We start from the raw sequence: 57,671 nt of genomic DNA, 5'->3' as shown, positions 1-57,671 counted from the left end.
GCATTGGGATTACTGGTATTAGGCGTACTGGCAAAAGCAGTACCGGCATTTATGGTAAAAATACCGTTTTCTTTACTACAGCTGGGATTGATTATTTTTTGTGGTTCACTGTATCTGATGGCTTTGGGTTTGCCACGCTGGCTCGGTGCAATTACCCCCGTTGGCGGTGTTTTAATGATTGCCGGCTGGCTGACTCTGGCATGGCTGGCTTTTAAGCAGCAGTAAAATTTACGGAACCTGACAGGAGGTTGCTATGTGCGGTAATGTTTATTCAATGATAATGAGTTTCTTACTGGCAGGCAGTCTGTGTGCTTGTAGCCATTCAGCAGCTGTTACAGCTAATAGTTCTGCTCAGGTTTTCAACCAATCAGTGTCGCCAGTTGCTTATCAGCAGGCCGATAATTACTTCATTAAAAATACGGTAACCGGATTAGTCCCGAGACACATTAGTTCATCTGTTGAGTTTGCCCGTTATTTCGGTATGGCTGCAACTATGGGGAAAAATGGGAAACCAACTCCTATTGATTTTGCAGCTCATGATGTAATTGTATATGATGCCGGAATCGTGCAAAAGCAGCTGGAAATTACGCCCTTAACCTTAAATTATGCTCAGGATAAGCTGGTATTAGATGTACGCATTCGTTCTGGAGCAAGACAAAGTTATCAGATGCATCCGTTTGTAATTTTGATTGTGCCTAAAAACTTACCTGATAAAGTGGAATTCAAATTGCTACAACCATAAGCAGTAAAGATATGGTTGGTGTTTTATGGCCAGTAACTGGTTATTATCTGAAAAAAGCAGTCTGTATAAACAGACTGCTTTTTGCATAAATAGGAGGATTAGTCCTGTGCAAGTACCACAAGTTTGTGATTAACAAATTCTTTAATGCCCAGATCACTTAGTTCACGTCCGAAGCCTGAACGTTTAATTCCGCCAAACGGCAATTCAGCCACGGAATCACCGAAGCGGTTAATAAACACCATACCGGTTTCAATTCGCGAAGCCAGTTTTTTAGCGCGTTCAATATCTTTACTGAAAACAGTTCCGCCCAGACCAAAATTAGAATCATTAGCCAGTGTAATTGCCTCTTCGTCATTTTTTACAATATACAACTGTGCCACGGGACCGAAAAACTCTTCAAAGTAGGCCGGATTATCCCGGCTGATATCTGTAATCAGTGTAGGGGTAAAGAAATTGCCTTCAGCAGGTTTGTTACCGCATAAAACTTTAGCACCATGAGCAACGGCAGCATCAAGCTGCTCTTGTAGTGTATCCTTGCTTTTACGAGATGAAAGTGGTGCCAGTGTCGTATTTTCATCCAGCGGATCGCCCATCACTACTTGGGCAAAATCTTCCTGAACAATCCGGGTGAATTGTTCAGCCACTTTTTCATGCACGATAAAACGTTTTGCTGCAATACATACCTGACCGGCGTTAAACAAGCGTCCTGCTACTGCGGTATGTGCGGCGGCTACTACATCTGCATCATCTGTAACAACGAATACATCGTTACCGCCCAGTTCCATAGTAGATTTTTTCAGTTTATTGCCAGCCTGTCCGGCTACAATACTGCCGGCACCTTCTGAGCCTGTCAGAGCCACACCCTGTACGCGTTTGTCACCGATAATGGTTTCTATCTGCTCAGGAGTTACAAACAGATTGGTATAAGTACCGGCTGGTGCCTGGGCTTCATGCAGCAGATCTTCCACTAGTTGCGCACATTGCGGAACATTACTGGCATGTTTGGCTACAACCGGATTGCCCACAGCAATAGCCGGTGCAATAACCCGGATAAGCTGGTAAATAGGAAAATTCCATGGTTCAACTGCCAGAATGATACCGATTGGATGATGTTCCACCCAGCCTTTGCCCAGTTTGCTCGGATAGGCCGCCGGTTTTAGCAATTCTGCAGCCTGTTTTGCATAGTACTGGACAATTTCAATGCAATTAACAATTTCATTACGGCTCTCTGCAATACGTTTACCCATATCCAATGTGATAATACGGGCAATTTTTTCCTGATGCCGTGTCATAATTTCAGCCAGGCGTTGTAGTAATGCCTGTCTTTCGCTGATATTTTCCGGTTGCGACCATTCAGACTTATATAAAGCATGTGCCTGAGTCAGTGCGTTTTCTACTTCAGCATCTGTATGATTGGAAAAAGTTCTGGCCAGCTCGCCAGTAAACGGATTGATAGATTGATAAGCCATGTTCAGCTATCCTCCACAAGTAAGATTGTAAGAATATTTTGTCTGTAAAAATGCAGAGCAGAAGAAAGCAGCTGTCTGAATCATACTGAAACAGGTTTAATTCGATTAATAAATGTTAACAAAAGCTGCTAATGATTGTACGGCAGAGGAAAAGTTGCTGTAAAGAAGCTTATAAGGATGAATGTAGTGGTTTGGGTAAAGGATATTCAACACCATTATAATGTAATGTGTATTTTCTTTTTATTGACTTAGTTACTTCTTCAACACATTTCCCTTTTTTATTTAATTTACCAATTTGTTTTTGTTCATTATATGAAATAATCAGATCTTTATAATTATTGGTTGTGTTTTTTCCTAATAATAAAGCAGCATTTTTGCTATGGAATTCAGCAATACAATTATCATCCAATTCACCACCATCGTTTTTTAATACTAACTTATTAACAACCAGATTCAGTTTTTCATTTTTTTGCACATAGAGATTAATTATTTGTTCAGAGAAAGGAAAAATACGGGAATAATTTCTAAAGTTAGCACGAACACCAAAAGCTCGGGATTCATTATTAAGCTGATAATGAGCAGTATCGATTTCAAAATCAGTTAATTCAACAGCGTCACTATAAAATGCATCCTGTTCCCATTTATGAGCAATTAATTCACCACTTTGCGTATTCACAAGCAAAACATCAAGATCATAATAAATTGTCCCTTCAATTTCATTAGGAATTGGTAAAACCACAATTGTTTTACTTTTATCAGCAGGCCATATCTTACAAACTGCATTATCACTGTCGCGAGAAGAATGATATTTTTCAAGTAAATGATTAATCCATTTTTCACAGTTAGCACTACTTACCATAGGAAAGCAAAGAGTGATGACTAGTAATAATTTTTTTAAGTTTTTCATTGGGTATTTTTTATTATTAGTAAGAATTTACTTTTAAGTGAAAATGTAAGATTGCCTATAGTTTTTGATTCTTTCGAATCTAAACAAAAAATTTAATTAAGTTAATTGAATTTCAATTAAAATTTACATAATTTGTATTGGAACATTAATTAAATTTATAAATATAATCATTCCGTGATTTTACTCATGTAATAACAGGAGCTGGCATTATAATTTAGATTGATAATCTAAAGCATTCTAATTTTTAATATCTTCTTTATATAACACGAAATAATTTCAATCTGATCATCAGAATCTTCTATTTAATGAATAAAATTCATTGCAACAGAAGCATTCAGTAATGTTGGTTTGGCACTTAAATCTGATTTGATGCTAATAGAATTTAGTATCACAGCCAGACTATGACTCGTACTACGAAGGGGCCGGCCAGTACCATAAATAAACCAGCCAGAATCATAGTCAGGCTGGCAACCACGCCTTCATCAGCATTACGCTGAATTGCCCGCGAAGTACCAAATCCATGTGCGGCATTACCAAATGCAGCACCATTAGCCAGATGCAGACGGCTGCGGCTTAATGCCAGTGTGATATCACCGAAGAGCATACCTGCCAGTCCGGTTATGATGGTGAATACGGATACCAGCGCCGCTGAACCATGAATTTTGTCAGCAAGCTCAATGGCAAACGGAGTAGATACGGAACGTGCCATCAGGCTGTAGGTTACTTCGTGGTTAAAATGAAACAGACGAGCCATCAGATAAGCACTACCCACTCCGACAAACATTCCCACAATAATAGCTGTCATCAGAATCGGTAACTGACGTTTCATTACATCACGATATTGATAAATTGGAATGGCAAAAGCAACAGTGGCAGGGCCAAGTAAGCCGGAAATATAACGCGTATATTGATTATATTGTGTATAACTGATGTCCAGCCATTGCATGAGGGCTATGGTTAATACACTAAAAGTAATGGCGGGTGACAAAAATATAACCGGTTTGGCGCGATAGCATTTTTTTGCCAGTGCATACAATGCAATTGTCCAGATAAAACAGCCGGTAGCAACTATATTCATAACAGATATCCAGTTAGAAATTAAATATATGCCAGTTCAGACATGGCGATGTTTAATCCATACACGGCGCAGACGATAGCAGTATTTTAAGGTCAGAGCAGTACTGCTCATTACTAGAAATGTACCTGTTACGATGCTAATAATCAGTTGCCATCCTTCAGCAGCAAACAATGCCTTGTATTGAACCACTGCAACAAGAACAGGCATAAAATACAACATTAATTCACCCAGCAAAACCTGCGCACCACTGGCAATCCATGATAATTTCAATATGTTAAGCTGTAATAACAGCAATACCAGAAATAATCCGATTACACCGGCAGATAAAGGGATATGAGTAGCTTTTTCGATACCCAGCCCTATCAGCCAAAATAAAATGATTAATAAAATTTGTGCGCATATACGTAAGCAGTTTGCCATGCGAAGGTGTAACATATTCATTTTGGCTGTTCCTTATAGCCAATTATTGGAAACCACTGATTATAATTAGCTTTATTAGGCATAATATGAATTATAATTTTTTTATTATTCTTTTTTTGAATATTTATGATTGATATAAAAGCACTTCAATGCTGGGTCACTCTGGTTCAGAATCACAGCTTTTCAGTTACTGCGGAAAAACTGGCATTATCCCAACCGAGTATCAGCAAAATAATTCACGCACTGGAAAATGATTTAAATGTAGCCTTACTGCAGAAAGGAGAAAACGGACGCAAGCGTCAGGTACTACCAACAGAAATTGGTAAGCGTGTATATGAACATTCTCTACAGATACTTAATCAGGTGTCGTTGCTGAAACAGGAGGTAGAAGATTATCGTGAACTAAAATTGGGTACATTGCGTATCGGTATGTCGTTACTAGGGAGCCGTTTGCTAACACCGGCTTTTTTTAATTTTCATCAGCAATGTCCGGATATTGAGCTGGCTTTTATTGAAGCCGGTACTCGTGATATTGAAGCAGCCTTGCTGGATAACCGTCTGGATGTAGGTCAGTTACTGTTACCGGTAAGTGATGAATTTGATTATATTCCTTTATGCGATTACCCGATGATGGTACTGTTTCCGCGTAAACGGTTAGCAAAAATACCTGCATCTATGTCTTTGCGCAGTTTGCGTGATGAGTCTTTTATTTTGTTTAGTCGCGGTTTTGTTTTATTTGAACGTGTTATTAATGGTTGTCATGATCAGGGATTTGAGCCAAATGTAGTTTGCTGTACCAGCCAGTGGGAACTTTTGCGTGATATGGTAGCAAAAGAAATGGGCATTGCTTTACTGCCCAGTTATTATACGGATGAATTTGACGATAAAATATTTGCAGCTGTTCCGTTAACCGATCCGGCAATTAACTGGAGTTTGTCTATGGCGTGGCCTCGTCACAAAAAACTGACACCGGCTGTAAAAGCATGGCTTAAAGTTATCAGAGAGGAATTTTCCAAATAACTGTTTAACGTATAAGTAAGCAGAGTATTGAAAAATGCAGACAAAATAGTAACCAATGACAAACAGCAGCCTGAAAAATAGCTTGCTTTATTGTTTGCAGAATGATAATGATTTATATTTTTACAAAGAGTTATTTAAAAAAAGCTAGGGATAAATTCATATAATAACCGGAAAAACCCTTTTATCACTTTCCATTACAGAATACGGCAATCAAGAGTAAAAAGGTTTTAAATGATCAGTAAAGTGTTTGAATTACCCTATTACGCCGTTATTTTTACCTCTAAACGCAGCCCGGGAGATTTTGGCTATTTAGAGATGGCACAAAATTTATTAATTGAAGCCGAAAAAATAGAAGGATTTTTAGGAGCGGACAGTGTTAGAGACGCAGAAGGAATCGGTATTACAGTTTCATACTGGCGAACACTAGAGGCTATTGATAAATGGAAAAACCATACGCTGCACATAGAGGGGAAAAAGATGGATATCAAACAATGGTACGAAGAATATTCAATTCGTATCTGTAAAGTTGAATATGAAAAATTTTTTGAATCCTCTGTTTTAAAACCAGATGGATAATAGGGTAGCTGATAATCAGCTACCCTATTAGTCAAGAATCAAGATTAATGCAAAATCAGTCTCTGAACCGGGCACTCAGGTTGCGACTGCCCGGATCATTCTGTCTGTTCAATTCTCAGTGTACATATGGTCTTGCATAATTTTTTCATAAACTGCATCAGGGACATAACGGCGAATCATGGCCTGCCAGTTTTGCGGTCCGACCATGCCTTTTATCATGGTTGATGATACTTCGGCATATTCACGCGGCGGTATCAGGAAGATAGTGGAAATTTCCGGCTGTAAGTCATGATTGATATGGCGCATGGAACGCTCATACTCATAATCAGAAGCGGTACGGATACCGCGGATAATGAAATCTGCACCAATACTGCGTGCATAATTAACCAGATACTGATTTTGAAAACTGGAGATTTTAACATTGGGAAAATTTGCCGTGATAGCCTGAAGCATTTCTTTGCGCTCTTCAACTGAATATGTGGCGTTTTTTTCCGGATTAACACCAATAGCGACGATTAGTTCATCAAATAATGGTTGTGCTTCACGAATCATCCATAAGTGACCATTGGTAGGGGGATCAAAGCTGCCGGCATAGACTGCACGGCGGGTAGTTGAATTAGTCATTGTTGCTTATTCCAAACTGCTTTTTCATGTGCCGGAAAAATAACCAGTATGCAGATATTATCTGCTGAACATGATTGATTTAATTGTAAACAGTTATTATTTTTTTCAATGTTGTCAGTACAAAGCTGCGCAGCTTAATCAGTTGTGTGTGCATTGTCAAAACATAAATGTTTTTTTATGTGGGAAAGAAAATATTAAGCCGAATAAAGGTAAAGAATTCAAAAGAATAATATGAAATATTATAAAATAATCATTTTTGTTTTAATAGTATAAATAGTAAGTAGTTTGCCTGCTTAATTTTGCCATATATGAATATTCAGATTAGGTTTCGTCATTTTGTTTTAACGGTTCATATAAAAAGAGGAGTTTTTTAATTTCTATTTAGATAATTTTTTATGTTGATTTTATTAATTTTATTAAAAAATACTTAAAAAAGTGGAATCCTTTAATTTTTCTGCTGTATTTGTAGTGGCGGTTTTTCTTAATAACTACTATATTTTTATTAGCAGAATTTCGATATGGAGCAGCGACTCTGTAGTTAATGAACAGTTAAATATATTTTCAGACTCTTATTCATATTTGAGTATCAGTAAAATGTGTATTTTGTTGAAATCATTTAAAATTTTATCATTATATTTTTTAAGCAAGCAAAGATTTAATATATATGATTTTATAAAGAGCTTGGATTATTATTTAATATTCATAAATTAATAATGGATATCAGATATTAATAACTAACATGATATATTGATGAGAATGGTTTTCATCCTTTACAATCTTAATCTTTTGCCGCTATTTATTAAATTTATTAATTAGAGCAAAATTTGAGTGATATACGGATTATTAAGCAAATGAAAAAAAAATGGGTTAAAAGGTTTGTATGGTTGTTAGTTGTGGTGGTGCTGGCTGCTGTTGTATGGAGCCTGTTTTTTAAACCTAAAGACCAGATGAATTTTGTGACAGATGATGTTCGCCGCAGCGATATCATGCAGACAGTTAATGCCACAGGAGAAATTGCGGCGGCACAATTGGTTGATGTCGGTGCTCAGGCTTCCGGCCAGATCAAAAAACTGTATGTTAAACTGGGTCAGCAGGTTAAAAAAGGTGATTTGATTGCTGATATTGATTCCACTACCCAGTTAAATACCCTCAACACTAATAAAGCTAAGCTGGATACTTATCGTGCTCAGCTGGTATCTGCTCAAATTGCATTGAAAATGAAGCAGCGTGCATTTGACCGTGAACGCGCGCTGATGGGGCAGGATGCTACCTCTAAAGCAGATTTTGATAATGCTCAGGATAATCTGGCCGCAGCACGGGCTAACGTGGCTGAGCTGAAGTCACAAATCCGGCAAACACAGATTGCCATTAACACTTCAGAAGCGGATTTAGGCTATACCCGCATTACTGCTCCGATGGACGGTACAGTTGTATCCATTCCAGTAGAAGAGGGACAAACTGTGAACTCCAGCCAGAATACGCCAACGATTGTACAGCTGGCTGACTTAAGCAAAATGCTGAATAAAATGCAGATTGCCGAGGGCGACATGAGTAAGGTTAAGGCAGGAATGCATTTAACTTTTACTACACTGGCGGACAATAACAAAGTGCGTAAAGCTACTCTTGAAGCAGTAGATCCGGGGTTAACCAAGATGTCTCAGGGAAGTTATGACACCAGTACGGATACAACTGATACAGCTATTTATTACTATGCCCGGGCTCTGGTTCCGAATGATGATGGCACACTGCACATCGGGATGACTACTCAGAATAATATTTTTGTGAAATCTGTTAAAAATGTACTGACTGTATCGAATCAGGCAATCAGGCATAACCGTGGTAAAAAAGTGGTGAAGGTGCTGGGCGATAATCAGCAGGTTCAGGAAAAACAGATTGAAACTGGTATTACAGACGGTATGCGCACAGAAGTGAAATCAGGCCTGAAAGAGGGTGACCGGGTAGTTTTATCTGCGCTGAGCAAGGCAGACGCTAAAAATGGTGTCAGCAAAGAACCTAAAATGCGTGGTCCGAGAATGTAAGCCATGAGTTTATTGGAAATTAAGGCAATCAATCGCTGGTTCGGCACTGGTGAAAACCGGGTTCAGGTGCTCAAAGATATTAATCTGAGCATAGAAAAAGGCGATTTTGTAGCTATTATCGGTCAGTCCGGTTCGGGTAAGTCTACTCTGATGAACATCATTGGCTGTCTGGATGTGCCGTCCAGCGGTTCGTACAAAATTGACGGCGTAGAAACTGCTGCTATGACTGCAGATGAACAGGCCGCTTTGCGCCGTCGCAGCTTTGGTTTTATTTTTCAGCGCTATAACCTGCTCGGCACATTAACAGCACGTGAAAATGTAGCCCTGCCAGCTGTATATGCCGGTATGGAATACGATGAGCGAATGAAACGGGCGGATGAGTTGCTGGCTCAGCTCGGGCTTGCCGGTAAGGAAGAAAACCGTCCCAGTGAACTGTCTGGTGGTCAGCAGCAGAGGGTAAGTATTGCCCGTGCGCTGATGAACGGCGGTGAAATTATTCTGGCGGACGAGCCAACAGGTGCGCTGGATACCGGTAGCGGAAAAAACGTGATGGAAATCCTGCATAAACTGCATGATGCCGGTCATACCATTGTGATGGTTACACATGATCCGACAATTGCTGCTAATGCTAACCGGGTAATTGAAATTAGTGACGGACGGATTATCGCCGACCACAGTAAGAATACAGATATACCGCCCAGCAATATTGAGAGTATTGAAGAGCGTAATTCATGGCATTTTTACCGTGATCAGTTTTTTGAATCTTTTCTGATGTCTATTCAGGCGATTATGGCGCATAAGATGCGCTCGTTTCTTACGATGCTCGGCATTATTATCGGTATTGCTTCAGTGGTGTCGGTAGTGGCACTGGGAAGAGGGTCGCAGGAAAAAATTCTTGAAAACATCAATGCTATGGGCACAAACACGGTTTCCGTATATCCTGGTTACGGATATGGGGATCGCCGTTCTTCCCGTATTAAAACGCTGACTGTTGGTGATGCAGAGGTTCTGAAGCAACAGGATTATGTTGACAGTGTCACTCCGGGTGTTAATACCAGTGGTACGCTGACTTATGATAATCAGTCTCTTTCAGCTCAGCTATACGGTGTAGGTGACCAGTATTTTGATGTACGCGGTATCAAGCTTGCTTTTGGCCGGCTGTTTAATGAGGATGATGTAACTCAGAACAGTCAGGTAGTCGTAATTGATGACAATACCAAAAACAAATTGTTTGCAGATGGTACTAATCCGCTGGGAAAGGTTATTCTGTTTAATAAACGGCCGTTGCGTATTATCGGAGTAACAGAACCCAATAATAACGGCTTTTCGGACAGTGACAGTTTACAACTGTTTACTCCTTATACCACGCTGATGAACCGGATTTCCGGCTCTAAATACATTACTTCAGTCACAGTGAAGGTAAAAGATAATGTCAATTCACAAACGGCAGAAAAAGGCATTATTGAATTACTGAAAGTACGTCATGGTGCAGAGGACTTTTTTACCCGTAACAGTGACACTATTAAGCAGACAATTGAAAGTACTACCGGCACCATGACTCTGCTGATATCAAGTATTGCGCTGATATCTCTAGTCGTAGGCGGTATCGGGGTGATGAATATCATGCTGGTATCGGTAACCGAGCGGGTGAAGGAGATTGGTATACGCATGGCTATCGGTGCACGTCAGCACAATATTCTTGAACAGTTTCTGATTGAAGCGGTGCTGATTTGTCTGATTGGCGGGTTGGTTGGTGTGCTGTTTTCGTTTGCCATCAGTATGCTGTTTAATTTGCTGGCAACAGATTTTGCCATGTCATTCTCAACCATCTCTATTGTGATGGCTGTACTTTGTTCAAGTGTAATTGGTGTGCTGTTTGGTTTTATGCCGGCAAAACGTGCTTCGCAGCTTAATCCTATTGATGCGCTATCACGCGATTAATTGTGTTGATGCTGAAATTTAAATCTGGCGGAAATGGCTGTACTGCATTGATTAATGCAGTAAGCGTCAGAATAAAAAGTTACGATGATGAGAGATAATTTTGTGAAAAAACGCAGTACAGTATGGATGCTGAGTCTGAGTCTGCTGTTAACCGCCTGTGCTACGCATAGTTCCTATCCGCAGCAAAGCATGCATAAAGCCGGAATGCTAAGCAGTGCAGAAATTGCTGCGCAGTATCAGGTTAATGCTAACTGGTGGGAAATTTACCATGATGACACTCTGAATCAGCTGGTACATACTGCGCTGGCTAATAATGTTGATTTGCGTCAGGCAGCACTGACAGCTGAAAAAGCACGTTATAGTGCCCGCCTGACAGCAGTAGATCTGGTACCGAATGCCAGTGGTTCTCTTGGCGCCAGCAGCTCCAAAGATCTGAAACATGGCGGGGTGTCCAGCCGTAATTTTACCGGCCAGCTCGGATTAAGTTATGAGCTGGACGTATGGCAGAAAATTCGTGCCAATACCAATGCGGCACGTTGGAAATATCAGGCCAGTGAAGAGGATCTGGCTGCCAGCAGACTCTCACTGATTAATAGTGTCGTCGATAATTATTTTCATCTTGCCTACATTGATGGTGCAATCAGTTTAACCAAAGACAGTATTGAACAATACCGGCAGATTGCCAGAATCTCTCAGGCACAGTATCAGGTAGGTAAAGTCAGCAGCATTAATGCCACTAATGCCAAACAATCATTACTGAGCGCAGAGAATAATCTGACCTCATTGCAGCAGAACCGGCTGGAAGTATTGCAGAATCTGCATAATTTACTTAATCAGCGTCCGGGTGAGGTAACGGATATTCAACCAACATCTTTAAATCAGATTCATTTGAGTGAAGTGAATCTGAATGTGCCATTGTCTGTACTGGCTAATCGCCCTGATTTACGTGCGGCAGAATATCGTTTGCAATCTGCTTTTTCCAGTCAGCAGGCAACTAAACGTAGCTGGTATCCGAGTATTAGCCTAAATGGTGCGGTTAATTCGCGTTCTGAGGCTGCTTCTTCGGCTTTACATTTTCCTGTCGGTACGGCAAGTGTTAATGTAAATTTGCCTTTTCTCGACTGGCAGACTCTGTATTGGCAGAACAAGCAGGCTAAGGCAGATTTTGAAAGTGCAAAACTGACTTTTGAACAATCTCTGACTACTGCCCTTAATGAAGTTGAACGCTATTACCGGCAATACACGCTTAGCCGCAATACTCTGGCCAATAATGAACAAAAATACCAGTACGATTTAAAAAACAGTCGCTACTACCATGCCCGCTATCAATACGGTACTAATCCGCTTAGTGACTGGCTGGATGCATTGAATACACAGTATTCTTCGGCACAAAATGTGTTAAACAACCGTTATAGTGTCCTGCAAAATGAAAATCTGATTTATCAGGCTATGGCCGGACGCTATCAGCCGCAATAATATTCAAGCCGGCCTGTTTGAAAATATACAGGCCGGCTTTTTATAGGTTGGTTGATAATTGAATTATTTTTCTGTTTTTATTACACTAATGACTAACAAAAAAAATCGCCCCTCAAAAAGGGGGCGCAAAAAGGAACACAAACCACTACCAATAGAAAAGTGCTAAATAAATTGTTGAACAAAAACAATCTATTTTAAATCTGTGAGTATGTTCAGAAATGGCTGCAAAATATTTGTGAATATTTGTGTCGTTTCGTGAACATAGATGCATCATAAACAAAATGTTTTCTAATTGCAAATGATAGTTATTATTATTTGCAAAAATAAATGAGAATTTTATTTATAGTTTTGTTTTTAAAAGAAAAATAAATAGTGGTATATATACCCGTTAATAGAGACTATGACAAAAAATACCAAAAATTAATGTTTTATCCGGATAAAACCGTTTGATGACTATTAGTTTGTAATAGTCATCTGTTGGATTTGCCTGTTGAGTAATTTGTTTTACCGGCACGGACCGCTGTTATGCACCGGAGTTGATTTTTTAGTATTATCGGAGTTTTAAGTCAGCGGTGTTCAACCGCATAAAGCATTGAATCAATATGCGTCAAATTATTCTTGATACTGAAACCACCGGTCTGTATGCAAACAATGGTGATCGCCTGATTGAATTTGCCGGTGTAGAAATGGTAGACCGGCGCCTTACCGGAAATAATCTGCATCTGTATATTAATCCTGAGCGCGATATTCCAGACGAAGCTGTGGCAGTACACGGAATTACTCTGGAAAAGCTACAGGAAATGAATGCACCGGTGTTTGCCGGTGTGGCTCAGCAGATTGCCGACTACCTGCATGGTGCCGAACTGATTATTCATAATGCTGCGTTTGATGAAGGCTTTCTGGATATGGAGTTTGAGCGTCTGGGTATGCCCAAGATTGAAACAATTACCAGTGGGATAGTTGATACGCTCAAAATGGCTCGTGATAAATATCCGGGACAGAAAAATTCGCTGGATGCTTTATGTACGCGGCTGGAAGTAGACCGCAGTAAGCGTGTACTGCATGGTGCACTGATTGACTGTGAATTACTTGGTGAAGTTTATCTGGCCATGACCCGAAGCCAGTTCAGTCTGGTAGATGAACTGATGGCTACTGCTGCTGCCAGTGAAAATCAGATTGCAGACAGCAAATATCAGATAAAGCATACTGGGTTAACAGTAGTGGAACCCAGTGCAGAAGAACTGGCTGAACATGAAGCTTATTTACAGGCGCTGGATAAAATAGTTGGTGAACCCTGTATGTGGCGGAAATGGCAGGAAAATAACGGAGATAAATCTGTATGACCCGGCATGTAGTGCTGATTCCTGCCGCGGGTGTCGGAGCACGCTTTGGTGCCGGATGTCCGAAACAATATGTTACTTTAGCCGGTCAGACTGTATTACAGCACACAGTGTCGCGACTGGCACAAATCAGTGCAATTGATCTGTTTTTGATTGTTGTATCAGAACAGGATGAATATATCGATGCTGTCTATCCGGCAGATTTATTACCGCCGGATGTGCATATCCTGCGTTGTGGCGGAGCGACGCGGGCGCAAACTGTGCGCAATGGGATTGTGCAGGCGCAAAAATATTTTAATGTACAGGATAACGACTGGGTACTGGTACATGATGCCGCTCGCTGCTGTGTGAGTACGGATTCTGTAAAACGTTTATTAGTTGCTGTGCAGGATCATGTGGTAGGCGGGTTACTGGCGCTTCCCGTAGCAGATACGCTTAAACAGGCAGATGAGCAACAGCAGGTAAGCCGGACAGTGAACAGAACAGGTTTATGGCAAGCTCAGACTCCACAAATGTTTCGTACCGGTATTCTGGCCAGAGCACTGGCACAGGCAGATTTAGATGTGATTACAGATGAATCTTCTGCCGTAGAGGCGCTTGGTCTGGCTCCATTACTGGTAGCAGGGGACATACGCAATTTGAAACTCACCAGTGCGCAGGATGCGTTACTGGCTAGCTATTTTTTACAGCAGGACACCATTAAATGAGTTCTTTAAGAATTGGTCAGGGTTATGATGTGCATCAGCTCGTTAGCGGGCGGTCATTGTTACTTGGCGGCGTAAAAATTCCTTTTGATAAAGGTTTGCTTGGTCATTCTGATGCAGATGCACTATTGCATGCGATTACCGATGCACTGCTGGGTGCAGCTGCTTTAGGTGATATTGGCAAGCTTTATCCGGATACAGCTGCTGCAAATAAAGATGCCGATAGCCGTGTACTGTTACGCGGTGCCTGTGCTGCCGTTCGGGCTGCCGGCTGGCGTGTAGTCAATGTTGATAGTACGGTTATTGCTCAGGAGCCGAAATTGCGTCCTTATATAGATCAGATGCGCATGAATATTGCAGCTGATTTGAATATAGCTGTGGATGCAGTAAATGTTAAGGGTAAAACCAATGAAAAATTAGGCTATCTGGGGCGGAAGGAAGCTATTGAGGCTCAGGCAGTCGTATTGCTGACGGCAGTTTAATCCTGTTGCGGCATCAGTTATAATTTCGTGCAGGAATAATTATTGTTTGAAATGTACTTAAAGTTAAGCTGATCAAGGAGCAGTAGAATGGCCACACAGGATGAGTTGAAACGTCAGGCAGCGCAAAAAGCTGTTGAATATGTCAATGAAAACGAGTATCTGGGTATTGGTACCGGTTCTACCGTGTATTTTTTTATTGAGGCACTGGCACAAAGTAAAAAGCAGATTAAAGGTGCAGTATCCACATCTGCCCTGACCAGTGAAACTTTGAAAAAATTTGGTATTCCGGAAGTAACACTCAATGAAGTGAATGGTTTACCGCTGTACATTGATGGAGCTGATGAAATCAATCATTTATTGCAGATGATTAAAGGTGGCGGCGGTGCATTGTTAAATGAAAAAATTGTTGCCAGTGCTGCTGAGAAATTCATTTGTATTGCTGATGAAAGTAAATATACCAGTCGTCTTGGTCATGTATCGTTACCAGTGGAAGTGACACCCAATGCTCGTTCACTGGTAGCGCGCCGGCTACTGAAACTTGGTGGAGAGCCTGAACTGCGTCTGGGTTTTACTTCTGATCATGGTAATCAGATTCTGGATGTAGCTAATCTGAACTTTGATGAGCCGATTAAAATGGAAGATGCCATTAATAAGATACCCGGTGTAGTAGAAAATGGTTTGTTTACTCACCATCCAGCTGATTTACTGGTGCTGGGTTGCAGCAATGGTGTCAAGGTATTAACTGCCAGAGTCTGAATTTGCTGCAGCAGAAGTATTGAATAATACAATTAATTAATATCTGCGCAGCCAGTTACCTGAAAAAAGGGTAGCTGGCTGCTGTTGTTTTAAGGGTTTATTTTACTGTCTGTGATTTATTCTGTTCAGGCCGGGTATATTTAACAATGTGGTTTTCTGATAAATGCATAAAAGAAAAAAAATTCTGACTAACTGGCGTAAAATTCTGGTCTGGGTGGCTGTTATTCTGACAATCGCTAAAGTGTGGTTGCCGGAAAGTATAATTGCACCTTTAGCGGAATGGACACAGAAAGCGGACAGTATTGTGCGCTCTGTACAGGATTTGCTTAATGGTAAGCCGCCTGTAAGAGGAAAAAAATGGGCAGTAGCCAGTAAAGGACGCTATTCAGGTAATGTTGACAGTGTGCATGATGGAGATACTGTGCATATCAGAGACAAGGATGGGCATACGCATAAAGTTCGTCTGGCTAATATTGATGCGCCGGAAATCAAACAAGCTTATGGTATAGCCAGTCGCGATGCCTTAAAAGCACGTATTGAGGGTAAGTATGTTGATGTCAATGTGGTTGCTATAGATCAGTATCAGCGTGAAGTTGGTCAGATTATATTGAATAATGCAGATATTAACTTATGGATGGTTCAGCAGGGATATGCATGGCATTACGACTCAATTGCTAAAAAGCAGCAGGATCGATTAGGTTTTGGCCGTTATCAAAGTGCTCAGATACAGGCGCGCCAAAATCGTCTCGGTTTATGGCACAATGCCAGTGCAATAGCACCGTGGCAGTTTCGTCAGCAACAAAAAAACCGATAATGGTTTAATTTCATGAATGCACAAAAGCGCAAGAAAATATTCACTCGTTTGCAGGCCGTCTGTCAGAATCCGACTACAGAGCTGATATATCATTCACCATTTGAATTATTGATAGCTGTTATGCTCTCGGCACAGGCAACGGATGTTTCTGTCAATAAATGCACTATACATTTATTCCGAATGGCACCCACGGCACAAGCTATGCTGGAGTTAGGAATAGATAAAGTTATGGAGTGTATTCGGACCATCGGTTTATATAAAACCAAAGCCAAACATGTGATGGAAACTTGCCGGATTCTGGTGCAGCTGTATAACGGAGATGTACCGCAAACCAGAGAAGAGCTGGAGGCATTGCCGGGAGTAGGGAGAAAAACGGCTAATGTTGTGCTGAATACAGCTTTTGGTCATCCAACGATTGCAGTAGATACGCATATTTTCCGGGTATGTAATCGTACTGGTCTGGCACCGGGTAAAACGGTACGTGAAGTTGAGGATAAATTAATGCAGGTAGTGCCGAAACAGTTCAGACTTAATGCACATCACTGGCTTATTTTACACGGACGTTACATATGTAAAGCGCGTAAACCGCTGTGTGAGCAATGTCTGATAAATGATTTGTGTGAGTACCCGGCAAAGACGACTTTAACCGTCTGATTGTGTAACTTAACGCCTCTTTTCGTTACAATATTATTAATCTTTGCTTGTGTAAGAAAACAAAAAAGTTAGGGAAGTGGATGCGGATAAATCGCAAATATATGTTGACGGCAATTTTGTCAGTGTTGTTAGTAGCAGGTTGTGACAGGCTGGAACAATGGTTTGGCAAAAATAAGGACGGTCAGGGTTTTGTGAAGGAAATACCTGCCGGTACTGATGGGAACAGCAATCAGGTAGCTATGTTGTTGCCCGATTTTACCCGGCTGGTCGACCAGCAAGGTCCGGCAGTAGTCAATATTCAGGCTACACGCAATAACCGTAATATCGATAATGAAGCCGGTCCGGATGCTTTGCCTGACAATGATCCGTTTTACGAATACTTCAAACGCCTTTTGCCAAATGTACCGCAAACCCCGCAGGCAAATGATGATGAATATAATTTTGGTTCAGGTTTTATTATCAGTAAGGATGGTTATATTCTTACCAACACTCATGTAGTCAACGGTATGAATAATATTAAGGTTTTACTGAATGACAAACGTGAATTTCAGGCAAAACTGATTGGTGCTGATGCTCAGTCTGATGTTGCATTATTAAAAATCAATGCCGATGAATTACCGGTTGTAGAACTGGGTAATCCTGAAGAATTAAAAGTCGGAGAATGGGTAGCGGCCATTGGTGCGCCGTTTGGTTTTGATAATAGTGTGACTGCCGGCATCGTTTCAGCCAAAGGACGCAGTCTGCCGGAAGAAAACTATACGCCGTTTATCCAGACTGATGTGGCTATTAATCCCGGAAATTCAGGTGGACCATTATTTAATCTTAAGGGACAGGTAGTAGGAATTAACTCACAGATATACAGCCGCAGTGGTGGCTTTATGGGTATTTCTTTTGCCATTCCGATTGATGTGGCCATGAATGTAGCCGAACAATTGAAAACATCTGGTAAGGTACAGCGAGGCCGGCTTGGAGTAGTTATTCAGGAAGTCAACTATAATCTGGCCAAATCTTTTGGTCTGGATAAAGCTAATGGTGCGCTGATTACTCAAGTTGTTGCCGGCGGACCGGCAGCTAAAGCAGGCTTATTATCCGGTGATATCGTACAAAGTGTGAATGGCGATGAGCTAAAGAATTCAAGCGATTTGCCGGTGAAAGTTGGTTTACTGCCACCAGGTAAGCAAATCGTTCTGGGTATCTGGCGTAAAGGTCAAAAAGAAGAAATCAGGGTAACGCTGGATAATGTGTCTCCGGCTGTAGCTAATCCGGCCAGTTCTGCCAGTAGTACCATTATGCCAACTGACGGAACCAGTTTTGCCGAACACCGTCTCGGTCTGGTATTGAGGGCAACAGCTCAGGGGCTGATTATTGAAGACATCAGCGGGCTGGCTGCACAGGTAGATTTACGTCGTGGCGATATTATTATCGCCGTTGGTCAGAAACTGGTACATGATGAAAAAGATTTTGATAATGCAGTAGCAGCCAGTGGAAAAAATGTACCTCTGTTAATCAGGCGTGCAAACAATACCTTGTTTATTGCTATGATGTTGCCGTAATTTTTTTATAAAGATATTGTCTTTTGGATATGTTCTAGTTGGGTTATCAGTTAATCGCACAGGTCGTTTACACCATTATGCAGGTTTTTTTAATTGTTCCATTGTTAATGATGGATCACTTTCAGGTCAGACCGCGCGATTCATTCAGAAAAATTTTGGAATAATTTATGTTGTCAGTACATCCCAAAGCATTAGCACGTGGTCCGGTTATGGCTGATGTGGCAGAGTTCAGGTTAAGTGATATTGAACGTGAACGTTTATGTCATCCGGCCATTGGTGGCGTGATTCTGTTCCGGCGCAATTATCAATCCCGTGCTCAGTTAACCGAGCTGGTTGCTGAAATTAAAACATTAAGAACACCGGAACTTATTGTCGCTGTTGATCATGAAGGCGGGCGGGTACAGCGCTTTATTCCCGAATTTACCCGATTGCCGGCCATGCGTACTCTGGGACAGTGCTGGGAGCAGCATGGTGCAGCAATGGCCGACAAAATGGCCGAAACAGTAGGCTGGGTGCTGGCTACTGAATTACGTGCCTGTGGCATAGATTTATCATTTACGCCTGTTCTGGATTTGGACTGGGGTGAATGTGCTGTTATTGGTAATCGCAGTTTTCATCAGCAGCCGGCTGTAGTCAGCTCTCTGGCAATAGCTTTGCAACGTGGTCTGGCTCGTGGTGGTATGGCTTGCTGTGGCAAACATTTTCCCGGACATGGAGCCGTCAGTGGTGATAGCCATCTTACCTTACCGGAAGATAACCGCAGCTGGGAAGAATTGTGGGCTGATGATATTCAGCCATTTAAAGATTTAATTCATAATGGTATGCCGGCACTCATGCCCGCACATGTGGTATATCCTAAAGTTGATCCGACAGAACCGGCAGGATTCTCCACTATCTGGCTGGGGGGTGTTTTGCGCGATAAAATGCAGTTTGATGGGGTGATTTTCTCTGATGATTTAACTATGGAAGGAGCCAGCTGTGCCGGTGATATCCATGCACGTACAGCGCAGGCTTTTGGTGCCGGCTGTGATATTGCTCTGGTATGTAATAAACCAGACTGGGTAGATAATCTGCTGACCGATTTTGTCTGGCCGGATATCAGCCGGCTGGCACAGCGCTGGCAGATGATTGCCGGTAAGGGGAGTGCAACAGAATACGTTGCTACTATGCAGACACCTGAATTTCAGGCAGCTCAGCAACTGGTTGCCAGTCTGGCCTCTGCTCAGGATACTCTCAATGGTGTTCAGGTGGGCGAAGCCTGCTAATTATTTTCCGGACAACAAAAAAGCCATAGTCAAACTATGGCTTTTTTAAACTGCCTAACAGATATCAGGCATTTTTAAAGTCGATTACCATACGACCAGTAAACTTACCGGCAGTCATTTCATCGAAAATATCATTGATATCTTCCAGAGGGCGCATAGTTACTTTTGGTACTACTTTACCTTCTGCACCAAACTGGAATGCTTCACGCAAATCTTCACGTGTACCTACCAGTGAACCTACCACTTCAATACCATCCAGAACCAGACGCGGAATATTCAGATCCATAGTGTCAACTGGCAAGGCTACAGCAACAATACGTCCGCCGGCACGTACAGAGGCTACGGCTGAATTGAAAGCAGATTTAGCTACAGCTGTAACCACAGCAGCGTAAGCACCACCTACTTTTTCCTGAATGATTTCTTCTACTTTTTCTTTAGCAGGGTTCAGAGTCATATCTGCGCCCATTTCGCGTGCCAGCTCAAGTTGTTTTTCATTGACATCAATAGCAATTACTTTAGCATTAAACACGTTTTTGGCATACTGCAACGCCAGATTACCTAAGCCACCAAGGCCATAAATCGCAATCCACTGACCCGGCTGGATGTGTGATACTTTGATTGCCTTGTAGGTTGTCACACCGGCACAGGTAATACTGCTGGCTGCTTCAGAACTCAGTCCGTCTGGTACTTTAACTGCATAATCTGCTACAACGATACATTCTTCAGCCATACCACCGTCTACAGTATAGCCGGCATTTTTAACTTCACGGCAGAAGGTTTCGCGACCACTGTTGCAATATTCACAATGTCCGCAGCCTTCAAAGAACCAGGCAACACTGGCACGGTCACCCACTTTTAAAGAAGTAACATCTTCACCTACAGCAGTTACTACTCCAATACCTTCATGTCCCAGTGTTACACCGGTTACGTCACCAAAATCCGCATTTTTTACATGCAAGTCGGTATGGCAAACGCCACAGCATTCCATTTTCAGCAATGCTTCATTGGCTTTCAACGGGCGTACAGCTTTATCCTGGATGGCAACTTTTTTGTCTTTTGTTACTACGGCTGCTTTCATAATGAACCCTTTTCATCAGTAAAGAAGAAGTGTTTAGTCTGTTAGTTTCTGTTCTCAGATAAACAGACCGGTACAACCAGAAAATCATTTACCGGATAAAATCGATACCGGTATAAATATAATCCTGAATAAAAATGACAGAAAATTATTCAGAGGTGTAAATGCACCTCATATTACCGATTAAATGTCATTTAAAACAGGATTAAAATATTTATTTTCTACCAGTTATTCTGACAGATATATCAGTGCAGTACCAGCACTAGTATATAAAATAATTGTAACTCTAAATAAAGCATCTGCGTAAGACTTAATTGCAGCAAAATACCATATATTTATAAGAAATTTTAATAAATTTCAATGATTCTTTTTTGCTATTGTCCTGCTAATCAGATCTGCTCAGGTAAGAAAACATAAAATCTGCATAGAGGCATGCACACCTAAATTAAGACAATAAAACAGTATGCAAAATTAACTGTCACATGGGTAAACATCGCTGGAAATCAGGAATAGTATGACTATCGGCATATACATCTGATCTATACACCTATCTGGGTTCGCAGATTTCACTGATAGTGAAATCTGGTAATTATGTCATCTGTGTGCATCCTGATAAGATGCTTTTATAGTCAGTTTTTAAGTTTGAAAATATAGATGTCCGAAATTCTGTTATCGGCAGAACCAATAATTTTAAAAGCCAGTACTGGTTCTCAAGCCTGTTTCTGATCGAAAAAGCGACTAATCCTGAATAGGCCGGATAAAGCATGTTATGATGCGCTCGCCTAATGACCCTGAAACTGAAATTAGATAAACAACATCATGAATACCCAGACTAGCCGGCGCAAACGCGTTCTTAATGGCGTGCTGTTACTCGATAAAGACAGCGGAATGAGCAGTAACAGTGCTTTGCAGCGGGCGCGCTTTTTATATGGTGCGGCCAAAGCAGGGCATACCGGTGTACTGGATCCGCTGGCAACAGGTTTGTTACCCGTATGCTTTGGAGAAGCAACTAAATTTGCTCAGTATCTTCTGGATGCAGATAAAGCTTATATAGCGACTTTACAGCTGGGTGCGGCTACCAGCACAGGTGATGCTGAAGGTGAAATCGTTGCCACTTCCGATACTGTGATTACACTGGCGCAGGTACAGGCAGCCATTTCTGCTTTTAGTGGTGAAATTACTCAGACACCGCCTATGTATTCAGCTATTAAATATCAGGGCAAGCCATTATATGAATATGCCCGTGCAGGTATCACCATCGAACGGAAAAGCCGCCAGGTAACGATTTATCAGATAGATATTATTGACTTTACTTTCCCGCGGCTGGTTATCAGTGTGCGTTGCAGTAAGGGAACGTATATACGTACTCTGGCTGAAGATATGGCCAAACATATGGGAACTGTAGCGCATCTGACTGCATTACGCCGCACTGCTACTGCCGGCTTTACCATTGAACAGACTCATTCACTTGCTGCAATCAGTAATCTGGATGAAGCTGCACGGGATAACTGGCTTTTGCCTTGTGATGTACTCGTACAACATTTTCCGGCTGTCACTCTGAATGATAAAGATATTTTGCAGTTACAGCATGGTGTAGCCGTGCATTCTGAGCAAAATTATGGCACAATGTGCCCCTTGCGTATTTATGCTGTTGATGGCCGCTTTATCGGGCTGGTGCAATATCAGGCTCCCAGCAGGCGTTTGAAAGTGCTGCGTCTGATGAATACGGCTTATATCAGTTAAATATGTATCCGGAGTTGGTATTTGTTAATGACATATATTAGCTTGGCCAACTTGTCTGCCGTAAGGCTTTTTTTAAGAGTAAATTACATGTTATCTGTTGAACAAAAAGCACAAATTATTAAAGATTATCAACGTGCCGAAGGGGACACTGGTTCTTCTGAAGTACAAATCGCGTTATTGACTTTCCGTATTAATGATCTGACTGGTCACTTTAAAGCTAACCCGAAAGACCATCACAGCCGTCGTGGTCTGTTGAAAATGGTTAGCTCCCGTCGTCGTTTACTGGCGTACATCCGCCGCACTAAACCGGATACCTACCGCGAATTGATTGCACGTCTGGGTCTGCGTAAATAAGCATTCTCCATCTGAAAAAAAGCCGCCTTTTAAAAGAGGCGGCTTTTTTATACATCAAACTAAAACCATTCAGGCAATATTTGATTATCCTATTTCGTTATATAAATCCGGATTCAAACGCGCATTCTGTGTCTGACACCAGTCCAGATGATCCTTATTTAAATGAAAAGCTTTTGCCTGAAATTCTTTCAAAGCTTCTTGCTGTTCCATTTTACGAGTATATGAGCGTACAAAACGGCGTACTTCATTGGATGTTTCCAGAATCAGACCGGGTACAGACTGTGGTTTACCGGTGGCAGAATCAATGGCGACCATGGTGAAATAACTGGAATTACTATGACGAATTTCTCCGGTAAGCAGATTTTCCGCTTCTACACGAATACCAATCATCATGGACGATTTACCTACATAATTGACCCGTGCTTTAATTGAGACCAAATCACCCACATAAATTGGCGTACGGAAATTAACTGTATTAATAGCTGCTGTTACCGTTACAGAACGTGAGTGTTTACAGGCACATGCATACGCAGCCTGATCCATTAAAGCCAGAATACGTCCGCCAAAAATAGTGTTGTTTGCGTTGGTATCTTCCGGATGCATCACTACAGATAACAGTACATCACTGTCAGTTGGTTTTTTATACAAAAATTCAGACATTACTTTGTCCTCAATAATACAGGTACAGCCAGATCCGGTTGAACCAATATGGTAATTTACATTAGTAAAATCAATTCTAACATATAAGCAAATAATTTTAATATTAATGATTTTTGGTAAAGAAAAAATATACGGTCAGTATAAATATTTTTATGGCAGATTGAAAAAGACCAAAAATGCATATCCTGAGCTTAACCAGCGTCAGGACAGTTATTGAGTTTGCGATAAGGTAAAAAATATATGTTAGAATTTGACCATAATACAAAATGTATTTATAGCCTGTTACAGGCTTGATTAAAACCTCATCAATAATCATTTTGCAAATCACGCCCGGCCAGAAACCCTACCTATGTATATGTCAGTTACGTGTACATTGTTAGGTTTTTTAGCAGGTGCGGTATCTGCAAAAAATTAGAATGGAAACACAATATGTTTGATAAACACATTAAAACCTTTCAATACGGCAATCAGACAGTTACTTTGGAAACTGGTGAAATTGCCCGTCAGGCAGCCGGTGCAGTAAAAATTTCTATGGGCGATACTGTGGTACTGGTAGCCGTTACAGCTGCTAAAGAAGTTAAACCTGGTCAGGATTTCTTTCCGCTGACCGTAGATTATCTGGAACGCACCTATGCAGCCGGTAAAATTCCGGGCGGATTTTTTAAGCGGGAAGGTAAACAAAGTGAAAAAGAAATCCTTACCAGCCGCCTGATTGACCGTCCGATTCGTCCTTTATTTCCGGAAGGTTTCTACAACGATATCCAGATAGTTGCCATGGTAGTTTCAGTTGATCCGGAAATTGATTCAGATATTCCGGCCATGCTAGGTGCTTCAGCTGCACTACTGCTAACAGGTGTACCTTTTGCCGGTCCGATTGGTGCAGCCCGTGTCGGCTATGTCAATGGTGAATATGTTCTTAATCCGACTAAAACTCAGCTGGCTCAGTCACAACTGGATTTAGTTGTTGCCGGTACTGAAAAAGCCGTATTAATGGTGGAATCTGAAGCAGATGTACTGTCTGAAGAAACCATGCTGGGTGCAGTAGTATTCGGTCATGAACAAATGCAGGCAGCCATCCGTGCCATCAATGAATTTGCTGATGAAGTTAATCCGGAAATGTGGGACTGGCAGGCTCCTGTTGCTGATGAAAGCCTGATTGCCAAAGTGCGCGAGCTGGCTGGTGCAACTATTGATGAAGCATTTAAAATCAAGCAAAAACAAGCCCGTACAGCAAAACTAGATGAAGCATGGGCTGCTGTTGAAGCAGCTTTGATTACCGAAGAAACTGATACATTACTGGCTAACCAGATTCGCGGTATTTTTAAAGATCTGGAAAAAGAAGTAGTTCGTGGCCAGATTCTGGAAGGCCAGCCGCGTATTGACGGCCGTGATACCCGTACTGTTCGACCTATTAATATCCGGACCGGCGTATTACCGCGTACACATGGTTCTGCCTTGTTTACCCGTGGTGAAACTCAGTCACTGGCTACAGCAACACTAGGCACCCAGCGTGATGAACAGATTATTGATGCTCTGAGTGGTGAATATACCGACCGCTTTATGCTGCATTACAACTTCCCGCCATACTCAACCGGTGAAGTAGGTCGTATGGGTGCACCAAAACGCCGTGAAATCGGGCACGGACGTCTGGCAAAACGTGCACTGCTGGCTGTATTGCCTGATGTTGAAGATTTCAGCTACACCATGCGTGTGGTGTCTGAAATTACTGAATCCAATGGTTCTTCTTCCATGGCCAGCGTATGTGCCGGATGTCTGAGTTTGCTGAATGCCGGCGTTCCTTTGAAAAGCCATGTTGCCGGTATAGCCATGGGTTTAATCCTGGATGGCAATAAATTTGCTGTACTGACTGATATTCTGGGCGATGAAGACCACCTTGGTGATATGGACTTTAAAGTTGCCGGCACCACTACAGGTGTGACTGCTCTGCAAATGGATATCAAAATTCAGGGAATTACCAAGGAAATCATGCAGATTGCACTGGCTCAGGCGAAAGAAGCTCGTTTGAATATTCTCGGACAAATGCAGGAAGCAGTAAAAGGTCCGCAAGAATTATCTGCACATGCACCACGTTTATTTACCATGAAAATTCATCAGGACAAGATTCGTGATGTTATTGGTAAAGGTGGTGAAACTATCCGTGCATTAACCGCAGAAACCGGTACTGAAATTAATATTGCCGAAGATGGTACGATTACCATTGCTGCCAGCACCAGTGAAGCAGGAGAAGCGGCCAAACGCCGTATTGAGGAAATTACTGCTGAAGTAGAAGTGGGTAAAGTATACGAAGGCACAGTAATCAAGATTCTGGATAACAATGTTGGTGCTATCGTATCAGTTATGCCGGGTAAAGACGGCTTGGTACACATCAGCCAGATTTCACATGATCGTGTGAAAAATGTAAGCGATTACCTGCAAATTGGTCAGCAGGTTAAAGTAAAAGCACTGGAAATTGATGATCGCGGCCGTGTACGCCTGTCAATCAAAGCTTTGCTTGAAAAGGCACCGCAAGAACAAAAACCGGCTGAAAATTAATCATTAATATTGAGTATTCAAGACTGCCTTACATATAAGGCAGTCTTTTTTTGTAGCAAAATAGAAGTATTACATCATTTATAAGGGGTATAACCCATTATAAGAATAATAAGAAACTGCATCATTTAAAGCAGTTTTTTGAAATCAGTTTTTATAATTTGAAAATGTCTTAGATAAAAAATCAACAATGAGATGAGTAATTTCACGATGAATCTCACTTCTATTCCGGCTGCCGCCATCCTTACAAATAATTCCTTCTCCTTCTTTTTCCTGATTCAATATATCAATTGCATCAGATTTACAAATTTGGATAAAACTAAAATGCATTGCATCTGGAATAATAATATAAGTTGAGGAGGATTTTGGTAGAAATTCTTGTACATAACCCGATTCAAGTTGTGTATTTGTATCACCTATATCAACTCCTGCACCAATAATAAGAGATGGTATTTTGATTTTTTGTAAGCTTTCAATGGTAAACCCTCTTGTCAAACCAGCATCCAATGATACGAATGCTTTTATCCTGGGGTCTGACATATTCTTATTAAGCTCTGAATTTGCCAAACCAAGTTCAGATATCAAATGACAAGCTTTTAAATATGAATATTTATTACAATCTTTCTTAAAGGACTCTGTATCAAATCTGGCTCCGGAAAGTGCAATTACTGACCAACCACCAAGCGAATGGCCTATAGCGGAAATCTGATTTAAATTAATGATATTTGAGAATGTTTGATTTTCAGCCAGCGCATCAATAGTTTTACTTAAATCTTGCGGCCGTAACCATAGTTTGGCTGACTGCTCAGTATTCTGATCAAATCCAGTTGTCCCCGGATGATTAGGAGCTGCAACAATATATCCTTTTGCAGCTAATGCATGTGTAAGCCAGCTTAAACTTCGCCAGCTCCCACCGTAACCATGTGAAAGTAAAATTAATGGCGATTTAGTATTCTTTATTTCCGGTACTGCATCAGCAATAACTTCAGAACCTTCGAAAATAGCATTATCAGCTATAGTTATTGAATTTTGCTTATTATTAGTGACATACCAAACAGCAATATCTAATGGTCTTCCATCATGTATATCATAGTGAATTCGCTTAAAACCAATATGTTCTGAAGCGTTGGAGATAAGTGGAAAAAGTAAAATAAATGAATTGATAAAGCAAAAAAGTAATTTAATCATTGCATCCCTTTTTAATAAGGGAGTGTTGTTATAATAATTTCAAATAATATAATAAGGAATAAATCAAAGCCATTATCAAAGCAGTAATCAATGTTCAATATTCCGTTATATAAATCAAATTCAAATCCGGAAATGAATATAAAATTCAGCGTTTACTTGTTTTTTATGATAAAGATAATCAGCTTTTCAGAAAACCATTCCGATTAACATCATAACGGTGGAAACTTATCAGCATTTCAAAATAATCAGCGAGTTCAACAAGACAATACTGAATTTGATATGTCCTAGCAACTATGTCTATTATAGATATGAGGGCTATACTGCTGTTTGCAAACAGATATTGTCAGAGCAGTTTATGCAACGGAATCAAGGAAAATTGATTCAGTTATAATTTGCTGATTAAAAAATAGGCAGTTAAATTTAATTTATATATAACAAGGCTATAAATTACTTATCCACAGTTTATGTGCAACACCATCCCAATAATCACAGGAATAATGTGTATTTATTCATCTTATCGCATACACTGACAGATACGTGGATAAAAACTGGGAAAAACAATATCAGGTATTATGATTGTGGATAAACTAAAATATATTTATTATATTGACAGGATTAAAGAAATTTTGAATTTTTTAAAAATTACGGATATCTTATATGAGTAATGGTTTAAAGTTAGAAAATATCGAAGCATATTTTGAAGAGCATAAATTACCAAAATTCGACAGTTCATCAATATTGTATGGATCAATAGATGCAAAATTATGGCTAAAGATTGTAATAACTCAATTTTCTGGATTATTTATTAAACATCTGCTTATTTATTTTAATGCAGAAAAAATAATTCTGATTGGTTTAACCTTGAATACAAATATAACAGATGCAATTACTGTTATTCCTATGACAGAGGTTTCTGAACTAAGCTTCAAATCAGGCTTTATCAGAGGCAAGCTGACATTTAAATTTAAACAAAAGGAATATCTTATAAAAGTCCCGAACTTTATTCTTGTCGCGAAATGGCAAAAAAGAAATTTGAAAAATATCCTTCAGCGTTACATTATTAAATATTCATAAAAACACCAAATAATTATTTCTCAGTATTAGCAGATAATAATATATTTGATAATCAAATATTTATAATGATTCAATACAAACCCTTTTAAATTAATCATAATAGTCTGTTTTCTGTATTTCAGTGCCGGTTTGTATTTTGAATTTAATTTTAGCAGTGATAGTGTACAGAAAATACAAAACATCCATGTAGTAAATATGAGGAAAGTCTATAATGCTGGTTTTCATCGCATAGAGACAGAGAAATGCAGCATATCCACATCATTGGTATCGGCGGAACATTTATGGGAGGAATTGCCGCTATAGCCAAACAGGCAGGCTATCAAGTAACTGGTTGTGATGCCAAAATGTATCCGCCCATGAGTACACAGCTGGCTGATTTGGGCATTGATGTGGTGGAAGGATTTGAAGCAGCACAGCTGGACAGTTATCCTGCTGATGTCTATGTAATTGGTAATGTTGCCCGTCGCGGCATGCCTGTCATTGAGGCTATCCTTAATCGTAACTTACCTTATACTTCCGGCCCGCAATGGCTGGCAGAAAATATCCTTCAACAGCACTGGGTACTGGCAGTAGCCGGCACTCATGGTAAGACAACGACAGCCAGTATGCTGGCATGGGTGCTTGAAGATGCTGGTCTGGCTCCCGGATTTCTGATTGGCGGGGTGCCGCAAAATTTTGCTGTATCAGCGCGCCTGCCTCAGGTACCACCTGCTGAGCAATCCGCATCTGAACCAAAGTGCAGCCCGTTTTTTGTCATCGAGGCAGATGAGTATGACACAGCTTTTTTTGATAAACGCAGTAAGTTTGTCCACTATCGTCCGCGTACGGCAATTCTGAACAATCTGGAATATGATCATGCGGATATTTTCCCCAATCTCGCAGCAATTCAGACTCAGTTTCATCATTTGATTCGTACAATTCCCGGTGAAGGGCTGATTGTCGTTAATGAACAATCGGCTGCACTGGATGAAGTTTTACAGCAAGGCTGCTGGTCAGAAGTAGAAGGCTTTGGTCTGAATAAGGATTGGCAGATTGGTGAAATTTCTGCAACCGGTGGCTTCGATGTACTCTATCAGCAACAAAAGGTGGGACATATAGAGTGGAAACTACTGGGGCAGCATAACCGTATGAATGCACTGGCAGTAATTGCTGCGGCACGTCATGCAGGTGTGTCGATCCGGCAATCTTGTGCAGCATTGTCTCGTTTTAAGAATGTTAAACGGCGCATGGAAGTCAAAGGTGTTGTTAACGATATTACGGTTTATGATGATTTTGCTCATCATCCGACAGCCATTGCCACAACTATTGCCGGCTTGCGTCAGAAAGTCGCTAATGCACGTATTCTGGCTGTGCTTGAACCACGCTCTAATACTATGAAGCTGGGTACTATGAAAGCTGCTTTACCTGCCAGTCTGGCAGAAGCGGATAAAGTATTCTGTTATGCCGGTGGGGTTGACTGGGATGTTGCGGCTGCACTAAGTCCGTTACATGATAAAGTAGCAGTTTTTCAGGATATGCAGTCACTGGTTGAAGCTATCACTGCACAGGCAGAGCAGGGGGATCATATTCTGATCATGAGTAATGGCGGCTTTGGTGGTATTCATCAGCAATTACTGACTCAGTTACAACACAAAGCAAATAATTAATTATTTTTGTACTGAATTCAAGGTAAAACAATAACCTCTGTTCAGATTTTCTAAAGGCCGTAGCTATCTGTTATTTCAGGTACTCAGGCTTTTATTTTATGTGCGTTTTAAAACGGTGCGGTATCAGGGTAAATATAAAAAATAATGAAATTACATGGTTGATAGTACAACAGAAGCGGAGCGATACAATATTTCAGGAAGCCTCATAAACCGTAGCTTTTGCCATTTCAGTATGATTCATTTTCCCGTATGCATTCTGCCAGCTTTGTGCAGCTTCACGCTGGTCACAGTTTTTGGCTACTTTAATCTGGGTTGGATTCATTTCAGTATAAGTTAAATTCGCCAGATGCTGGCAGTCCAGCGTTTGCGAAATCAATGCCGCAGGAGCTGTAGCACGAGCTGGTACTGAATGAAAATTGCCCAGCAACAATAATAAAGCCATTAACCCATATATTTTTAATAATTTCATAATCCATTCCTTATTTAGAAAAATCTAATAAATTGTTTAATTTTTATTATATTAATTAGAAAAAAATAAATATTCAAGGAATTTGTTTCTTAAATATTTAGTTACTTTTCATTTTTCTAAAAATGAAGTATAATAAAAACAAATTTATTGACGTTATTTCTAAGAAATTGCCGGAATTTGTGCATGCAAACATTTAAAGATCGTCTGGCTTCACTGTGGCCGGGTGAGCGCCAGTCTAAAATTGCTACAGACATTGATATGACTATGGCCGGTTTCAGCCGTATCTGGCATGAAGGCGGGTTACCCAAAGCAGAAACCCTGAAACGTATCAAAGAATTAAAAGGTTGCAGTATTGACTGGCTGCTGACCGGAGAAGGGGAGCCCTTTCCTGAACAGCAAACTCAGGCAGCACATGATACGCTGGGTAATCCGGTGAATACTGAAGATTTTGTTTATGTACCGCGTTATGCAATTGAAGCAGCTGCCGGACATGGTAGTTTAGTTGCTAATGAAAAACCGATGTTTACCATGGCGTTTCGCAAGGATTGGATAAATTCAATGATTAGCCCTGAAGTTAGTGGCTTGTCAGTGATTTCGGTCAAAGGCGATTCAATGGAAGGTGTGCTCAATGACGGGGATACCATTCTGGTACAGCAAATGAATCATATACGCCGTGATGGTTTGTATGTACTGCGTATTAACGATAATCTGCTGGTTAAGCGTTTACAGCTGATGCCAGGTAATGTAGTGAATGTTATTTCTGCTAATGAAGCCTATCCGAGTTTTGAAATCCGGCTGGATAGTGAAAGTGATGATGTACAAATCATCGGTAAAGTATTGTGGTTTGGCCGTTATCTGTAATGTTCTGATAATAAAATTTCATACTGAAGAGCCAGTTTGATAATCCGGGTATTACTGCAGACACATTATTAACCGGTTAACTCATTTATTCTGGACATAAAAAACCGTCTGAATTCCAAAATTCAGACGGTTTTTTTATGCATGTAAAATTCAGCTTATGGTTTTAGCCTTTATAAGCACTGCCATCAGCCAGTAACCATTCAGGTTCAGCACCTTTATCAATTACATCCTGATTAACAACCACTTTTTTTACATCGTTTAAATCCGGCAAAGCATACATAGTATTGAGCAACGCTTTTTCTACAATTGAGCGTAGGCCGCGGGCACCGGTTTTACGTGCCATGGCCAGCTTGGCAATTGCCCGTAATGCAGAGGGTTGTACCTGTAGCTCCACACCTTCCATCGCAAACAGAGCCTGAAACTGCTTGATTAATGCATTTTTAGGTTCGGTAAGAATATTAATCAGTGCATCTTCATCCAGCTCAGTGAGCGTTGCAATAACTGGCAGACGACCGATCAGCTCGGGAATCAAACCGAATTTAATCAGGTCTTCCGGTTCTACCGTCTGAAACAGCTCGCTTACATTGGTATTTTCGTCTTTGCTGTGTACCGCAGCACCAAAGCCGATACCACCTTTTTCAGTACGCTGACGGATAACTTTTTCCAGTCCGGCAAATGCACCACCACAGATAAACAGAATATTAGTAGTGTCTACATTAATAAATTCCTGATTAGGATGTTTGCGTCCACCCTGTGGCGGCACAGATGCAACAGTTCCTTCTATCAGTTTAAGTAAAGCCTGCTGAACACCCTCACCGGAAACATCGCGGGTGATAGAGGGGTTATCACTTTTGCGGGAGATTTTATCGATTTCATCAATATATACAATGCCTTTTTGTGCTTTTTGTACATCAAAATCGCATTTACCCAATAATTTAGTGATAATCTGTTCCACATCCTCACCAACATATCCGGCTTCGGTAAGTGTGGTGGCATCCGCCATCACAAACGGAACATCCAGTTTGCGCGCCAGAGTCTGAGCGAGCAGAGTTTTACCCGAACCGGTAGGTCCGATCAGCAGAATATTGGATTTAGACAGCTCTACCTGACCTTCTTCCTTACCCAGACGCAAGCGTTTGTAATGATTATAAACCGCTACAGCCAGTGATTTTTTTGCTGTTTCCTGTCCGATTACATACTGGTCAAGATTAGCAACAATTTCTGCTGGAGTTGGTAGTTTTTCCTGACCTTCTCCGTCAGTTGCCGGCATGCCATTCTCTGTAGAAGAAGCACCCGGATTATGTAGCATTTCATTGCATGTATCCACGCACTCATTACAGATTAATGCGTTTTCACCTTCAATTAAATTTTTAACTTCGTTTTCAGGTTTACCGCAAAACGAACAATAACGAATTTCTTTACTCATAAACAGGATTTCATCAAGAAAATAGAGCTTATATTGAACGCCGGACCAAATACATAGATGATATCGTATCGGATTCAGCCAAAAAACGAGTATATAGTTTTATCAGGCTGATATCAAACTGAATGCTAGTGTGGTTTTAATCACTGAAGAAATCAGTTTGATAATGAAAATCTGATTAAAATATCGTTTATAAACACCTTTTTTAGCCAAATATAATAAGAAAATACCGGCCGTAAGCAAATTTGTCTTATAATTAGATTGAGAAACAATATATTTATTGAATAATTGGACGTTAAAAACTTCTTTCAAACACAGACAATAATTATGTCTGTCTCTCTATAGCGTTCAGTTTGAGTAGTATTCTCTTGAGAAATAAATTACCCTGATTCAGGGTCAAAAAGGAAGTTATCATGTCATGTTTATCACGTCTGCGTCGCTGGCAGTGGGTAAGCCTGTTAAGCAGTAGTCTGTTTTTTACAGTACCTGCTGTAGCTGGAGACCTTGATGTTCTCGGTCAGTTTATCGAACAAAAGCAGACAGGTGGTCAGTCTGACACACTCAGCACATTTATCAGCAACCATCCCGATGCCAATCTGGAAACCCGTGCACAGATTGCCGGTCCTTTATTAAGCTCACAATCGGCTCTGATTATGAATAATCAGACCGGTGAAATTCTTTACCAGAAAAATATCAATCAGGTACGTTCAATTGCATCCATTTCTAAGCTAGTTTCAGCAATGGTAGTACTGGATGCCAATCAGAACATGAATGATCAGATTACCATCACAGATGCCGAAATTGACCGGCTGAAAAACTCAACCAGCCGTCTGTCTGTTGGTACAGTAATGACCCGGCGTGAGCTGTTGCATATTGGTTTAATGAGTAGTGAAAACCGGGCAATCCATGCTCTGGCACGAACTTATCCGGGCGGTATGCCGGCATTTGTAGAAGCCATGAATAATAAGGCGGCTGAGCTGGGAATGACTAATTCACGTTTTTACGAACCAACCGGGCTTGATCCGCGCAATCAGTCCACTGCACGGGATTTGGCTTTACTGGTGCGTGGTGCCAGTCAGTATCCGCTTATCAGACAATATTCAACTGACAATTCCGGTTCGGTATACACCAGTAATGGCAGAGTAGAGCAATATCACAACTCCAATGCACTGGTACGCGAAGGTTTATGGCCGATCGCGCTGCAAAAAACCGGATATATTCGTGAAGCAGGTCGGTCTATGGTGCTGCTGACCAGCGTGCAGAACCAGCCGGTAACCATTGTTTTACTGAACTCTCCCAGTTCAACAACCCGCGTAAGCGATGCCCGCGCTTTACGTTCATGGGCGATGCAGCAATCCTTATAAACCATATATCTGTTATCAAAGAGCCCCGTTAGCGATAACGGGTTTTTTTATCAATAAATCAATCCGTTTATATCGTAATGTAACTGTCAAAGCAGTCAATGAACATGATAGAAAGCCAGACATAGCCTGTGAACATCAGCAATCTAAAGTAATTTAACAGATATGATTAATAGCGTTTTTATAAATGTGCCAGTTGATTCGTCTGCATCTTCTATTTGTAAAATAATGGGCAAGGCATAGTTTCCGAGAATAGTACTGAGTAAAAAGCTTAATCATCAGTGTAAAATATTGGTTCTGAGACTGATAAATATTCCTGAGGTATGAATGAATGGATGTCACCGGTTGATAAACAAGACCCGGTCGTAGCAAAATAGAAATGTAATACCATAATATTGGAAATGGAATAAATACAGACTTATCTCATAAGGGACAAATAGAGGTGTTATCTTTAAACAGAGAAAGATACTGACATGGCAATATTAATTACAGGTGCTTCTGCAGGATTTGGCGCAGAAATGTGTCGTGTGCTGGTTCATGCCGGTTACCAGGTTATTGGTGCCGCACGGCGGCTGGATAAGCTGCAACATTTACAGGCAGAACTGGGTGCACAGTTTTTACCATTACAAATGGATGTAGCCGATAAAAGCAGTGTAGATAATGCATTAGCCTCCTTACAGGGTACTTGGGTGGATATTGATTTACTCGTGAACAATGCCGGGCTGGCACTGGGCATGGAGCCGGCTCAGGAAGCAAACTTTGCTGACTGGGAAACCATGATTCATACCAATGTTCTGGGTTTAACTTATGTCATCCGGCAAATATTGCCAAGAATGGTAGCCAAAAATAGCGGCTATATCATTAATCTGGGTTCTACTGCCGGCTCATGGCCATATAAAGGTGGCAATGTTTACGGTGCTACCAAAGCTTTTGTACGCCAGTTCAGCCTGAATTTGCGTACTGATCTGGCTGGTACACGTATACGAGTAACCAATATTGCCCCCGGTTTATGCGGTGATACTGAATTTTCCAATGTACGCTTTCGCGGCGATGATAAACAGGCTGCTGCCGTATATGAAAATATCAGCTATCTGCAACCGGCAGATATTGCCAACACCGTATTATGGCTGTATCAGACTCCGGCACATATGAATGTTAACCATATTGAAATTATGCCGGTATCACAAACCTTCGCCGGTCTGAGTGTAACCCGTGATTTGGCTTAAGATTTACAGGTATGTCTAACCCTACAGTATGGCAATCCAAAGCCGAAGAAAAAGCACGTATCATGGCACAGTGTGCTCAGCAAGGAGTTACTGTTACCCAACTGCGTACTCAGGTGCTGGATATTGTATTAAATATGAGTGGTGTTATTAAAGCCTACCAGGTACTGGCATCTATGCAACAGCACAGTAACAGTACGGTTGCTCCGCCTACTGCTTACCGGGCACTGGATTTCTGGGCTGAGCAGGGTGTATTACATAAAATACCTGCTGTTAACGGCTATATACTTTGTCGTCATGTACAACATGAATGTGATAGTCACTGTCAGGACAATACCGTTCATCACAGTGATTTTGTTCTGGTATGCAACCAGTGCGGAGCTGTAGATGAACAAAGTCTCAGCTCAGAATGGGCAGCATTACGCCAGCGTGCTGCAGATAATGGATTTATGCTCAATGATGAGCATATCGTACTAACAGGTATCTGTACACATTGCCAGAGGAAGGTTACTTGAGAGTTTGTTAGTATTCAGAATATTTTAAATCATATTTTTATAGTAAGTTACAAAAAGAGAATCAGAAATGTATATAATATTATTTAATCGAAAAGTATTTTAAAATGACAAACTCAATTATGTTATCTGATAATGTGCCATATAAAATTAGTCAATTCTTCAGAACTTCTAATTTTGATTCGCTCATCTTTAAAAATGATTCTTCTTTACTAAACGAAATACTTTTAGATACTAAAATAAAAAAAGATTTAAAAGGTAAAAATTTTTTTTATGCTTTCGATTATTTTTTTAATATTATAAATCAACATTATAAAAACGAATATGTATTTAAAAATATAATAGCAAATCGATTAATAAAAGGAAGGCATAAATTAGCTAATGTTGCCTATATGAATGAGTTTCATGTATTAAATTCAATTTGTGATGTAGCTATTTTTAATGGGACATCCACTGCTTATGAAATTAAAACAGGATTAGATAATTTAGATCGAATCTCCTCCCAGCTAACTGATTATAAAAAAGTTTTTGAAAAGATATTTATAGTGTGCGATGATTCGAAGATTAAAATTTTGGAACAAACTTTAGATAAAGACGTAGGTATAATTAGATTAACTCATAGAAAACAAATGAGTACAATTCGTGAGGCATCATCAAATATTGAAAATTTATCTATAAGTGCTTTATTCAAGTGCTTAAGAAATTCAGAAATATTGGATTATATGAAAAAAAAATATGATTATATTCCTGATATTTCACCTAAAAAGACTAGAAATGATTGTTTGAACTTATTTCAAAAAATGGATATTATTGAAGCACATAATGTTTTTGTAAGTATTCTACGCAAAAGAGAATTGAAAAATGAAGAAAAAAGATCTATAGAAAAACTGCCTTTTTCACTATTAGCATTAATGCTAAATATTAGACCTTCTTTAAGGAGACTTAAAATAATTTCGTCACGTTTGGAAAATCAAATATTGTAATTAATAATTGTTATTTAAAGCGTTAATTTTTCATTAATACAAGGAGGAGATTATGTATTATTGCTTTTTAAGAAGCAAACGATTTGAATTATTATCAATACGAAAAAGTGCTGATAAAATTAATGAATCAAATATTTCTATTATTTTGGAACCTGTTAAAAATAGCTTCAATGAGATTCAAAAAACGCTTTCTAAAATTAACCCGAATAATTTTATATTTATAATTAATCCAAAAGTTGGCGATCTAAAAAATAATGATGAGCAGCTTATCCAACTTACCAAGAACTTAATTGAATCAAATTCTTCATTGATTGTAGGCTTAAATGTTGACCATAGTTATAATTTTTTACAAATTCAGAATTGGTTAAATATGTTTAATCAATCTAAATTTGTTTTGATACATTCAGGTGAAATTAGATTTGATACTAAATTGATTAACCAACAAGAACAAATAATAAAGCATATTTTTTATAAGGATAGCGTTGAGGATTATTATATTAATCAATTTTCTAAAGATAAAATTTTACTTGAAGACAATTTTAAACGCTTAAAGCGTAATTATGATTATCAAGAAAATCGAATTGAGTTTTTTTCTGATGCACATTTGAACTATAAATCTAACGGATATCAGGGATTTGGAAATTTCTCTACTATAGGTAATCATTTTTCCCAAAATGGAGGGCAGGCTTACACATCAGCTTTTCATCTTACTTTTAATCATACAGATAGAAATGATATATTAATTGAGCATTGTTTATCAAAACCTAGAACCTATCATGAAAATATTGGGGTGCTTAATGAAGAACTTTTAGAAGATATTCATTCAGTAATACAAAATAATATTGGATTACTAACTTGGTCATCAGCTTGTCAGGAATTAGAAGATATGTATCAGAAAAAAAATTTTTCATATCATTTAGGTACTTTAAAAAGTCTTTCAATACAACATCATTTTGAACTCATGCATCTTTTAAAAATTAAAGGTGTATATTAACAAAATGTAGATAAGTATTTATCTATTAATCAAAGAATTTATCTTGTAACTATAAGAATAAATCTAGGATAAATCATCACAATTTATTCCAGATTTTAAAATTTAAGGATTATTACTCTATATACTAAAATAATTTATTTGCCTATTGAAATAGTTAAGACTATAAATAACCCAACTGACAAAGTTATGGCAAAAGTATTGAAGGAGTAATACATGAATGGTATCAAAGTTGGCATCGTACAAATGGTTTCTGGTACTGATATTGCTGAGAATATTCAAACCATGCAGCGTCTGGTTCGGCAAGCTGCCAATGCAGGTGCGGAATGGGTAGTATTACCTGAATACTGGCCGATAATGGGTAAAGACGAAACAGATAAAGTAGCTGTGGCTGAGGTTTTTGGAGATGGCCGATTGCAAACAGCTTTGAAAACTCTTGCTGCTGAACTGGGGATCCTATTATTTGGTGGTACCATACCTTTACAAAGTACAGATAAAACCAAAATATTTAATACCATGCTGGTGTACGGACGCTCAGGAGAATTGCTGGGTTTCTACCATAAAATGCACTTGTTTGGTTACACTGGTGCCAATGAGTCTTACGCAGAAGCCGATACAATACTGCGGGGCATGGATGTACCCGAGCTGAGAGTTGATAATATCGCTGTGGCACAGGGTATTTGTTACGATTTACGTTTTCCTGAATTTTTCCGTGCCCAGCTTCCGTTTGAAGTACTGGTGTTACCGGCAGCATTCACTTATACCACGGGTAAAGCACACTGGAACACATTATTGACTGCCAGAGCAATTGAAAATCAATGTTATGTGCTTGCGTCTGCACAGGGTGGGCAGCATCAGAATGGCCGCCGTACATATGGGCACAGTATGATTATTAATCCTTGGGGAGAAATCCTTGCTTCTTTGCCAGAAGGAGAGGGTGTTATTTGTGCAGAGCTGGATACCGAATTTCTGCAATCAGTACGTACTAAGCTACCGGCACTACAACATCGACTGTTGTAAATATGTTTTTTTAAGTTAGTATTTTGAACCAGCCTGAATTTAATCCATACCTAAGCTCATTATTTGGACATAATGTCTGAATAATGAGCTTAATAGTCTCAAAAACGGTACATTCACAATCATTTCTTGTCCAAAAATGCGATTCATGGCATGATTATTGATTAAAGTTTGAATTAAGAAGTAAGGGGCAGTAGCGATGAGTGGCGGAACAAAGAAAAAGTCGCATTCTCAGTGGAGCTCGCGGATGGGGTTTATGCTCGCCGCAGCAGGTTCAGCAGTTGGTTTAGGTAATATATGGAAATTTCCCTATATGGCCGGTCAGATGGGCGGTTCTGCATTTGTGCTTACCTATCTGATTTGCATGTTTGTAATTGGTTTACCTATTCTGGTGGCTGAGTGGCTGATTGGCCGTCGCGGGCAGAAAAATCCGATTCATACCATGGAAGATGTAGCTGCTGATGAAGGGCAATCTAAATCATGGCGCTGGGTAGGTATTATCGGCGTACTTGGTTCATTCCTGATTCTTTCTTTTTACAGCGTTATTGGCGGGTGGGCTGCTGATTACATTTTTCTTGCCGGTACTGGTACTTTTAAAGGTTTAAATGGCGAGGGCACCGGTCAGGTTTTCCAGCAATTTCTTGGTAGCGTAAGCCATTTACTTACATGGCATACCGTCTTCATGTTTGCTACCGCTTTGATTGTAGCCATGGGTGTTGGTTCCGGTTTGGAACGTTCTTGTAAAGTGATGATGCCGGGACTGGGTCTTTTACTGATTGGTCTGGTGGTTTATGCGGCAGTTGTCAGCGGACCTTCATTTGGCAAGGCTTTTGCTTTCCTATTTACTCCTAACTGGTCTGCTATTACCGGTAAGGCAGTACTGGCAGCATTGGGGCATGCATTTTTCAGCCTGTCTCTGGGCATGGGTATTATGATGGCTTACGGTTCCTATCTGGGTAAAGATGTGAATCTGATTTCTACAGCACGTACTGTAGTTATTCTGGACGTTATTGTTGCCATGTTATCCGGTATGGCCATTTTTCCGCTGGTATTTGCCAATGGTCTGCAACCGGGAGAAGGTCCGGGTCTGATTTTTGTTACCTTACCTATCGCTTTCGGCAATATGGCCGGTGGTACTATTATTGGTGTCGTATTCTTTATTTTCCTGACCTTTGCCGCCCTGACTTCCTCAATTTCATTGCTGGAGCCAACAGTTGAATTACTGGAAGAAAAAACCCATTTAGGACGTAAATCAGCGACTTTAGTAAGTAGTTTATTTATCTGGGCATTGGGCATTGCCTGCCTGCTGTCTTTTAATGAGTGGCAGGATATTACAATTTTCGGCAAAAATATTTTTGATTCTCTCGATTATCTGACCAGTAAGCTTATGCTACCGTTAACCGGTCTTGGTACGATTGTATTTGCCGGCTGGATGATGAATCAGGAGAGAATTCGTCAGGAACTGAATTTAGGTCCGGCTGTATTTGCTTGTTGGAAAGTGCTATGCCGCTATGTTATTCCGATAGCCGTAATAGCAATTCTGATTTATGGATTTATGTAATCAATATATAGTTAATATTCTCATATCTGAGTAAAAAAAATCCCGGAATTATTCGGGATTTTCTTTTATGGATTCACTAATTACTATAGAAAATGCCTGAAAGCAGATATAGATATTTAATGAATATCTGGATTTGCATCAAATATCTGCAATTGTTACTATACTTTAATCTGGTTTAAATCCATTCTGGATAAATAACATAAGATAGTTCAGTTAATAACAGATTTTCTGAAATTTTAGTTTCTTAGTTCAATTTAATCTGTTACATGCTGACGCCGGCTTTGCGTGCGATGGCCAGACCATCTTCTACACTCATATATTGAGCCGGCTGGATACAATCGCGCAAAACAATTTCTCCCTGGCTGAACATCACCAGTTCATTAACCGCCAGCTGCTGCCATTGCTCATTACAGGTAAGCGGTAATGTGGCAATTACAGCTACACGATCATGTGGCGTAGTAACTGCGGAAAAATCAATAGCTACGTCTTCATCTGCCAGAACAGCTTTACCAAAAGGCGCCTGCCGGATAATATAAAAAAGCAGGGTGCTGGCATGGGCAATTAACCAGTCACCATTCGAAAGCATATAATTAAATAAACCATACTGACGCAGCTCACCAGTAATTTCTGCTATAGTATTAAATAAAATTTCCCGAGAAGGCTTGTGACGAAAGCGCTGGCGTAGCTGCTCAAGAAGATAGCAGAAGGCCTGCTCTGAATCCGTAGAGCCTACCGGGTTGAAATATTCACCTTCAGAAGGATTAAAACGGCGCAAATTGCCATTATGTGCAAACACCCAGTATTCTCCCCATAACTCGCGTACAAACGGATGTGTATTTACTAAGTGCACTTGTCCCTGAGTAGCTTTGCGAATATGGGCTATTACATTTTCCGATTTGATTTTATATTGCTGCACCAAATCCGCTACAGGTGAGCTGGCACAAGGCTTATCATCCTGAAGCAGACGCACTCCGTGCCCCTCGAAAAAAGCAATGCCGAAACCATCTGCATGGCTGTCAGTCAGACCTCCCCGCAAACGAAAACCTTCAAAAGAAAAGACAATATCAGTAGGGGTATTGCAATCCATGCCTAACAACTGGCACATTTATTATTTCTCCTTAACTGAAGTTATCTAAGTATTATTAGCTGCTTATTTTAATATCAATTTTATAAATTTTAAAATATTAAGTATAAAAAAAACAATGCCTGCTATTTTATTAACAGACATTGTTATTATAAACTAATATCGCAACTAAATTGATTTATAAATTGCTATGCTTAAAAATCCATAATTCTACATTTCAATATGAGAGAAGTTCAACATGAGATAAATGAAGAGAGAAATCAATGTATAAATTATCTGGACCCCTTGGTAAATCATTTTGTTTATGAAAATTGCCATTGGGATATTCAGTTTTTAAAATTGATATTAAATTTATTAATGAATCAATATTTATATTGACGTTTCCATATGATGATGATGGATAATCACCAATTTTGTTACTATTTCCAATTGAACTTCCCACGTTAAATTGATTAGGTTTATGATTTTGAAAGTCAGACTCGAAAAGATTTTCCTTTAATTGCTCCTCTGGTTTTTTTTCTGGAAAAATTGATTTGGGAATATCATCAAAATATATTGTTTTGTCATCAAAAATATATTTATAGGCCTGATTATCTTCACTAACAAAAAAATTCTTAAGCATCACAGAATCATCTGTTCCATAAGCTTTTATTATCAGATCCTCCTCAATACGAGAAAACTCAACATTTTCAGAATGTCCACCCCTGAAGATTAATTCATTATTTACAATATTTGCATATTTATATTTAAAATCTTCATCATAAATAATATCCTGACCATGACCTTTTTCAAATAAATATGTATCTTTCTGATATTCCATTCCATACATTATATCGTTACCTTTCCCTCCATTGAAAAAGTTATAATAACCAGAACCATACAACCGATCATCGCCATCATAGCCAATCAAAATATTAGCATCAGCCCAACCTTTTATAGTTTCTGATTCAGAAGTTCCCAGGATTTTATCATATGGAGCACCATCATCATCATAAATTTCTTCATCTGTATTTTGTTCATTATCAAATTCATGTGAAATAAAACTATTTTCATCTTCACTTAAATTAGGATCAAACTGATGAGCATTTTGATTCCATAATTGATTAAGTAAACTATCTGCATTTTCACCGCTATTTTTTGTTAATTTTATTATTAAATCTTCGAGATAAAGAGTTTTGTCATCAAATTTATAGCTAAATGCACGATGAAAACGGTCTTTGAAAAAATCGGTTAGAGTGACAGAATCGTTTTCTCCGTAAGCTCTAATAATCAGATTGTCTCCTATACGATTAAAAACAGCATTTTCACTATTACTACCCTTAAATATTAATTCATTACATTTAAAGTGTTCATTTATATCATCAAATCCTAAATCATTAATTACGTCTTGCCCATGATTTATTGTGAAAATATAATAATCTTTTTCCCAGTCTCCTCCCTCCATGTAATCATTACCTTCACCACCAATCAGGGTGTCATTTCCTCTGTTACCGTACAAGTAATCATTACCACTGCCTCCGTCTAAAATATCATCGCCATCAACATCTTCCATAAAGTGTACGTTTTCAAAATTTCCACATAGAATATCATTACCATCACCGCCGTTGATTATGTCATTACCACATCCTCCATTTAAAATATCATCGCCGTCATAACCATTTAAAATATCATTGCCGTCCAAACCCATAAAGTAATCATCATTTTTACCGCCTTCAAGATAATCAACTCCTCGCCATCCATCCAGAAAAGTATTATTTTCTGAAACTGTCTGAATCCAAGGCATTTGTGCGATATCATCAAGCGTTAGAGTCTTGTCATTAAAGATAAACTTAAAACTTCTGCCCATAGGATCAGAAAAGAAATCAGCGATCGTGAGAGAATCATCTGTTCCATATGCATAAATAATTAAATCGCTTTTGTTTTCTCCTCCACGAATAAATTTGGCCTGCTGTGAATTACTATTCTGAAATTTTATTGTATCAATAAAGTTTTCAAAATCAGGATCAGCACTTTTCCATCCTTCATCATCTTCATCTGATTTACCTTCACCATAAATCACATCATGTCCATGACCTTTTTGAAAAATATACAAATCAGGACCTAAATCATCCCAAATAATATCATCACCTTTTCCTCCATCTACAATATCGTAACCACTTCCTCCGGTTAATTCATCATTACCATCACCACCATACAGTTCATCATCACCATCACCACCGTATAGTTCATCTTCACCGTCTGAACCGTAGAGGATGTCTTTTCCTTTCCAGCCTTTAATTATCGATTTCTGATGATTATTATTTCTATCATAATCGATTTTATTTATATCTTCGGAATTCAGAGTCTTATCTGTAAAATTAAAAATAAAATTCTGATAAAGTTTCCCAGCAAAATAATTGGTAAATGTGACAGAATCTTCGGTTCCGTAAGCTTTAATTATCAGATCGACACCGGTACGACTGAACTGAGTCTGTGAATAACTGGCATTTTCAAAAATTACATTATTGGGATCCGTTTGTTCCCCCCGATCGTTAACAGTGTCATGTCCATGCCCTTTCTGAAAAATATATATGTCTTTTTCATAATCTCCGCCAGTCAGAATATCACTACCTGAACCTCCGATAAGTGTATCCTCTCCCGGTCCGCCATTTAAAATATCATCGCCATCTTCACCATATAAAATATCGTTACCATCTCCACCTTCAATATTATCATTACCTGAACCTCCGATGAGTGTATCCTCTCCCGGTCCGCCATTTAAAATATCATCGCCATCTTCACCATATAAAATATCGTTACCATCTCCACCTTCAATGTAATCATTACCTGCACCGCCATGTAAAATATCATTACCTGTATAGCCGTAGATGAGATCATTATTTTCTGTACCCCATATACTGTTGTCAGTAGAGTCTCCATCAATAATTTGATTATATTTTTGCGCAATGGTGTTAAGATTTGATGAAAACAGATCAAACAAGGTCTGAGATTTTTTATTGTCGGTGAATATAATCTGATCCAAAGGGAGACTATTCTTTCGACCGTCAGTAAAACAGCCTATCAGATAAATAGCATCTCCAAGTGTACCGGTATGGATTATTATCCCTTTTTCATATTGTGTAAAACTCAGTTGATCTAAATTATCTACTATGATAGTAGACTTACCACTATAATCCTCTATAGTGGTTATACCATCTCCGTTTTTGAAAATAAAACTATCATTACCCAGACCACCGTTCAGATAATTATTTCCTTTACCACCGTAAAGCCAGTCATCTCCATCGCCACCAAATAATTTGTCATCGCCGCTACCGCCATAGATAACATCATCTCCATCATCACCTTGTAATAAATCATTACCGCCTCCGCCATAGATTGTGTCATTACCATTACCACCGTAAATAACATCGTCTCCATCGCCATCATTATCTATATCAAATTCATTAGATGCATCACCAATTAATAAATCGTCGCCATCGCCTCCATAAATTAAATCGTTTCCGCCGCCTCCAAAAATAGTATCATTATCAGCACCGCCATCAAGGTAATCATTGCCATATCCGCCATCTATATAATCGTTACCACTTTCTCCGAAAATCGTATCATTACCATTATTTTGCGGATGATGTTCAGATGCTTTTTCTCCCATATCTCCGTATAATCGATCATTACCTTTGCCACCATAAATCAGATCATCACCAAGCTGGCCGAGAACCAGATCATCACCTGAACCGGCATAAATAACATCGTTATATTCATTATTTGTAGCATCGATATGGGTATCGACAGCCGTACTGAAATCACCTACAATTTCATCTTTACCCTCACCACCGTAAATAATATCGCATCCGCCACCACCGAAAATCAGATCATCTCCAGTACCGCCATCCAGAGTATCATTACCGTATCCGCCAATTAAATTATCATTGCCTGCACCGCCTGAAAGATAATCATCGCCTGCCATTACAGTGTTTAGCTCAAAACCTGGCTGACAGTCATCTCCGTATAATGTATCGTTTCCTTCTCCACCAACAATCCAATCATCGCCTCCGCCCCCAACTAAATAATCATTTCCTTCGCCGCCATCAATGTAATCATTACCATGTACAGCGACGTTTTCCTTTAGATAATCTCCATAAATTATATCATCGCCATTATCACCATAAAGTACATCATTATCGGCACCACCAAAAATCAAATCATTATCTTCTCCGCCATGTATATTATCATTACCATAACCTCCATCCAGATAGTCATCGCCGTCATCCCCCCAGATGTGGTCGTTACCATTTAGTTCGGAATGGCGACCAGCTTTATCCGCATCATCCCCCCAGATTTTATCGTTGCCAAAACCGCCATGCAGATAATCGTCTCCGCCGCCGCCAATTATTTCATCATTTCCTGCACCGCCATCAATGGTATCGCTACCATGATATCGGGCTTCCATATAGTCATCAATATCACCAAAAAGGCTGTCATCACCATTCCCACCGATGATCACATCATTGCCGCCACCTCCGACTATTACATCATTGCCGTCTCCACCATCAATATAGTCATCGCCATGATCAACACCATCCAGTGAATTCAAAAATCCATAACTAATCATACCATCGCCATATAAATAATCATTACCATTACCGCCAATAATATGATCATTTCCACTCATTCCATAAACTATATCATCCCCCTGCTCGAAAACTTCTGAATCTCCCTCAATATAATCATTCAGATTACTGCCTATAATGTAATCATTACCATCCCCGCCATAGAGAAAATCTCCGCCTGTATCTGCTTCGTCATTAATGGCATCGGTGATCCCTTCAATGACCATTCTATCGTTATGGTTATTATATATTCCCCAATTAGGACCTGCATAAATAAGCTCTTTACCTGATGCCGGCATTTGCCAGCGTTCACCGGGGCGATACCGATTTGATGCATTTAATTTGCTATTTGCATATATATAATCATCTCCATTACCACCTTTAATCGTATCTGATCCGCCTCCTCCGGTCAGCATGTCATTACCATCACCACCAAAAATCAGATCATTACCGAAGCTACCATCAATGGCATCGCCACCACCCATACCATAGATTTCATCATCCAGATCAGTACCGTAAATTACATCCTCAAAACCATTTTCTTTTTGACCCTTTACAATACTGCCGTCAGTATTGCGATTTTTCCAATTTGGATAATATAGACCCGTTTTATTTTCATCCATATCAAAATAATCTTCTTTTCGGATGATTTTAGTACGCCAGTCTCCTAGAATTTTATTTTTGCCGGTAGAGGAGGGATCCCCACCGCCGCTAAAATAAATCCCCAGCTTGTTTCCATGCATGGTGTCCCATTGTCTAATAGTAAGTGAATCATTTTTATCAGTTAATGACTGAATATTTAAATCACCACTGTTTTCTAATTTTAGTCGCCATTTGTCATCTTCAGACTGCCATAGATTTTTTGCTATAACTCGCCATTTGTATTCAGAAAATTTTTTATTATTCAGATAAACGTAGCCATTCCCGTCACTATCGATAATATGATCCTGTCCGTCTCCGTTATTAAAATAATAATTATCTGTTCCCGCACCACCAATCAGCAGATCATTGCCTTTACCACCGATAATTTGATCATCACCTATACTACCAATAAGAATATCAGAAAGTGCTCCGCCACTTGCTATACCTGGATTTTTATCCGCAAGCATCACAATTTCATGCACATTAGTAGTAGCTTCGGGATTTGTACTCCAGCTCTGGCCGGTGTGTTTATCATGAAATACAAGTGTATCCGTTTCAGAAAAACCATATTGTTTACGAATGGATTCTATAAATGTTTTAAATTGCTGGTATCTTGGTCGTTTATGAGAGAGATTATAAAAGCCATATAAATCATATTGCTGATCTAGATTCTGATTAAATTCACTGGCCTGCGCATAGCGGATTTCTTGAATCATCCAGCATCTTGCTTTTATCCAGTCTTCTCCCATATCTGCCAATGTTCGTTGCGGAGGTTTTGAATCTGGATTAAGTATAACAATAGGATTTAAATGAGCTAGGGCATTTAAATAAATAGATACTTTATCAGTTTCTCCTTGTTCACTCAGTTTTTTCAGTAAATTAAGAGTATATTCTGGTGTATTATCAATAAACTCCAGCTGATATTTAAATTCATATACATCGGTTTTTCCGGGTACTAGTTGCCGGTGTCCAGTTTGAGAGTCAAAAACAAATTCTAACCCTTTGTCTAAAAAATTTTGGTCGTTAACAGAGGTAATTTGTGAGTTAGAGCTATTAATACTTTCTTCATTCAGTACCGCAGCCATAATCCATTTGGTCATAGCCATGCCACCAACTAATAGCCAGTTATTATTTAGTTGCTGTTGTGCTAATGAAGAAGTATCGTGATTAATAAAATATTTTCCGGTGGATTTATCGTTCATCGTGGCATAATTTCTATACCAAGAGTGTGTACTGAGATTGAATATATTGTGATTTAATGATTCAGTTGTAACTGATTTAGCTGTAGCTACCATATCAGTATCACGACACCATTGTTGTGCCTTTTGCTGATCGGTACCGGAAATTGTTATTTTTTTATAGCCTAAGCTATCAATTAATTTATCAAAATTCTCCAATTTTGATAATATATGAGTAAGTTCGGAGCCTCCAATAGAGTGAATTGATGCATCCATGGTAAAAGCATTAATAATACTAATTTCTGAAGATACATCACCAGTTATTTTATCAACATAAATATAGCCTTTTTTGGCGTCCTGCATTATTCGATATAACTCTAAACTTACTGAAGTTCCGCCGTGTGCTACTTCTCCTTTGGTAGCACGAATCTGTTCCCACATACTTTCAACGACTTTATCGCCTTTAATCATATTACCGTTACGGCCGGCTCCTGATGCATTAGTTTGAATAATCGACATTGGGGTATATAGTGTCCAGTAACTGATATCCAAACCATTTTCATTAAATACGTTTACATGAAATTCATACATTTCTGCATAAGTGATATCTTCACCACCATGACCCTTTTCAAGTTTATTTTGCAACATTGCTAAATAGCCTAAAGCCATATCACGCCGCACACTGTCAATTCTGGCCTGAGTGAGAATTTGTTTATGACCTTTAGCTACGGCTTGCATATATTCTAAGGCGCCATTTCCAGTAATGCTATCGCCAGTTGCAACACCAATTGCCCATGCTGCGTAGTCATAACCTTTTTTTTTCAGTATCTGATAAACTTCTCCTATTGCAGATAAATTACCAGTTTTAATTTTTTGGTTCCATGAATTAAGTTGTTCTTTAGTTAATATTTGTGGTTGAGACATTTTTCTACCCTTTCATCAGTTGTTGATTTACGAAAAATCAATTAGTGTTTCTATATTTTGCCTGCCTGTTTTTTAATTAATTTGCCATCATTTCTGACAATCCAGCTATTCAGAATAGCTGTTATGTTTTTTTCTGTTTGTTGCCAGAGTTTTAAATAAACACGGTTATAGCTTATATAAATTGTGACATGCATATTATTATCTATATAAAATAGGTGATAACAATACTGAACCTTACCTATAAAATCACATTTAATATAAGTCTTAATTTCACCATTCTTATTTTTCGAAATAAAAATATCCGGTCCTGAAGTATCTTCTTGCCAGGGTTTATTGCTACTGGGATCAATTCCATTATTGGCTTTCAAATAAATTAAGCCATATATCGGTTCAGATTGTTCAATATAATTAAAATGGTAGACTTTTTTAGTTGCTTGTAAACTTTCTTCAAGTGCCAAATTGTAATTTCGAGGTTTATTGAGATCAACAATATTGTAAACAATAACATGTCCCCATGGAAAAGGTTTCATTTTAGGAATCAGTATATTATTATCATGAATATAATCTACATCTGTTTGTTCTAAGCTGGATTTAACTGCTCCGTCAGTAAGCCGATATTGAAAGCCAAAGCTTTCAATAGGCAGCTGATAGGTAACTGGCGGACGATTATACAGTTGTGCTTTTATGCTGCTATCAAAATCACCTGGATCGCCGATATAGCGAACCCAAGTAGAAACCACACCACTGGGAATGCTAACCGGTTTTCCGCCAAGATTACCGATAGAGTCATAACGACCAAATCTATCCTGATGGCGAACAGGGGCGGGTTGTTGCTGTACCACTTTTTTTTCAGAGTGATTATTATCGGAACAGCCGGCTATCAGCAGCATGCAGTTTAAACAGACCAGCCTGAGGTGCAATTTGTATGAGTTTCTCATAAGCTGAACTTTTGTATAGAGACGGAGTTAAAATTATCATAAAATTAATTTAAAAGAAATATAAATATATACATATACTAACGCATTTTAACGTATATTTAATATATGTTTTTGTAATATTTAAATTTTTATGATATTTAGATTAAGCCTGTTTGCATAATATAGTTATTATTTTTATATTTTGCCGATATGTTTTTTTAAGTAGTTTAATTTCATTTGTAGCTATTCAACTATATTAAGAATATCAGTTTTGTTTTCTGCCGCAGCTTTGAATAAATATGGTTATAGTCTATATAAAATATGATGTAAAATTATTATCAATATAAAACAAGCTAATTAAAACTTAATTTACCTATAAAATCACATTATCAGCCCTGATAGCGAACTGGGTGAGGTTGTTGGTATGTTAAATTTCTTTTAAATGTCTATATCGGCAGCGGATTATCAGCAGCATACATATTAACCTGATAAGCCTAAAACCCAATTTGAATTAGCTTTTTATCAACTGAATATTCTTAATAGATACTACAATAAAATTACTTTATATAAAAAATTGTATATTTAAATACTCAATATATATTTTATAGTAAAAACCAATTTCATAATTGTTTTATATTTGGGTATATTAATTGTTTATTTTCGATCATTGGTTAACTGATTAAATGAAAAATTGCTAAATATATAAATAAAATAAAAATCTAAGTTTGAAAGTCAATAAAAATTACCTGTCAGTTTAAAGCTGGCAGGTAATAATTAAAGCTAATTAAATCGGTTGACTAACCCCAATAGGCAGCAACATTTGCTTTTTGTATAAATTGCTGCATCTGACTGGCAATATCTGGAGAGTTAAAATCGCAATCATTTGTAAATGCAGCCATGGCTTCAACCAGTTGTTGTATCTGATTTGAATTTATCTTTTTACCATCAGCAGTAATAACATTATAGTGTTGATAATCAGTATCTTCAAACCATGAGGTAACTGTTACCTGATCGTTTGTTCCGATATGACTGATAATCAAATCAGATCCATCCTCTCTGAACCATAATTCATTACTATTATATTCTGTAAATTCAAGTGAGTTGATGTCTTTAGGATTTACATCCCATTCTGTAACCGTATCCTGTCCATGACCAGCTTCAAATATATAACGATCACTTCCGCTTCCTCCATCAAGAATATCATTTCCACTGCCACCGATTAAAATGTCGTTACCTTCATCTCCTGTAATATCATCATCTCCAGCATCTCCATAGATAATATCATCACCTTCTTCTCCGAAAATAGTATCATCACCTGCACCCCCGTAAATAATATCATTTGTTTCGTCACCCAGGATGTAATCATCATCGCTGGTACCATTAGTTGGCAGGTTTTTAGGAATATCAATACTTGATATAGTACCATCTTCAAATATCAATCTGTAATCCTGATAATATTCAGCATAAAAGAATTTTTTTAATCTAATTGAATCATTACTGTTATATGCATGAATAATTAAATCATCGAGTTCACGGTAGAATTGGATATTATTTTTTTGAGCACCTTTAAATATCAGTTCATTGGTTAATGCTCCATCTTTAAGAGTACTATTTTCACCTCCATCTTCGATGGTATCCTGACCATGACCTTCTTCAAAAATATAGATATCCTTACAATCTTCAGAACCAATCATGTAATCGTTACCACGACCACCAATCAGAATATTATATTCACCGTTTGCAATCAGAGTGTCATCACCATCACCGGCATCTATGAAGTTATATTCATTTTCTCCAGATAATCTATCATTACCATTGCTGCCGATTAGCTGATTATACAATTCACCGGTTTCCGAATTTTCGCCTGATAAAACATCACCGGGTTTTGAAGCAGTCTGTATACCCTGAGAAATGAAATTATCAAGTATCTCTGCCATGCTTTCACCACTTTGCTCTGACAGTTTCTGCGCAATACCACTAATATCCAATGTCTGATCCTCAAAACAGAAGATAAATGCCCGATGGAAAGCATCTTTAAAATAATCTTTTAGTCTGACACAGTCATCATTTTTGTATGCATAAACTAATAAATCTTCTCCGTCACGTTTGAATACTGCATCAGTGCTTTTAGCCTCTGTAAATTTGAGCTGATTGCTCTGGGATAAGAATGGCAACTGATCGTAGCCCTTATCTTCTATAATGTCTTGCCCATGACCTTTATGAAAAATGTAAGAATCACTTTCCCAGTCACCGCCAGCCAGATAATCGTTGCCGGCTCCTCCAATCAGGGTGTCGTGTCCACCACCTCCATAAATTTCATCGTCTCCGTTACCACCGTCAAGATAGTCGTCGCCATCCCTGTTAGCATCAGGATAGTAATTTCCTCCATAGAGAATATCATTACCATCTCCTCCGTAAATAGTGTCATTACCCATTCCTCCGTTCAAGTCGTCATCACCATCATAGCCATAAAGAATGTCATCACCGTCGTAACCAAACAAAATATCTGCTTTTGAACTACCTTTGATAATGTCAGTTCCCAGCCAGCCTGTATAAGCATTAAATAAGGGATTATATGGAGTTTCAAAAGGCATATGACTAATGTCATTCAGCGTAATTGTTTTATCCTGAAATATAAATTTATAGTTTCTATATCTATTGTTGTCTTCTGGATTAGCAGGATCAATGAAAAAATTACGTAAAGTGACTGAATCTTTTTCGCCATAAGCTTTAATAATCAGATCATTTCCAGATCTGATAAATGCGGTATTAAACGAATTTGAATCTTTGAAAATTAATTCGTTAGTTTCATTTTCAAAATTTTCTAATTGTATTTGCTCATCAGATTCTTCATAGTATACCAGAGTATTATCCCGGCGGCTTGCAAAGCCAATATCTTCAATAATATCTTGTCCGTGACCTTTCTGAAAAATATAACGATCTTTTTTATTATCTGTACCTTTCAGAAATTCATTTTTTGAAGTGCTAACAACAGTATTAACGGTTGATGTATTTTGAGATTGGGGCATTATTATCTCCTAAATGTAATCATTTCAATATAAAATAAAATTATTCTGATCATATTTTGTATAATATTAATATGATCGCCATATATTTACTGCTCATAATGAATTTGATTATCTATATGCTTCTCCTTTATAAATTAAAAAATATTTTTATTAGTAATAGAATATAGAATTAATTATAATTTTATATTCTAGGATATTGTGACAATTTAATTTTCATCTCTCGAAAGAAAATTATACTGTATCAAAGAGTTAAAAAGTTAATATAAATCAAATATTGTCTTTAAATTTGATTTATATTAACTTTTTAATACAGGTTATTGAAAAAAGAAACCATTTCCAAATAAAAAACACCCGCAAGCTATTGAATGGCAGGTGTTTATACAAAAACAAGCAGAGCTAAATCTATTAATTAATCTTATATGGCAGCTAAGTTTACATACGAATTAAACTACAGCATTTAGTTGATTATTTCTGGATTAAAACAGGTAGAGGAAGAACAATTATACTTATTTATTCAAATATCAGTTATATTTATTTCATTGGTATTATAATATCCAGATAAAGCATTAATTAGTTATCTGAGCTGAGCTGCACCTATTTGTTTGTATCGGAAGTTGTGATATTAAAATGTTAGGTAATTGAGCCTTATGAACTAATGTTTATTTAATCTGAGGTATCTATGTGATTAATGATTAATTCATTAGAATTTAAGCTAAACAAAGTTCATTGCTGGCGCAGCCGGAGACAAAGATGGTTTTTATATTATCAGGAAGAATGGTATTTTCTACTATTTCATCCAGCCCGGATCCTGCTATAAAAAGTAGATGTTATTTTTGGTTGTTCCCAGAGAGAATTAAGACTCTTACCTTCAATCAGGATACAATTATTATTATTTCTATATATGACAATCATTGCCACTTCTGCAAATTGATAGTTACTTAGTTGCAATAATAGTATTCATATTTTATGCATTTTTGCTTTTAATATTGTTTTTAAGTTAAGTATGTATATTTATAAATAGTTTATTACAGTGTTATAGTTAATTTTTGGGTTGAAATTATTAAATGATAATTAAAATTTAATTTATATATATCTGAGTTTAATTTTATATTTTTAGTATAAATTGATTTATTAGGTCAAATATATATTAATGCAAACAGAAATTTCTTTTACTTGATTTTTGGGCGGATGAGGTCATATTGTCTGATTATTTTGCCGAGATTGAAATGATGACAGAAAATAAGATGGTGCAAGCAGATCAGTTAACGAGGTTTATGTTTGATGACTGTCCTGTACGTGGTCTGCATGTGAATTTGCAGCAGGTATGGCGGCATGTGGCAGCAAATAAAATCTATCCTAAGGCAATTCATCAGGCTCTGGGTGAGCTGACTGTGGCTGCGGTATTGTTGGCCAGTAATCTGAAATTTGACGGTAATCTGATTGTGCAGGTGCAGGGTAAGGGCGTTTTGAAAATGCTGGTGGCGGAAGCTACATCAGCAGCAACCTGCCGGGCAACAGCTCGCTGGGATGAATCTGCTGTCATTGATGACAATATGACACTGGTAGATTTGCTTGGTGAAGGAGGAATGTTTGTACTGACTTTGCAGCCCTCTCAGGGTGAATCATGGCAGGGTATGGTGGAGCTTAGTGGTAGCAGTATTGCTCAGATGCTGATGAATTATATGGCGCGTTCCGAACAGCTGGCTACGTATATTATGCTTGCTGCGGATGATGAGCATGCCAGCGGTCTATTACTGCAAAAGTTACCCGAACAGGATATAGATGAAGATAGCTGGACAGAGTTATCAGCTTTGTCTGAGACGCTTACGGCGGATGAGTTGTTGCGGCTGGATATGCAGACATTGTTATTCAGGCTGTTTCATGAGCATGAGCTAAGGGTGTTTACACCTCAGAATGTTGAATTTTCCTGTACCTGCTCGCGCGCTAAGGTTGGTGATATGCTGCTATTGCTTGGCGGGCAGGAAGTAGGTGAGGCTGTAGCAGATCAGGGTAGTATTGAGGTGAACTGTGATTTTTGTCATGCACGCTATGTATTTGATGAGGCAGATGTGAATTCTTTGTTTGGTACTGATATTGTGGCTACTGCGCAGGAGGAACTGGCCGCACGTCAGCTTAATCATTAAAAGTACATTTATAAAAAATAGCCGGATAAATGTTATCCGGCTATTTTAATGGCTAATACTGATCAGATTCTGATTTAGTGCTGCATCAATATTTCGATTTCTGCGGTAGTTTTAGGTACAGAAGCAGTGAGTACTTCATTACCGGTTTCTGTAATCAGAACGTTGTCTTCAATGCGGATGCCAATATTATGAAATGCCTGAGGTATATCATCTGCTGCGCTGATATATAAACCGGGCTCTATGGTCGTTACCATTCCCGCCTGAAGCAAAATAGGCTGTTCATTGCTGTCAAAACGGCCACCAACATCATGAACATCCAGTCCGAGCCAGTGTCCGAGCCCATGCATATAAAAACGCCGATAAGTCTGAGTTTCAATATTCTGTTCGAGACTGCCACGGAGGATGCCCAGATCAATCAGCCCCTGGGTTAGCATGCTGATGGCTGTTGCACTGATATTCTGCCAGTTTGCTTGTTTTACAGTAGAGGCAATGCTCGCCTCGTTAACAGACAGTACTATATCGTAGATATCTTTTTGTGCACTGTTGAAACGCCCGCTGACGGGAAAGGTGCGGCTAATATCACCAGCATACATCTGGTATTCGGCACCTGCATCAATCATGAGTAAATCATTTTGCTGCAACTGACAGTTATTGCTGACATAATGCAGACAACAGGCATTTTTGCCTCCGGCAACTATGCTGTTGTACGATGGATAGCGTGCTCCGCGTTGCATGAATTCATGCAGAATTTCTGCTTCTACCTGATATTCATACTGACCGGCACGAGTAGTCTGCATGGCACGAATATGAGCTTGTGCGCTGATTTCTGCGGCAATGCGCATGATCGACTGTTCATGTTTATCTTTGATAAGACGCATCGGATCAAGGATGCTGGCCAGATTTACCAGGCTGTCAGGTGCAATCGTACTGCCATTGGCACTGCGATAATTGGCTATACGGGCAACTTCATACCATAATTCAATGAGCTTAGGGTCATTTTCAGGATATAGTCCCCACAATGCGAAGAGTCGTCGGTGACCAGTCAGTGCTTGTTTAAGCAAAACCGGCCACTGGTTGATATCATCGGTTGAGTCGAAAGCAAATTGCTCTCGTGCAGCTGTATAACCATAACGGAAACCGTTCCAGATTTCGTGTTCAGGGTCTTTATTGCGGCACAGAAGAGTGGAAGTGTGTTCACGTCCATTCAGTATCAATGCTGCTCCGGGCTCAGGAAAACCGGTCAGGTAATGAAAGTAGCTATCCTGTCTGAAGGGGTATTCTGTGTCATTACTGCGGCGTTGTTCCGGAGCGGCAAATATAATGGCAATGCCATCTTCGCCGATTTTATTCAGTACAGTCTGACGGCGTTGCTGATAAACGGTAATATCCATTTTAATATTTCTCCCTGCTGATGTTGCGGCGAGCTGTTTGTATTTGACGAGCCAGCCAAAGTGCCAGTGCGGCACCGATGAGATCGGCCATTGCATCCATTATATCGCCCTCACGTTTAGTGAACAGCGCCTGAATGATTTCGCTGGAAGCAGCCCAGGTAATGGCAGTTATAATTAACAGGCGTAGCGGAATTGTGATGCCGGCACTGAAGCAGGATTTGGACAGGAACCAGAATTGGCCGAAAAATAAGCCAAAGTGACAGATTTTATCAAATTGCGGAATAGGTACCGGATTACCGCTTGCTTTGAAGAATAAAAAATACAGGCTGGCCAGAAACCAGATGACGGCAAGGAACAGCCATTTATTCATGCATGATGATTTCATAATGAGTCTGTTTCAATAAGCCATTGCTGACACAGGGTAGCCAGACGGTTAAATTTACTGCCGCGCTGTTGAAACAATTGTTGCCATAATTTTACTGTATGTACATCTGGTGCTTCATCAAGGCTGCATTCGTTGAGCCAGAAATCTAAAATTTCAGCGCATTCACCGGCAGAAGCTGTTTGAAAAAGTTCGGTTATAGCTTGCATGAATCAATGGTAATAATATGCTGTTAATGATAAAAACGGACTGAGTAACAGTCCGTTTTATGTTTACTCAGTTTCCAGTACGGCTGTAGTATAAACGTTCTGAACATCATCAAGATCTTCAAGTGCGTCTAGTAAACGCTGCATTTTTTCAGCTTCTGCTCCTTGCAGAACGGTTTCATTAACTGCACGCATGGTTACCTCGCCATCGGCCGCGTGCAAACCCGCTGCTTCCAGTGCTTCTTTAACACTGCTGTACTGATAGGGTTCGGTGATGACTTCTTTAGAACCATCTTCCTGTACGATAACGTCTTCAGCACCTGCTTCGAGAGCAGCCTCCATCAGAGTATCTTCATCCACTTCCGGGCTGAAGAGTAAATAGCCCTGATGAACGAACTGAAAGGCTACTGAGCCGTCTGTACCAAGATTGCCGCCATGTTTGGTGAAGGCATGACGTACATCGGCTACGGTACGGGTTTTATTGTCGGTCAGGCAGTCTACCATTACTGCTGCTCCGCCAATGCCATAACCTTCGTAACGCAGTTCTACATATTCGACACCTTCAAGATTACCTGTACCTTTATCTATTGCCCGCTGAATATTATCTTTGGGCATG

The 57,671-nt window shown here is 39.2% G+C and carries 47 protein-coding genes (2 of these 47 running past the window's edge); 29 read left to right on the top strand and 18 right to left on the bottom strand.

The annotated features are described in order from the left end of the window. Both H3U82_RS05970 and H3U82_RS05965 read left to right on the top strand, forming a co-directional pair. Positions 1–225 carry the 3' portion of a DUF423 domain-containing protein gene (locus tag H3U82_RS05970; RefSeq protein WP_084565425.1) on the top strand. The gene continues 138 nt to the left of window position 1, outside the view, so 225 of the gene's 363 nt are visible here — the last part of the coding sequence; the start codon falls outside the window, past its left edge; its stop codon occupies positions 223–225. Between the two features lie 28 nt (positions 226–253). After that, complete coding sequence (locus H3U82_RS05965) at positions 254–742, top strand: hypothetical protein (RefSeq protein WP_198209645.1); 489 nt, start codon at positions 254–256, stop codon at positions 740–742. Between the two features lie 98 nt (positions 743–840). Here the strand turns inward: H3U82_RS05965 and H3U82_RS05960 are convergent, their stop codons facing one another. The 4 genes from H3U82_RS05960 to H3U82_RS05945 form a co-directional block, all read right to left on the bottom strand. Further along, positions 841–2,211: an NAD-dependent succinate-semialdehyde dehydrogenase gene (locus tag H3U82_RS05960; protein WP_198209643.1), complete on the bottom strand. Its 1,371-nt coding sequence runs from the start codon at positions 2,209–2,211 to the stop codon at positions 841–843. 169 nt (positions 2,212–2,380) lie between these two features. After that, positions 2,381–3,118 carry a hypothetical protein gene (locus H3U82_RS05955; protein WP_198209641.1) on the bottom strand — a complete coding sequence of 246 codons (738 nt, stop codon included), beginning with the start codon at positions 3,116–3,118 and terminating at the stop codon, positions 2,381–2,383. Positions 3,119–3,506: 388 nt separating this feature from the next. Then, complete coding sequence (locus tag H3U82_RS05950) at positions 3,507–4,196, bottom strand: LrgB family protein (protein ID WP_198209639.1); 690 nt, start codon at positions 4,194–4,196, stop codon at positions 3,507–3,509. A 36-nt stretch (positions 4,197–4,232) separates the two neighbouring features. Continuing rightward, positions 4,233–4,637 (bottom strand): CidA/LrgA family protein, encoded by a 405-nt coding sequence (locus H3U82_RS05945; protein ID WP_078474338.1) that lies wholly within the window; start codon positions 4,635–4,637, stop codon positions 4,233–4,235. 105 nt (positions 4,638–4,742) lie between these two features. Between H3U82_RS05945 and H3U82_RS05940 the strand changes: the two genes are divergently transcribed. Further along, positions 4,743–5,636, top strand: a complete 894-nt coding sequence (locus H3U82_RS05940; protein ID WP_171991472.1) for a LysR substrate-binding domain-containing protein — start codon at positions 4,743–4,745, stop codon at positions 5,634–5,636. A 231-nt stretch (positions 5,637–5,867) separates the two neighbouring features. Next, entirely contained in the window at positions 5,868–6,212 is a 345-nt protein-coding gene (locus tag H3U82_RS05935; RefSeq protein WP_100125244.1) for an antibiotic biosynthesis monooxygenase, read from the top strand. 108 nt (positions 6,213–6,320) lie between these two features. On the opposite strand, the gene coaD is transcribed toward H3U82_RS05935, so the two are convergent. Continuing rightward, positions 6,321–6,836, bottom strand: a complete 516-nt coding sequence (gene coaD, locus H3U82_RS05930) for a pantetheine-phosphate adenylyltransferase (RefSeq protein ID WP_025330283.1) — start codon at positions 6,834–6,836, stop codon at positions 6,321–6,323. 851 nt (positions 6,837–7,687) lie between these two features. Between coaD and H3U82_RS05925 the strand changes: the two genes are divergently transcribed. The 11 genes from H3U82_RS05925 (at position 7,688) to nagZ (ending at position 19,860) form a co-directional block, all read left to right on the top strand. Further along, entirely contained in the window at positions 7,688–8,875 is a 1,188-nt protein-coding gene (locus H3U82_RS05925) for an efflux RND transporter periplasmic adaptor subunit (RefSeq protein WP_078474340.1), read from the top strand. Positions 8,876–8,878: 3 nt separating this feature from the next. After that, on the top strand, positions 8,879–10,816 hold the full coding sequence (locus H3U82_RS05920; protein WP_078474341.1) for a MacB family efflux pump subunit: 1,938 nt from the start codon (positions 8,879–8,881) through the stop codon (positions 10,814–10,816). Between the two features lie 84 nt (positions 10,817–10,900). Further along, entirely contained in the window at positions 10,901–12,292 is a 1,392-nt protein-coding gene (locus tag H3U82_RS05915) for a TolC family protein (protein ID WP_232336112.1), read from the top strand. Positions 12,293–12,894: 602 nt separating this feature from the next. Continuing rightward, the gene (gene dnaQ, locus H3U82_RS05910; RefSeq protein ID WP_174833055.1) at positions 12,895–13,635 is read left to right on the top strand and encodes a DNA polymerase III subunit epsilon; all 741 of its coding nucleotides are present in this window, start codon (positions 12,895–12,897) and stop codon (positions 13,633–13,635) included. Next, on the top strand, positions 13,632–14,339 hold the full coding sequence (gene ispD / locus H3U82_RS05905; RefSeq protein WP_198209637.1) for a 2-C-methyl-D-erythritol 4-phosphate cytidylyltransferase: 708 nt from the start codon (positions 13,632–13,634) through the stop codon (positions 14,337–14,339). The genes dnaQ and ispD overlap by 4 nt, the downstream gene beginning before the upstream one ends. Further along, positions 14,336–14,818 carry a 2-C-methyl-D-erythritol 2,4-cyclodiphosphate synthase gene (ispF, locus tag H3U82_RS05900; protein ID WP_198209635.1) on the top strand — a complete coding sequence of 161 codons (483 nt, stop codon included), beginning with the start codon at positions 14,336–14,338 and terminating at the stop codon, positions 14,816–14,818. Before ispD ends, ispF begins: the two co-directional genes overlap by 4 nt. An 87-nt stretch (positions 14,819–14,905) precedes the next feature. Next, positions 14,906–15,574: a ribose-5-phosphate isomerase RpiA gene (gene rpiA, locus H3U82_RS05895; RefSeq protein WP_198190187.1), complete on the top strand. Its 669-nt coding sequence runs from the start codon at positions 14,906–14,908 to the stop codon at positions 15,572–15,574. Between the two features lie 163 nt (positions 15,575–15,737). Then, a complete protein-coding gene (locus H3U82_RS05890; protein WP_198190186.1) occupies positions 15,738–16,388 on the top strand; it encodes a thermonuclease family protein in 651 nt (216 codons plus the stop codon). Positions 16,389–16,400: 12 nt separating this feature from the next. Beyond that, entirely contained in the window at positions 16,401–17,042 is a 642-nt protein-coding gene (nth, locus tag H3U82_RS05885; RefSeq protein WP_198190185.1) for an endonuclease III, read from the top strand. Positions 17,043–17,122: 80 nt separating this feature from the next. Then, entirely contained in the window at positions 17,123–18,595 is a 1,473-nt protein-coding gene (locus H3U82_RS05880; protein ID WP_198190184.1) for a DegQ family serine endoprotease, read from the top strand. Positions 18,596–18,762: 167 nt separating this feature from the next. Beyond that, positions 18,763–19,860, top strand: a complete 1,098-nt coding sequence (nagZ, locus tag H3U82_RS05875; protein WP_084553997.1) for a beta-N-acetylhexosaminidase — start codon at positions 18,763–18,765, stop codon at positions 19,858–19,860. A gap of 64 nt (positions 19,861–19,924) precedes the next feature. Here nagZ and adhP read toward each other — a convergent pair whose 3' ends face one another. Next, positions 19,925–20,938 (bottom strand): alcohol dehydrogenase AdhP, encoded by a 1,014-nt coding sequence (gene adhP / locus H3U82_RS05870; protein WP_025330295.1) that lies wholly within the window; start codon positions 20,936–20,938, stop codon positions 19,925–19,927. An 816-nt stretch (positions 20,939–21,754) separates the two neighbouring features. Between adhP and truB the strand changes: the two genes are divergently transcribed. Continuing rightward, positions 21,755–22,678, top strand: a complete 924-nt coding sequence (gene truB, locus H3U82_RS05865; RefSeq protein WP_084585680.1) for a tRNA pseudouridine(55) synthase TruB — start codon at positions 21,755–21,757, stop codon at positions 22,676–22,678. 87 nt (positions 22,679–22,765) lie between these two features. After that, entirely contained in the window at positions 22,766–23,032 is a 267-nt protein-coding gene (rpsO, locus tag H3U82_RS05860) for a 30S ribosomal protein S15 (RefSeq protein ID WP_025330297.1), read from the top strand. Positions 23,033–23,116: 84 nt separating this feature from the next. Here the strand turns inward: rpsO and H3U82_RS05855 are convergent, their stop codons facing one another. Next, positions 23,117–23,692 carry an acyl-CoA thioesterase gene (locus H3U82_RS05855; RefSeq protein ID WP_084585679.1) on the bottom strand — a complete coding sequence of 192 codons (576 nt, stop codon included), beginning with the start codon at positions 23,690–23,692 and terminating at the stop codon, positions 23,117–23,119. 429 nt (positions 23,693–24,121) lie between these two features. On the opposite strand from H3U82_RS05855, the gene pnp reads away from it, so the two are divergent. Then, complete coding sequence (gene pnp / locus H3U82_RS05850; RefSeq protein ID WP_198209633.1) at positions 24,122–26,245, top strand: polyribonucleotide nucleotidyltransferase; 2,124 nt, start codon at positions 24,122–24,124, stop codon at positions 26,243–26,245. Positions 26,246–26,389: 144 nt separating this feature from the next. Here pnp and H3U82_RS05845 read toward each other — a convergent pair whose 3' ends face one another. Then, entirely contained in the window at positions 26,390–27,430 is a 1,041-nt protein-coding gene (locus H3U82_RS05845) for an alpha/beta fold hydrolase (RefSeq protein ID WP_198209631.1), read from the bottom strand. 657 nt (positions 27,431–28,087) lie between these two features. Between H3U82_RS05845 and H3U82_RS05840 the strand changes: the two genes are divergently transcribed. Next, the gene (locus H3U82_RS05840; protein ID WP_025330301.1) at positions 28,088–28,504 is read left to right on the top strand and encodes a hypothetical protein; all 417 of its coding nucleotides are present in this window, start codon (positions 28,088–28,090) and stop codon (positions 28,502–28,504) included. A gap of 242 nt (positions 28,505–28,746) precedes the next feature. After that, a complete protein-coding gene (gene mpl, locus H3U82_RS05835) occupies positions 28,747–30,150 on the top strand; it encodes a UDP-N-acetylmuramate:L-alanyl-gamma-D-glutamyl-meso-diaminopimelate ligase (RefSeq protein WP_198209629.1) in 1,404 nt (467 codons plus the stop codon). A gap of 193 nt (positions 30,151–30,343) precedes the next feature. Here the strand turns inward: mpl and H3U82_RS05830 are convergent, their stop codons facing one another. Beyond that, a complete protein-coding gene (locus H3U82_RS05830; RefSeq protein ID WP_025330303.1) occupies positions 30,344–30,619 on the bottom strand; it encodes a hypothetical protein in 276 nt (91 codons plus the stop codon). Between the two features lie 183 nt (positions 30,620–30,802). Here H3U82_RS05830 and H3U82_RS05825 point away from each other — a divergent pair, with 183 nt between their 5' ends. Beyond that, entirely contained in the window at positions 30,803–31,480 is a 678-nt protein-coding gene (locus H3U82_RS05825) for a helix-turn-helix transcriptional regulator (protein WP_025330304.1), read from the top strand. Between the two features lie 163 nt (positions 31,481–31,643). Here H3U82_RS05825 and clpX read toward each other — a convergent pair whose 3' ends face one another. Further along, positions 31,644–32,906 (bottom strand): ATP-dependent Clp protease ATP-binding subunit ClpX, encoded by a 1,263-nt coding sequence (clpX, locus tag H3U82_RS05820; protein WP_084562430.1) that lies wholly within the window; start codon positions 32,904–32,906, stop codon positions 31,644–31,646. A 410-nt stretch (positions 32,907–33,316) separates the two neighbouring features. Between clpX and H3U82_RS05815 the strand changes: the two genes are divergently transcribed. The 7 genes from H3U82_RS05815 to H3U82_RS05785 all read left to right on the top strand — a co-directional run bounded on the left by H3U82_RS05815 (position 33,317) and on the right by H3U82_RS05785 (position 40,551). Further along, complete coding sequence (locus H3U82_RS05815; protein ID WP_198209627.1) at positions 33,317–34,267, top strand: D-alanyl-D-alanine carboxypeptidase family protein; 951 nt, start codon at positions 33,317–33,319, stop codon at positions 34,265–34,267. A gap of 470 nt (positions 34,268–34,737) precedes the next feature. Then, complete coding sequence (locus tag H3U82_RS05810) at positions 34,738–35,490, top strand: SDR family oxidoreductase (RefSeq protein WP_198209625.1); 753 nt, start codon at positions 34,738–34,740, stop codon at positions 35,488–35,490. Between the two features lie 62 nt (positions 35,491–35,552). Next, positions 35,553–36,002, top strand: coding sequence for a Fur family transcriptional regulator (locus H3U82_RS05805; protein WP_100125362.1), 450 nt, complete (start codon positions 35,553–35,555; stop codon positions 36,000–36,002). Positions 36,003–36,106: 104 nt separating this feature from the next. Further along, the gene (locus tag H3U82_RS05800) at positions 36,107–36,982 is read left to right on the top strand and encodes a sce7726 family protein (protein ID WP_144235746.1); all 876 of its coding nucleotides are present in this window, start codon (positions 36,107–36,109) and stop codon (positions 36,980–36,982) included. A 52-nt stretch (positions 36,983–37,034) separates the two neighbouring features. Then, the gene (locus H3U82_RS05795; protein WP_084585669.1) at positions 37,035–37,976 is read left to right on the top strand and encodes a sce7725 family protein; all 942 of its coding nucleotides are present in this window, start codon (positions 37,035–37,037) and stop codon (positions 37,974–37,976) included. A 213-nt stretch (positions 37,977–38,189) separates the two neighbouring features. Continuing rightward, complete coding sequence (locus H3U82_RS05790; protein WP_198209623.1) at positions 38,190–38,993, top strand: carbon-nitrogen hydrolase family protein; 804 nt, start codon at positions 38,190–38,192, stop codon at positions 38,991–38,993. Positions 38,994–39,189: 196 nt separating this feature from the next. After that, a complete protein-coding gene (locus tag H3U82_RS05785) occupies positions 39,190–40,551 on the top strand; it encodes a sodium-dependent transporter (RefSeq protein WP_198209621.1) in 1,362 nt (453 codons plus the stop codon). Positions 40,552–40,813: 262 nt separating this feature from the next. Here the strand turns inward: H3U82_RS05785 and H3U82_RS05780 are convergent, their stop codons facing one another. From H3U82_RS05780 to H3U82_RS05765, 4 genes are all read right to left on the bottom strand, one after another. Next, entirely contained in the window at positions 40,814–41,656 is an 843-nt protein-coding gene (locus H3U82_RS05780) for a class II glutamine amidotransferase (RefSeq protein ID WP_198209619.1), read from the bottom strand. Positions 41,657–41,852: 196 nt separating this feature from the next. Continuing rightward, a complete protein-coding gene (locus tag H3U82_RS05775; RefSeq protein ID WP_198209617.1) occupies positions 41,853–48,986 on the bottom strand; it encodes a calcium-binding protein in 7,134 nt (2,377 codons plus the stop codon). A gap of 50 nt (positions 48,987–49,036) precedes the next feature. Continuing rightward, on the bottom strand, positions 49,037–49,726 hold the full coding sequence (locus tag H3U82_RS05770) for a hypothetical protein (RefSeq protein ID WP_198209615.1): 690 nt from the start codon (positions 49,724–49,726) through the stop codon (positions 49,037–49,039). A 974-nt stretch (positions 49,727–50,700) separates the two neighbouring features. After that, positions 50,701–52,932: a calcium-binding protein gene (locus H3U82_RS05765; RefSeq protein WP_198209613.1), complete on the bottom strand. Its 2,232-nt coding sequence runs from the start codon at positions 52,930–52,932 to the stop codon at positions 50,701–50,703. 1,229 nt (positions 52,933–54,161) lie between these two features. On the opposite strand from H3U82_RS05765, the gene hslO reads away from it, so the two are divergent. Further along, a complete protein-coding gene (gene hslO, locus H3U82_RS05760; RefSeq protein ID WP_198209611.1) occupies positions 54,162–55,076 on the top strand; it encodes an Hsp33 family molecular chaperone HslO in 915 nt (304 codons plus the stop codon). A gap of 74 nt (positions 55,077–55,150) precedes the next feature. On the opposite strand, the gene H3U82_RS05755 is transcribed toward hslO, so the two are convergent. From H3U82_RS05755 to H3U82_RS05740, 4 genes are all read right to left on the bottom strand, one after another. After that, complete coding sequence (locus H3U82_RS05755; protein WP_198209609.1) at positions 55,151–56,467, bottom strand: aminopeptidase P N-terminal domain-containing protein; 1,317 nt, start codon at positions 56,465–56,467, stop codon at positions 55,151–55,153. Between the two features lies 1 nt (position 56,468). Then, entirely contained in the window at positions 56,469–56,837 is a 369-nt protein-coding gene (locus H3U82_RS05750) for a VanZ family protein (RefSeq protein ID WP_198209607.1), read from the bottom strand. An 11-nt stretch (positions 56,838–56,848) separates the two neighbouring features. Next, positions 56,849–57,058, bottom strand: coding sequence for a hypothetical protein (locus tag H3U82_RS05745; protein ID WP_025330322.1), 210 nt, complete (start codon positions 57,056–57,058; stop codon positions 56,849–56,851). A 63-nt stretch (positions 57,059–57,121) separates the two neighbouring features. Then, positions 57,122–57,671, bottom strand: partial view of a YebC/PmpR family DNA-binding transcriptional regulator gene (locus H3U82_RS05740; RefSeq protein WP_025330323.1) — the 3' portion only. It continues 179 nt past the right edge of the window; the window shows 550 of its 729 coding nt (coding positions 180–729); its start codon lies beyond the right edge, outside the window; it ends in the stop codon at positions 57,122–57,124.

Source organism: Snodgrassella sp. W8132 (genome assembly GCF_016100865.1).
In the GTDB taxonomy this organism is placed as follows: Bacteria; Pseudomonadota; Gammaproteobacteria; order Burkholderiales; family Neisseriaceae; genus Snodgrassella; species Snodgrassella alvi.
The sequence above is the reverse complement of the archived record's forward strand: the minus strand, read 5'-3'. Positions and strand labels throughout refer to the sequence as shown.

What these genes read in the sequence shown, in the direction of transcription:
- H3U82_RS05965 (WP_198209645.1), top strand. Translation starts at nt 254, where the DNA reads ATGTGCGGTAATGTTTATTCAATGATAATGAGTTTCTTACTGGCAGGC.
- H3U82_RS05960 (WP_198209643.1), bottom strand. Translation starts at nt 2,211, where the DNA reads ATGGCTTATCAATCTATCAATCCGTTTACTGGCGAGCTGGCCAGAACT.
- H3U82_RS05955 (WP_198209641.1), bottom strand. Translation starts at nt 3,118, where the DNA reads ATGAAAAACTTAAAAAAATTATTACTAGTCATCACTCTTTGCTTTCCT.
- H3U82_RS05950 (WP_198209639.1), bottom strand. Translation starts at nt 4,196, where the DNA reads ATGAATATAGTTGCTACCGGCTGTTTTATCTGGACAATTGCATTGTAT.
- H3U82_RS05945 (WP_078474338.1), bottom strand. Translation starts at nt 4,637, where the DNA reads ATGAATATGTTACACCTTCGCATGGCAAACTGCTTACGTATATGCGCA.
- H3U82_RS05940 (WP_171991472.1), top strand. Translation starts at nt 4,743, where the DNA reads ATGATTGATATAAAAGCACTTCAATGCTGGGTCACTCTGGTTCAGAAT.
- H3U82_RS05935 (WP_100125244.1), top strand. Translation starts at nt 5,868, where the DNA reads ATGATCAGTAAAGTGTTTGAATTACCCTATTACGCCGTTATTTTTACC.
- coaD (WP_025330283.1), bottom strand. Translation starts at nt 6,836, where the DNA reads ATGACTAATTCAACTACCCGCCGTGCAGTCTATGCCGGCAGCTTTGAT.
- H3U82_RS05925 (WP_078474340.1), top strand. Translation starts at nt 7,688, where the DNA reads ATGAAAAAAAAATGGGTTAAAAGGTTTGTATGGTTGTTAGTTGTGGTG.
- H3U82_RS05920 (WP_078474341.1), top strand. Translation starts at nt 8,879, where the DNA reads ATGAGTTTATTGGAAATTAAGGCAATCAATCGCTGGTTCGGCACTGGT.
- H3U82_RS05915 (WP_232336112.1), top strand. Translation starts at nt 10,901, where the DNA reads ATGATGAGAGATAATTTTGTGAAAAAACGCAGTACAGTATGGATGCTG.
- dnaQ (WP_174833055.1), top strand. Translation starts at nt 12,895, where the DNA reads ATGCGTCAAATTATTCTTGATACTGAAACCACCGGTCTGTATGCAAAC.
- ispD (WP_198209637.1), top strand. Translation starts at nt 13,632, where the DNA reads ATGACCCGGCATGTAGTGCTGATTCCTGCCGCGGGTGTCGGAGCACGC.
- ispF (WP_198209635.1), top strand. Translation starts at nt 14,336, where the DNA reads ATGAGTTCTTTAAGAATTGGTCAGGGTTATGATGTGCATCAGCTCGTT.
- rpiA (WP_198190187.1), top strand. Translation starts at nt 14,906, where the DNA reads ATGGCCACACAGGATGAGTTGAAACGTCAGGCAGCGCAAAAAGCTGTT.
- H3U82_RS05890 (WP_198190186.1), top strand. Translation starts at nt 15,738, where the DNA reads ATGCATAAAAGAAAAAAAATTCTGACTAACTGGCGTAAAATTCTGGTC.
- nth (WP_198190185.1), top strand. Translation starts at nt 16,401, where the DNA reads ATGAATGCACAAAAGCGCAAGAAAATATTCACTCGTTTGCAGGCCGTC.
- H3U82_RS05880 (WP_198190184.1), top strand. Translation starts at nt 17,123, where the DNA reads ATGCGGATAAATCGCAAATATATGTTGACGGCAATTTTGTCAGTGTTG.
- nagZ (WP_084553997.1), top strand. Translation starts at nt 18,763, where the DNA reads ATGTTGTCAGTACATCCCAAAGCATTAGCACGTGGTCCGGTTATGGCT.
- adhP (WP_025330295.1), bottom strand. Translation starts at nt 20,938, where the DNA reads ATGAAAGCAGCCGTAGTAACAAAAGACAAAAAAGTTGCCATCCAGGAT.
- truB (WP_084585680.1), top strand. Translation starts at nt 21,755, where the DNA reads ATGAATACCCAGACTAGCCGGCGCAAACGCGTTCTTAATGGCGTGCTG.
- rpsO (WP_025330297.1), top strand. Translation starts at nt 22,766, where the DNA reads ATGTTATCTGTTGAACAAAAAGCACAAATTATTAAAGATTATCAACGT.
- H3U82_RS05855 (WP_084585679.1), bottom strand. Translation starts at nt 23,692, where the DNA reads ATGTCTGAATTTTTGTATAAAAAACCAACTGACAGTGATGTACTGTTA.
- pnp (WP_198209633.1), top strand. Translation starts at nt 24,122, where the DNA reads ATGTTTGATAAACACATTAAAACCTTTCAATACGGCAATCAGACAGTT.
- H3U82_RS05845 (WP_198209631.1), bottom strand. Translation starts at nt 27,430, where the DNA reads ATGATTAAATTACTTTTTTGCTTTATCAATTCATTTATTTTACTTTTT.
- H3U82_RS05840 (WP_025330301.1), top strand. Translation starts at nt 28,088, where the DNA reads ATGAGTAATGGTTTAAAGTTAGAAAATATCGAAGCATATTTTGAAGAG.
- mpl (WP_198209629.1), top strand. Translation starts at nt 28,747, where the DNA reads ATGCAGCATATCCACATCATTGGTATCGGCGGAACATTTATGGGAGGA.
- H3U82_RS05830 (WP_025330303.1), bottom strand. Translation starts at nt 30,619, where the DNA reads ATGAAATTATTAAAAATATATGGGTTAATGGCTTTATTATTGTTGCTG.
- H3U82_RS05825 (WP_025330304.1), top strand. Translation starts at nt 30,803, where the DNA reads ATGCAAACATTTAAAGATCGTCTGGCTTCACTGTGGCCGGGTGAGCGC.
- clpX (WP_084562430.1), bottom strand. Translation starts at nt 32,906, where the DNA reads ATGAGTAAAGAAATTCGTTATTGTTCGTTTTGCGGTAAACCTGAAAAC.
- H3U82_RS05815 (WP_198209627.1), top strand. Translation starts at nt 33,317, where the DNA reads ATGTCATGTTTATCACGTCTGCGTCGCTGGCAGTGGGTAAGCCTGTTA.
- H3U82_RS05810 (WP_198209625.1), top strand. Translation starts at nt 34,738, where the DNA reads ATGGCAATATTAATTACAGGTGCTTCTGCAGGATTTGGCGCAGAAATG.
- H3U82_RS05805 (WP_100125362.1), top strand. Translation starts at nt 35,553, where the DNA reads ATGGCACAGTGTGCTCAGCAAGGAGTTACTGTTACCCAACTGCGTACT.
- H3U82_RS05800 (WP_144235746.1), top strand. Translation starts at nt 36,107, where the DNA reads ATGACAAACTCAATTATGTTATCTGATAATGTGCCATATAAAATTAGT.
- H3U82_RS05795 (WP_084585669.1), top strand. Translation starts at nt 37,035, where the DNA reads ATGTATTATTGCTTTTTAAGAAGCAAACGATTTGAATTATTATCAATA.
- H3U82_RS05790 (WP_198209623.1), top strand. Translation starts at nt 38,190, where the DNA reads ATGAATGGTATCAAAGTTGGCATCGTACAAATGGTTTCTGGTACTGAT.
- H3U82_RS05785 (WP_198209621.1), top strand. Translation starts at nt 39,190, where the DNA reads ATGAGTGGCGGAACAAAGAAAAAGTCGCATTCTCAGTGGAGCTCGCGG.
- H3U82_RS05780 (WP_198209619.1), bottom strand. Translation starts at nt 41,656, where the DNA reads ATGTGCCAGTTGTTAGGCATGGATTGCAATACCCCTACTGATATTGTC.
- H3U82_RS05775 (WP_198209617.1), bottom strand. Translation starts at nt 48,986, where the DNA reads ATGTCTCAACCACAAATATTAACTAAAGAACAACTTAATTCATGGAAC.
- H3U82_RS05765 (WP_198209613.1), bottom strand. Translation starts at nt 52,932, where the DNA reads ATGCCCCAATCTCAAAATACATCAACCGTTAATACTGTTGTTAGCACT.
- hslO (WP_198209611.1), top strand. Translation starts at nt 54,162, where the DNA reads ATGACAGAAAATAAGATGGTGCAAGCAGATCAGTTAACGAGGTTTATG.
- H3U82_RS05755 (WP_198209609.1), bottom strand. Translation starts at nt 56,467, where the DNA reads ATGGATATTACCGTTTATCAGCAACGCCGTCAGACTGTACTGAATAAA.
- H3U82_RS05750 (WP_198209607.1), bottom strand. Translation starts at nt 56,837, where the DNA reads ATGAATAAATGGCTGTTCCTTGCCGTCATCTGGTTTCTGGCCAGCCTG.
- H3U82_RS05745 (WP_025330322.1), bottom strand. Translation starts at nt 57,058, where the DNA reads ATGCAAGCTATAACCGAACTTTTTCAAACAGCTTCTGCCGGTGAATGC.